Origin of the sequence: uncultured Anaerococcus sp. (genome assembly GCF_963512375.1) — a bacterium.
GTDB lineage: Bacteria > Bacillota > Clostridia > Tissierellales > Peptoniphilaceae > Anaerococcus.
The window spans coordinates 1-50333 of record NZ_CAUPMI010000018.1; the positions used below are offsets into that span (position 1 = coordinate 1).

Genomic DNA, 50333 nt, shown 5'->3' on the forward strand with positions numbered 1-50333 from the left:
CTATCATTGGGGAAGGTGGAGCAAGCCTATCTGGTGGAGAAAAACAAAGAATCTCAATTGCAAGAGCTATGTTAAAAGATGCGGACATCATAATCTTTGATGAAGCCACAGCAAGTATAGATCCAGAAAATGAAGATAAACTTAAAGAAGCAATAGAATCATTAACAAAAAACAAAACAGTAATTATGATTGCCCACAGACTAAAGACAATTAGAAATGCAGATCAAATTTTAGTTTTAAAAGATGGGGAAATAGTTGAACGTGGAAATCATGAAGAACTGATTAAAAATAATGGACTTTATTCTGACCTTGTCAATGCAAAAGCTAAGGCAGAATCATGGAAATTAAATAATTGATGGAAGAAAGATTTAAAGTCTTTAAACAGTAAAATTTAGATTAGAGGATTTATGCCTATGTGCATAAGTCCTCATTTTTTATGTTCAAATTAATCATTAAAACTCAAAATACTATAAAAAATAAAAATTCTGGTTACCAAAGAGGACAAATTTCACTATATAAAGTGAGGGTTATTTTGTCATCTTTCTATAAAAATAAAAATACTTTGAAGTGCCAATATTCTTGAAATTGATTATGTGAGATTAGCATATTTCAAATTTAATCCACTTACCAAGGTAAAAAAATTAACTTACATAGGAGGTAAAATGCAAGCAATAAAGGTTTATAGTATAAGACTTGCTATGTTATGTAGACTTTATGATCTTAAATTAATTAATGATAAGGAATACACAAAAATAAAAAATAGAATAGAAAATGATTATAAAAAGAGAGATAGAAAGTAGTTGATCTTGTGATATAATAACACTGTAGAAAGATACAAAATGGGAAGGAGGTAAAATGAATACTAAAGTAAAATTAATAAAAGCTTCAAATACTGGAGCTAGAAATAGAAATGCACTACATTTAGATTTAAAACGAGTTGCAGCATATTGTCGAGTAAGTACAGATAGTAAAGACCAACTTGAATCATATAAATCGCAAGTTGATTATTACACAAATCTAATAAAAAATAATAAGAACTGGACTTTGGCTGGTATATATGCAGATGAAGCAACAACAGGAACAACTGCCACTAAAAGAGCAGATTTCATGAGACTAATTAGTGATTGCCAAAATGGGGATATAGACATGATAATTACTAAATCTATATCAAGATTTGCCAGAAATACATTAGATACTTTAAAGTATGTAAGACTATTAAAGGAAAACAATGTTGGTGTAGTATTTGAAGAAGAAAATATAGATACTTTGACAATGGATGGAGAGCTATTATTAACAATATTAAGTTCAGTAGCTCAACAAGAAGTAGAAAATACCTCAGCCCATTTGAAAAAAGGACTGAAAATGAAAATGGAAAAAGGGGAACTTATTGGTTTTCAAGGTTGCCTTGGATATGATTATGATCCTATAACAAAAAGTATCTCTATAAATGAAGAGGAAGCTAAAATTGTTAGATATATCTTTAAAAGATATTTAGAGGGTAATGGTGGTTCAGTCATTGGCAGGGAATTAGAAGAACAAGGATATCTCACTCCTAGAGGTAAAACGAAATGGTCTGACACTACAGTGTTGGGGATAATTAAAAATGAAAAGTATATTGGTGATATACTAATGGGAAAGACCTTTACAGTTGATCCCATAACAAAAAGAAGACTAGCAAACTTTGGTGAATCTGATAAATATCACATTGAAAATCATCACGAGCCAATTATATCAAGAGAAGATTTTGAAAAGGCACAAGAGATTAGACTCAGGAGAGCACAAAATAGAAACACCATTGCTAACAAGGATAGAAAAAGAGAAAAACTATCAAGACAATACGCTTTTTCAAGTATGCTGGAATGTGGATTTTGTGGAGAAATACTTTCAAGAAGAACTTGGCACACAAGTTCAATTTATAAAAAAATTAACTGGCAATGTGTAAGGTCAACAAAAAAAGGTAAAAAATATTGCCCTCATTCAAAGGGAATACAAGAAGCAGCAATAGAAAAAGCTTTTGTTGAAAGTTATAGGCAATTATGCCATGCAGATTCAACAGTAATTGATGACTTTTTAAAAATTGTTGAAGAAGAAATAAATGATAATACTTTAGTCAAAGATTTAAAAAAGTTAGAAAACCAATTAAACAGAATCATTAGTCAAGAAAGAAAGTTAGTTGATCTTCATTTAGAAGATAGTATAGATGAAGAAGTTTATGCTAAAAAGTATAAAAAACTTACAAAACAAAAAGAAGAATTACTTGATGAAAAGAAAACACTAGAGCTAACTATCAAAGATGAAAACTCTATTAAAGAAAGACTAAAGCAATTTAAAAAAGTCTTAGAAAATAAAGAAATTATAGAGGAATTTAATAGAACAGTATTCGAAAGCATAGTTGATAAAGTTGTGGTTGGAAGAATTGACAAAGACGGAACAGTTCATCCATATGACTTAACATTCTATTTCAAAACAGGAATTAAAGATAGTCAAAATTCTAATGATTACAAAGATAAAAGAAAAAACGCCAAAGACAATTATATTGATAAATTGTGCTCCTACAAGAATGACGAGGATAAAAAATTATGTTCCCAAGCCAAAGACAATGCATGTGGAGACGGTAGCTCTATTGTCCAAACTAAACACAGAACATCATTTAGATATATAAATAGGGGAAGATGAATTATCTGAAATTGACTTTTCAAAAGACGCAACTTATGGAGAAATTAAAAAATTTGTGTTAGATAAATACGGACTAAAAGTTTCAAGCCTATATATCGCACAAGTAAAAAGGAAACATGGTCTTATAGAAAGAGAAAACTACAATATTAGCAAGAAAGAAAATCAAAGAGTGCCAAATTGTTCAGAAGAAAAAGAAAAAGCGATAGAAGATGCTTTAGAGTATTTTGGAATGATTAAAAAAATATCTAAGATTGAAAATTTTAAAATTAAGACTTAAAAACTTTAAGATTAAAAAGATATGTACTTCTTATATAACCTAAGAAGATTAATTGAAAATCAGGGGAACGATGATGGTAAAATAAAAAAATTTAACAACTAAAGAAGAATTAGGCATTATTGCCAAAGAGGTTTTTATGAAGTTAAAAATACTGAAAAAGACTTGTTAGAATTGAAAATTTTAGATCATTGTGCAGGGTTTCGTGTCATAATAGTGATAGAGGCAAATAGTTATGTAAATATAAAGAGTTCAAGACTTCTACCAAAGTTTAAAACTCAAAAAATAAATAGTTGGTGTGCTGCTTAGAGTAACCATTTTGATAATGTGGATGCGAAACAAAAAGAGATAATCAGACTTCGTAAAAAATTGAAACAGGTTGAAATGGAGAATGATATTTTAAAGCAAGCTGCACTACTGTTAGGCAAAAAATAGACTTCATTATCTCGAACCGAGATAAATATAGCATTAGTGCAATGTGTAGACTACTTGGGGTCACAAGAAGTTTAGTCTATTATCATTTGAACAAAGAAAAAGATGTGAAATTAGATGAAGATGAAAAACTAATAGAAGAAATAAAAGAAATATTCAGAAGAAGTAGAAACAACTATGGAACACGCAAAATAAAAAGAACTAGGGAAAATTGGATATAAAATATCGAGAAGAAAAATAGGCCGAATAATGAAGAAAAATGGCCTAGTCTCAAACTATACAGTAGCACAATATAAAGTAATAAGATCCAAATGCAACGAAGAACACATCCCTAACCTTTTAAATAGATAATTTGACAATAGAGACTATTAGAAGCAATAGTAAGCGACCTAACATATGTAAGAGTAGGAAAAACATGGAATTATATATGTTTAATAATAGACTTAAACAGCCGTGAAATAATAGGGTACTCATCAGGTAAAAACAAAGATGCAAATCTAGTAGCAGAAGCATTTTACTCAATAAGACAGCCACTAAATCGTATAAAAATATTTCACACAGACAGAGGAAGAGAATTTAAAAATATAAAAATAGAAGAAATATTAAAGGTATTTGGGATAAAAAGATCGCTAAGTAAAAAAGGAAGCCCATATGATAACGCAGTAAGCGAAGCAGTCAATAAAGTAATGAAGACAGAATTCATATATCAGGAGAACTTTACTAATTTCCAAGAACTTAATCTAAAATTAGCAGAATACGTATATTGGTATAATAACCTAAGAATTCATGGATCTTTAGGATATAAAACACCAGTAGAATATAGAAAAGCAGAATAAAAAGCTCTGGAAGTTTCATAAATTAAATAAAATATATGAACAGACTGTCAAGGGCAAATTTCAACGAAATTTGGGCGAAGCCTTTACCCTTGATTGTCTGAGAATATATATTATAATCTAAAGAAACTTTCAAGCTTGATAATGTTCGGTTATAAATTGTCTAAAAAAGGGTTGCCATTCTATGTATTTGGGTTCATTAGAAGAATGCCGAGCAATGGGTAACATGACGCTGATGTGTTTATACACAAAAAAGCTACACGTGCGTTGGCTGACAACAGGGAGCTAAGTAAATTAACACCAGCTAAAATGTTTGACGCTATTAATAAATGACAAGTATATGAAATTGGTTTTACCTAGTTTAAAAAAGAAATTATAATGAAAATATGGAGGCTAAGAATATGAAGATTAATAATGAATGTTGTTGTGGATGCAAAACAGAAAAGCCGGATCAAATTAAAGACAATTGTCCTGTATGTAATAATGAAGGGATTTCCGTTAGTAAAGTAACTGTTGAACATCTAGTGGTAGATGATTATCGTAATGCTGTTAACGGAGATCAATATAAGATTTGCATGAACGAGGACTGCGACGTTGTTTACTATAACTTAGATAATGAAATAAAATTCTTGAAAGACCAAGTTAGAGTTCCTATCTGGTTTAAGAAAGATGCAGATCCTAAGTATGCTTGTTATTGTAGCGAAGTCACAGAAAATCAGGTAATTGAAGCAGTTGTAAAGCATGGCGCGAAATCCGTAAAAGAAGTAAATGCCATCACTGGGGCAATGAAAAATCCTAATTGTAAAGAAAACAATCCGTTGGGAGTTTGTTGTCATAAGATTATTCAGGAAGCTATCGATAAAGGCTTGAAAATGAAATAATTACAGTCGATATGTTCCTACAAACGAGAGCCAATCTTTGATATGTTTCCATCTACGAGCGTGGATATGTTCCCCATAACCATAGGGGTTGAAAGTGTTGCATTGTTGTCAAGAGTTCTCAAATAATAAGTTTAGTTTAATCTAAGGAGTTAATCAAAAAAAGGTTCTTTATTATTCTCGATATGGTTTGATTTATTTATGATAACATGGTGTTTAGACGAGATAGACATTACAATTTATTTTATATTTTTCGATTCTAGAAAATTGCAGAAATAATTGTCTTAACTAAATTAATGTTAAATAAAAGGAGAGAAGATGGTTAGATTAAACTCATACTACGAAGATAGTATTAATAAGTTTTTAAAAAAAGATATTGATGGTATCCTAGGAATAATTAGTGGCAATAATTCATCTGCAGAAACTAAGATACAACAGAAAAACACTTGGATCGAGGAGATTAACATTTTAAAAAGAGAACTTAACGGTTTCGACGGGAGAGTTATTTTTGAGTATACTATTCCGCGTATGGGAAAAAGAGTTGATAATATTATTTTACACAATAATATTGTTTTCGTTCTAGAATTTAAATGTGGTAGCGAAAAATATAATAGTGCAGATTATGATCAGGTGTATGATTATGATTTAGATTAAAAAAAATTCCACAAAGAAAGCTTCGATAAGTTAATTGTTCCTGTTTTAATTGCTACGGATGCTCCTTCCAAAGATAATAATTTCATAGTCAAAGAAAATATTATGAAACCTTTAGAATGTAATAGTCATGGAATTAGAAAATTAATTTTACAAGTTTCAAGTAAATATAATATGCCAAAATTTTCATATGACAATTGGATTAATAGTGAATATTTACCAACTCCAACTATTGTAGAGGCTGCTCAGGCACTTTATACAGGCCATAACGTAGAAGACATAACAAGAAATGATGCTGGTGTAAAAAATATTTCTATAACCACAGATTCGATTAATAATATAATTGAATATAGTAAAACTCAAAATAAAAAGTCAATATGTTTTGTAACTGGTGTACCAGGTGCAGGAAAGACACTTGTGGGCCTTAATCTTGGAATTCAAAAAGCTGATGCTAAAAAAGGAGAGCATGCAGTATTTTTGTCTGGCAATTTTCCTCTTGTAGAGGTTTTACAAGAAGCTCTTGTAAGAGATAGGATCGAGAGTATGAAAAAGCTTGGTTTAAATATAAAGAAATCTGACGAGAGAAGAAAAACGAATGCATTTATACAGATAATACACAAGTATAGGGACTCATTTATAAACAACGATAATGTTCCTCCAGAACATATAATAATTTTTGATGAAGCTCAAAGGTCCTGGAATCATGAAAAGATAGCAAAATTTATGAAAACTAAAAAAGGAATCCCCAATTTCAATTATAGCGAACCCGAGTTTTTAATTAGTACAATGGATCGACATAAAAATTGGGCTGTTATAGTTTGCCTTATAGGGGGTGGACAGGAAATAAACGATGGAGAAGGTGGTCTTCCAGAATGGTTTAATGCATTGAGGTCAAAGTTCAGTGGATGGGACGTTTATGTTTCGAACAATTTAAAGGAAGAATATTTGATAAATAATGAATGGCAGTATATGATAGATGGATTAAAAGTTAAGGAACTAGAGGATTTACATTTATCTGTATCTTTAAGATCATTTAGAACTCCGGACCTAGCGGATTTTATAAAAGCTACATTGGATCTTGATGTAGATACTGCAAAACAAATTTATGAAAAAATCAAAGATAAATACCCAATTAAAATCACTAGAGATATTAAAAAAGCAAAAGAATGGGTCAAAAATAAGTCAAAGGGATCGCAAAAACACGGGTTACTAGCATCAAGTGGAGCATTGAGATTGAAACCTGAGGGAATATTTGTGAAAAATAAAATTGACGTTTGTAATTGGTTTTTAAACAATAAAGAAGATGTAAGATCCTGCTACGCCCTTGAAGATGTAGTCACAGAGTTTGACGTGCAAGGACTTGAAGTTGATTACTCTATAGTTTGCTGGGATGCAGACTTTAGAGTTATAGATGGTAAATGGATTTACAAGAGCTAGGCAAGGAATGGTAATTTTCATTCCAAGAGGTTGTAATGAAGATATGACAAGACAGCCAAAATTTTATGATGGTACATATAATTATTTGAAAAAAATAGGAATAGAAGAAATATAAAATAGATTTTCAAATATTTAAGGCGCATAATCTGATAATTTTAAAGGTCAGAAGCCTGCCATGCTAGAACCATAAAAGAAGAAGACCTACAAGAAGCAGTCGTAGAATCCATTAATCAGCTTATATCGGAAAGTAGTGAATTAAAAGAAATAATAAAAGAGAATATAGAAAAAGCCATCACAGGTTATAGAAGTGGTCAGATGGAAGAAATAGACAAAGAAATGCTGAAGGTTCAAGAAGATCTTGTAAAAGTAGCTAATGCCAAGAAAGACTACACAGACCTTGCAAACAGGGTGGAAGATTTAAGAAATGAAAAAGAAAAGATACTTCTAAATGTGGCGAAGGAAAAGAATGAACAAAGCAGACTAATGGAATTAGAAGAGTTTTTAGACAATCAAGAATTAAAAATAGAAAGCTATGATGAAGAATTAGTAAGGAAATTAGTGGAAAAGATAGTAATTTATGAAGAAAATTTAAAAGAAGTATTTAAATCTGGACTTGAGGTTGAGATAGAAAATTGACAAGAATTAAAAGTAAATATACAATATAACTAACATTACCTGACACGCCTCTTAACAATGCGAACCATTGTTAGTGTATAGTATTGTTGTTAAGAAAATAGTATAAGTGTTGATTAAAGTGATAGAATAGTTAGTTTTTAGGATATAACTAATCATTAGTAAAATCTTTATGGATAGAGATAGGGAAAAATAAGGACATTCAAAATATAAGTAAATTACAATTTGATTTTTGAGAAATGATAAGAAGATTTGTTAACATAGGAAGTTTTGAGAGAGGTGGTTAATGAATTTACTAAAGATAATACTTATAATAATGGGAGTAATTTTTACTACATTTGGATATTTGATTTATTTTAAAGAAAAATATAATTTGATTAACGGTTTTGAGGTAGATTATAAATCTGGAAGAAAGACAGAATCCTATGCTAAAAAGGTAGGATTGATAGAACTTATCATTGGCATTATCCTTATTTTAATTGGGATCTGGGTAATTATCATTAAATAGTGCCTCCTCTTTGTCTAGCTATTAATTTTTGAGGTGGTCGAAATAGATAACTAATTATATATAATTAGTTTGGAAAACTTATATGAGGAATAGAAGATTTGAAAATAGATATAAATATGTATTATAATACTCAATAGTACCCGACACGTCTCTTAGTATAATGCGAGCCAAGTCGGGTCTTTTCGTTATAAGAAGAAATAATGTGAAGAAATCTCATTAATCTCCCACATATGTAGGCAAGTGAAAATTTTATTGTTTTATAGAATAGAATAAAAGATGGCATTATTAATTAGATTCGATGGTTTACCTAAGTTGCTTAAAAGCATGGGTAGTATGGATAGAGAATAGATGATTTTTATATAAATAGAAAGAAGATATAGTGAAATTATAGTCTTTTAGGTTTTGATTTTAAAATCTAAGAGACTATTTTTATGCTCATAATAATTTATGGAGCTAACCATATTAAAATTTAAATTATGAATTCATTTTATTATGTCTTAGATTAATTAAACTATATAAAATCAACTAAAGAGAATATTGAAAAAGCCATCACAGGTGATGGAATTAGCCAGATAGATGAAATAGACAAAGAAATGTTGAAAGTGCAATAAGAACTTTTAAAAGTAGCTAATGCCAAGAAAGACTACACAGAACTTGCAGACAGAGTGGAAGAGTTAAGGAATGAAAAGGAAACGATACTACTAACTGTGGCAGAAGAGAAAAATGAACAAAGCAGACTAATAGAATTAGAAGAGTTTCTAGAAAATCAAGAATTAGAAATAGAAAGATACGATGAAGACTTGGTAAGGAAACTTATAGAGAAGATTATAGTTTATGATGAAAGTATTAAAGTGATATTCAAATCAGGACTTGAAGTTGAAATAGAAAATTGACAAGTATTAAAAGTAAATATACAATAAAAATAACAGTACCCGACACGCCTCTTAGTATAAAGCGAACCAAGTCGGTTCTTTTGATTTTAAAATCGTTTAAACTTATAGTCTCAATATATTTGGTGTAATACTACAATGACCGATTGAAAATAATCGTAATTAAATAAAAAATAAGTAGCTAGGTTAATAACTACTTATTAGAAAATCCTGAAATTTCAAATATGGCATCAATTGAGATGCTAGTAAATTTGCCCTCATATTTATTTTTGATGGAGCTAATTGATGAGATTAAAGACTGGTATTCTTTTTCGGGAATAACTAGTTTAAGGACCAGTATTAAATCATGTAAATTTTTGCCAGTATAATTTTCATTGAAAAACTTTTCGAAAATAGCAGTTTGACCAGCTTTATTCAATGAGAAAGAATACATGACTTCATCATGGGCACAAACATTTCTGAAAAAATTACAGATTTTAATTATGTCTATAAGTTCAGTTTTACTAATTTTTTCTTTAGACTGGTAACTATCCTTATATCTTTCACCAAAATCTCTAGCAATTTTATTTTGAAGAGATTCATCTAGAGAATTATAAAAATAAGATATATTTCCTAAAGTAAGGAAATTTACAAGAACCCAAAGAGGGATGTGGTCATGCTTTTTTATATAATGCTTAATAGGTTTCTTGCCATTTGAATTTTTATTTTCTATACTTATGGCATTGGATAATGTCCCTATATTTTTCAAAACATAATTTAGCTGATGCTTTGATGCAGAATAATTTTCAATTTGTAAGTAAGGATATAGTCCATCTCTGTATAAGTCTGAAAAATGATAAGCACAGGATGTTTTTAGAAGTTTCTCAAAACGGAGCAGAGAAGAAAAAATCACTTCTTTTAATTCACGATCCATTTCATCAAGAGCATAAATTTCTTCAAAACTACTACCAGCTTTATATACATCTTCTACCTCATTAGAAGATTTATTGTCTAAAAATGGAGTTTTATAGCCATTGATAAGGTTATAATAATTAACTTGTGATAAAATAATCTTAGCATATTCTGGATTATTAATGTCTAAACCTCTATTTGAGAGTATTTCAATTTGTTCATCATAAGTTTTAAACGGTTTACTCATATGCACACCTCATAAAAAAACGCCCCGCCACGTATGGCAAGGGCTTGTTCCTTACTTATATTATAGCAGAAAGTTCTATTAATTCAAGGTCTTACAGAAATAAAATTGGTAAGCATGGAAACTATAAAGATATCTAGAAAGGTTTATAATTAATTAGTGGACATATTTCCACATACGAGGCTTTTGAGAAATTTCAAATTTTATCAATACTGACCACTCAAGCCATGTCGAGGCGGTTGTATTGATGTCAAGACAATAAGATAAGAGGTAATTAAACTGTCGAAATAGGTGACTTTTAGGATTTTAAAAGAAATCAGTTCTATAATAAATTAAAAATCGTGTTGGTAGAAAAATCGCCTACTTCTACCAACACGATTTTACAAAGAGCCAGTACTCACATCTCTTTTTCTCCTGTAAAACTATTTTATCTTGATACTTTAAGGAGTTTCAATCATTCGATCTACTAACCATTATTTTTTGAATCTAAACTTAATAAAATAGCATTAATGGCGACTAAGACTGTTGACACAGACATTAGAATTGCTCCTACTGCAGGACTTAATGTGAAGCCAAAAGGGGCCAAAATTCCAGCAGCTAGAGGAATAGCTATAAAGTTATAACCGGCTCCCCAAAAGAGATTTTGTTTCATTTTACGAGTTGTTTTGTGTGCTAATTCAATGAATGATTCAATATCTCCTGGATCAGATTGAGTCAAGATGACATCAGCTGAATCCAATGCCACTTGGGTTCCAGCGCCTATAGCTATACCAACGTCTGCTAAGGCAAGAGAAGGGGCATCATTAACACCGTCACCTACCATGATAACTTTCTTTCCTTCATCTTTAAGTGTTTTAACTAACTCATATTTGTCTTGTGGTGATTGATTTGATCTATATTCAATCCCTAAGTCTTCTGCCGCGCCTTGAGCCGCTTTTTCATTATCACCTGTTGCCATAATTGGCTCTATATTATTATTTTTAAGAGCTTCTATTAACTCTTTACTGGTTGCTTTTAATTCATCCCCCAAAGCTACAGCACCAATGGCATCATCGTTTTCTACTAAGACACTGAGGGTTGCTCCTTTTGGAATATCCATATCTATATTACGTCCGTATGCTTTTTGACTGATTAATTGGTATTGGTGCCCATTGGCTTTACCTTCTACGCCAGCACCGGAAATTACATCAATGGAATCAAAGGATACTGGACTTATACCTTCTTGGTCGGCGAAGCTTATAATTGATTGAGCAATAGGGTGACTAGACCCTCCTTCAATACCTGCCAATAGTGAAATGATTTCCTCTTTTGTATATTTTTCATTAAGAAGTTTTACATCTAATACTTTAAACTCACCTGTTGTTAAAGTACCTGTCTTATCTAAAATCATCACATCTGCATCTTGAGCTATTTCTAAAGATTCTCGGTCTTTTACTAGTAAGCCTCGACTTGCCCCTAAGCTTGTGCTACGAGCGGTGACCAATGGAATAGCTAGACCCAAAGCGTGAGGACAAGCTATAACTAATGTTGTGATAGCAAATTTTACTGCCGTTGGGATGTCCGCTATAAGCATCCATACTACAAAAGCTATTAGTGCGACAATGACTGCAATATAGAAGAGCCACCCTGCAACCTTTTGAGCAATATTTTCTGCTCTGGAAGGCTGACTTTGAGCTTGGCTGATTAAATTCTGAACTTGAGAGATGAAGGATTGATCACCTGTCTCATTCACTTTAATATAAAGAACCCCTTCTCCATTTGTTGAGCCTCCGATTACTTCATCGCCAGGACCTTTTTTAATTGATTTAGATTCTCCAGTCAAAAGAGCTTCATTTAGACGTGATTCTCCACGCTCGATAGTTCCATCTGCTGGCACATTTTCTCCAGCTTGAACTCGAATTAAATCACCTACCTTTAAGTCAGCAACTGGACGTATTTCAATTGAATCGTCTTCTAACACAACGTGAGCATCTTTCGGCACTAACTTAGCCAATTCTGCTTGTGCGTCTCCTGCTTCTCCAATAGCTTTCATCTCAATCCAGTGACCTAATAACATGATTAATAGTAATGAAGCAAATTCAAAGAAAAAATCCATAATTTGTTCACCTGTTACGTAGCTTGCTATTACAGTATAAATACTATATAAATATGAAACACTTAAACCTAAAGAAACGAGAGCCATCATTCCAGGTTCTTTTTGTTTAAATTCGTCAACTGCCCCTTGATAGAATGGACGTCCACCATAAATAATTAATATAGTAGATAAAATAGCTACTACAATATCAGAATATGGAAAAGTAAACTGGAATGGTAGTTCAAACCCAGCCATAGGGGATAAGAGCATAATAATGATTCCTAGTGGCAATGATTTTAAGAAAAGTTCCTTAAAGTTTCCGTGATGATGGTGGTCATGCCCACTGTGTCCGCTGTGATCATTCCCAGCATGATGTTCGTGATGCTGATTCTTATGGTCTCCATGTTCTTCCGGGCTTACGTGCTTATGTTTTGAATGATCCATGTCGCCATGATTATGGTGACTGTGGGATAAATGTTTGTTGTTATTGTTCATTTTAAATTCCTCCTTATGCCTAATGATGATGTAAATGACACTCGCATTGTCCTTCTGGACAATTGCAATCCACTTCTTCTACTGCGGAAGATTTTTTCATCTCTAATATTTTTTCTAGTCTATCTATATCATCGAAGCTTAAAACATGATTTTCAATGATGCTTCCTATTACATTTCCGACTTTTTTATTGCAAATACGGTTAAAAATATCTTCTGCATAATCCCTTACGGCTTCTTTCTCTTCAATATTGGCAGTGTAAATAAACTTTCTACCTTCTTGCTCTGTATTTAGTACGCCTTTTTCAACTAATCGACCTAAGATCGTTTTGATAGTGGACTGTGTCCAGTCCATTTTTTCTTTCAATACGGAGATAACTTTTTTACTAGTTACTCGATCATTTGCCCAAACCACACGCATGACTTCCCATTCAGCATCTGTGATATGAGTATTGTATACTATTACACCCATTGTCTTTCCCTCCTTATCGTTTACGAGTGTAGACTTAATACTTAATATAAGTTTACTCTTGTAAACTTATATTGTCAAGTATTTTTAATAAATGTAAGCAACGATTATTGCGTTTGTTTTCCAATTGCTTCCTAGAACGATTTATAAGGTTATCATTGATTTACATTTATCGCTTTTTTAATTTCTTATTTTTAATAATATGATAAATATGATGATACCTTTTCTAAATTTATTGCTTGGCTAAATATATAATCATAAATTTCACAAATTCTACCCTTTCATTTTTCATGGTAGTTTTCTTTAATTCACTTCGGGAACTATACTCAAAATTTGTAGATTTATTTAAATGAAAGTTGTGCAATTGATTAATCTTATTAAGAAAAATCTGGAAAAGTTTTTCACAAGAATATAGGGCCTATTATTTAAAAATTAGTGACTATGTAAGGTTTACAACCGATTTTTATTCTGCACTTTTATCCAATGAATTTAATGGGCTAAAACTTTGAGATGGTATTAAGAATCAAGGACAAAAATTAAAAAGTGATTTTATGTAAATTAGTTATTGTGCAAGTTTCGAAAGTTATATAGTAATAAATTTAAAATTTGTCTTTATATAAAGGTTATAGGAGAAATCTTCACACAATAACTATAAAGCTTGAAATATCAATGTAACAAAAGGTGATAGAATCAAGTTTAGTTGATAAGATAAAAGTTAATAGAGGGTTTTGTCTTAAATTTACGTCCCCATCAATGACAGGAATACCAGATAGGATAATACTTCTTCCAAAAGGAAAGATTGAAATTATTTAAACAAAAAGATCTGGAAGAGAACCAAGGTCTATTCAAAAAAAGAATAAGGCCATTTAAAAAAATAAATTTTAAGGTTTATGTTCTTGATTTTAAAGAAAATATTGATGAAATAATAAAGAGAATTGAAGATGACAACTTGGAATACACTCTACGTAAATATCAAAACTATCTTACTGAATTTATAAAAGAAAATAGAAAATCGTCACTTTTACTAGATATGGGTTTAGACAAGATGGTTATAAGCCTAAAGGCTATGAAAGATTTATTCTTTGATTCTTTTGCAATTTCTAAAGTTTTAATCATAGTTCCATTAAGAGTTGCCTAATAAACTTGGAAAGAAGAGATAGAAGGGTGGTCCACCCTGATTTTTTAAAATATTTAATATTAATAGGTAGTGAAGAAGAAAGAATAAAAGGAGTAGATATATTCCCAAGAACTAGGCTTTCCTAAAAATGTAAATTTTATCAATACTTACCACCCAATCCATGTGGAGACGGTGGTGTTGATATCAAGAAAAAAAGATAAAAAATTATAAGACTCTCAATGGTGTGTTTGCATTGATCGAAATAAAAAGCGAGGACTGCAGGGGTGGAATACCTATGAAAATACCTGATGAGAAAGTACAGAAAAGTTTTCTAGTATACCCACATATTGGGAGGGTAAAAATATTATTCAATTTGCTTCGTCAAAAAATCATATAGGAGTATAACTAGGAGAGGAATAAACTGAATATTTTAGGGATAAATTAACAGATTATGATGTAACTAAAGCTATGTAAGGCTGCCATATTCTTGGCTATTGCCTAAAGATCTGTTAGCTGAGATATCAAAAGGGTGTTATGAAAAATATTTAAAAGGCAATTAACTTAAGAGATTTAATCAAATATTATAATTTATAGATCAGATTTATATATAAGTGAATAAAATATTTTACTTTTCTCAAGTTTTAAATATTCATATATGGGCATAATATAAATGTACTTTTATATTGTATCAAGGAGGGATTATGAGTTTAGCAATTAACAAACTTATTAGTAGTTTAATTCAAATCGTTTTATTTTCACTTATACCATTTGTTTATTGGTATTTTAAAGTTAGAAAAAATCAGAAATTTACAGAATGGATAGGGTTTAAAAGAATTAAAAGGGTAGACAAGACTTTGATATTATCAATATTTATAGTAACCATTATCTATATAATAATAGGCATAATTCTTCTAAATAGTCTAAGTGGAGTTAATAATGCAACTAGCGAGTTTGCGGGACTTAGATTCAAGGCTATTTTGCCTATTATAATTTATGCAGCCCTTAACACTGCTTTACCTGAGGAGATTTTGTTTAGGGGATTTGCACTTAAAAGACTAGTTAGTAAAATAGGATTTAATAATGGAAATCTTATACAATCAATATTGTTTGGACTGGTTCACGGAGTGATGTTTTTTCTTATTGTAGGTGTATTAAAATCTCTTTTAATTATTTTTGTTACAGGGTGTATAGCCTATGCTATGGGATATATCAACGAGAAGTTATCAGAGGGATCAATTATTCCAAGTTTTATCATACATACGGTGTCTAATTTAGTAGCTGGTTTATATGTTGCATTTTTTCTTTAAATTTAGGAAGATATGAGCTTAGAGTTTATCTATAGCCTATGTCTTTTTTATTTTTATAAATTAATTATGGATATGTATTCTGATATGATAAATATAAGGACTTTTAAACAAGAATCTAAGTAAATTAAGATATTATAGAAAATATAATAGGATACTTATAGATAGAATGAAAATCTATGATCTAAAAATAAACCGACATCAGATTTTGTATGTTGTTTTTTTATGCCACTTTTATTGAGATATTAGATTTTAGAGTTTATTATTAAAATAGACAGGTGGTAGTTTAGTATAGTGAGGATGGTTCTGTTGGTGGATGTATATGGAATAATCTTATTAGATTTAGTGCAGGAATTATATTCAAAAAAATTATGATAGGGTTGAAGATTTAGATAAAAATGAATGGGGAAAATATCTTGCCCCTATTTTGGTTATAAACTTAAAAAATACTCCTGGGAAGACAACATCAAAGGATTCTGAGATAGATAAGTTTTCAAAAGAAGACAGAGAATATATAAAAAACAAGCTGAAATATATAGACCAGACCTTATAATTTGTGGAGGAACAGGAGATATATTTATTGAGAACATTCTTGATTTAGATACTAGTTCTTGGATTTATATTTCTTACTATTTGAGTTTTTTAATATAATCATCATGAAGACCTGGGGTCTTTTTGTTATAATTATAATTTGGGAGGTGTTGTTAATTATCCTATGAAAAATTAACCGTATATGGATATATTCTATATGCGGTTTTTGTCTGGGAAATTTAGCTAAGCTTGTCTTCAAAAAGTAGAATAAAGAAAATTACATTTTATAAAATGCAAAATCATTGTTTTTTTTTGTTTTAAGGGGTACTATTAAGTTTGTAAAAAAAGGGGTGAATAAAGTGATAATAGAAAAAATTATTGGAAATGTTTTTGATATAAATGAAGAAAATTTAAAAATAAACTGGCTTAATATGCCTTACGACCATGCTCATAAGAAAATTCAAAGATTTGAATATGAGGGTCTGGATTTGGGTCTAAAGCTTTCTGAAGAAGATAGAAAAAGAGGTCTAAAGCATGGAGATATAATTTATCGAGAAGCTAATGTAATTTATGTTATCAATATCGAAGAGCTAGAATGCTTAAAGCTCTCCATAGATGAGGCTAAGTCCTTTGTTAACTTGGCATATATTATTGGCAATCGCCATGCAAAATTGTACTGGTCAGAAGATGACAAATCTTTAATAACACCATACGAGAAGACCCTTGAAGAAATGCTAAAGAACGTAGATGGTATAAAGCTTGATAAGGTCATGGCTAAATTATTGCCAAAAAACAACTTGATGGCGATTCTACCTCAAGGTCAAGTAGTAGATCTTCATAGTCACGACCATGATCACCACCATGAATAGAAAAAAATATGAAGAAGAGCTCATCCTACTTCAATTAAATGATAGTCAATTTCCTATAGGTTCTTATTCTCATTCTTATGGTCTTGAAAATTATATCCTAAAGGATTTGATTAAAGATTCGAAAGATACAAAAAAATATTTAATAAACTATTTAAAAACTAACTTCTATTATAATGACCTTTTAGCTGTATATCTAGCTTACAATTATTTTATAGAAGGAAAAAAAGATGAGCTTTTAGAGTTGAATATCAGATTACAGGCTCAAAAAAGCCAAAAAGAGTTAAGAGAAGCTTCAGAGAAGTTAGGCTCAAGACTTATATCGACAGTTCATAAGATGGACATAGCTATGCCAGAACAATACTATGACTACCTAGATTATCATAAGAAAAATGACATCATCATCCATCACTCAGTCGCCTATGCTCTAATTACAGCAAGTCTTGATATTGATTTGACCGCATCTCTTTTGAGTTTTGCCTTTAATATGGCACAGAATCTAGTGATTACAGCTGTTAAGACTGTTCCTATCAGCCAGTTTGATGGGCAGAAAATCTTATATGAAATCTATGACTTGATAATAGATTTAGTTACAAAGATAGATAAATTGGATGAGGAGTATTATTTTACTTCATATCCAGGTGTAGAAGTTGCTTCAATGCAACATGAAGTATTATATTCAAGACTTTATATGTCTTAGGGAGGCTTATGGATTACGTAAAAATCGGTGTCGCAGGTCCTGTTGGTTGCGGCAAGACACATTTGATAGAAAAACTAGTAGAAGAATTCAAAAAAGATTACAATGTAGCAGTAGTTACTAATGATATATATACAGAAGAAGATGCAAACTACCTAAAAGATCAGGGGATTCTTGAAAGAGATAGGATAAGAGGAGTAGAAACTGGAGGATGTCCTCATACAGCTATAAGAGACGATGTTTCTATGAACCTTGAAGCTTGTGAGGATTTAGTCAGAAATTTTAAGGATATAGAAATAATCTTTATCGAAAGTGGTGGAGACAATCTATCAGCAACCTTTAGTCCTGACCTTGCAGATGCCACCATCTTTGTAATAGATGTAGCTGCAGGTGGGGATATACCAAGAAAAGGAGGCCCAGGAATTTTAAGATCAGACCTTCTTATCATAAACAAAAAAGATTTAGCTCCTTATGTTGGCGTTGACCTTGAGGCTATGAGAAAAGATACCCTAGCCCAAAGAGGAGATCGTCCATTTATCTTTACTAATATCAAAAATGGCGATGGTCTTAATGAGGTTTATGACTGGATAAGAAAGCAAGTCTTATTAGAAGATTTAAAATAATGAAAAAAACATACGCAAGAGCCAGCAGATTATATTTAGAGTTTGAAAATAAAGATGATACAACAATCCTAAAAGATATCTACAATTCGCCACCATTTCTACTTATGCATACATTTAAATATGGCGACTTTACCAAGGCTATGATTATGAGCTCAAGCCCAGGTATCCTGGAAGGCGATATGCAAGAAGAAAGATTTTATGCAAAAAAGAATAGCAAGGTCTTGCTTTCCTCTCAATCATACGAAAAAGTTTATAAGATGAACGAGGATTCTTTCGCAAGTCGTAAGGTTGAAATTCAAGGAGAAGAAAAATCTGACTTTATTTTTAAACTTTTACCCATGATTCTCTACAAGGATGCAGATTTTAGGGAGGATATCAAGGTCGATTTAGAAAAAGATGCCAGGCTTATTTTTTCTAACTGTTTTGTAGCTGGTAGAGTTGGCAGGGGTGAAAGTTTTGAATTTAAAAGCTACAAGACTAATCTAGATATAAATCTTGATGGCAAACTTATCTATACCGAAAAAAACCTTATAAGGCCAAGAGAACAAAATATAAATGAACTTGGCCTGATGGAAGGCTATGACCACTTTTTGTCTATGGTTGCTATAAATTTTTCCAATGAAGATAACATTGGCGAAATCCGCAAAATAATTGAAAAGCATAGCCAAAAAAGAGGCCTAAAAGGTGGGGCAAGTTTAAGTTTTAGAAATGATATTCAAATCAGGATTTTGGGCAAGATGGGCCAGGATCTAATAGAATGTGAAAAAGAAATAATAGATTATTTAATTGAAAAAGGGGGAAGGATATGCATTTAGTACCAAAAGATATTGAACGCCTGATGATATTTACAGCTGGAGAAGTTGCCAGAAAGCGTAAAGAACGTGGACTTAAATTAAACTATCCTGAAGCAGTCGCTCTAATCAGTGCCGAGCTTTATGAAATGGCTCGTGATGGCAAGACTGTTTCAGATTTGATGCAAGAAGGCAGGAAGATTCTAACAAGGGATGATGTCATGGAAGGTGTCCCTGAAATGATTAAGGATGTACAAATAGAAGCCACATTTCCTGATGGAACCAAGCTTGTAACAGTTCATCAACCAATAGTGTAGGAGGCAAAAATGATTCCAGGTGAAATTTTTTATAAAAATGAAGATTTAATTTTAAATGAAGATTTCGAAGCTATTGAAATAGAAGTAACAAATACTGGGGATAGGGCCGTACAAATCGGTTCTCATTTTCATTTTTTTGAAGTGAATAGATTTTTGAAATTCGATCGTAGCATGGCCTTTGGCAAAAAGCTAGACATCCCTGCAGGAAATGCTATTAGATTTGAACCAGGTCAAACCCATAGGGTTAGATTAATTGATATTGGCGGAAATGGAAGGGTCATCGGTTTTAACGGACTCACAAATGGTGTAGCCCATGATATAAAAAAAGATGAAGCCATGAAAAACTTAGTTCAAAAAGGCTACGCTAATATTAATAGTGATGGGGAGGAATAGATGTCATTTAAAATCTCAAGAGAAAAATACGGGTCTATGTATGGGCCAACTACAGGCGATAAAGTTAGACTAGCAGATACAAATATTATAATAGAAATAGAAAAAGATTATGCAATTTATGGAGATGAATCGATCTTTGGTGGTGGTAAGACTGTAAGAGATGGTATGAACCAATCTTCAACTGCAAGTTATGCCTCAGGAACTTGCGATACAGTAATTACAAATGCGATTATCCTAGACTATGCTGGTATTTATAAGGCAGATATAGGAATTAGGGATGGTATTATTACAGGAATAGGAAAATCTGGAAACCCTGATATGAACGATAATGTCAACCCTGGTCTTGTAATAGGGGCAAGCACTGAAATAATCTCAGGCGAAAATAAAATCGTAACCGCTGGAGCAATTGACACCCACGTTCATTTTATATCAGCCGATCAAGCAAATACCGCTCTAGCAGGAGGAACTACTACCCTAATCGGAGGCGGAACAGGCCCTGCTGATGGAACAAATGCTACAACCTGTACTCCAGGCCCTAACCATCTAGAAGCTATGCTAAAATCAGTCGAAGGATATCCAGTAAATGTAGGACTTTTAGGTAAGGGTAATTGCTCAAGCAAAGAGCCACTTTATGAACAAATAAAAGCAGGAGCTTGTGGACTAAAGATTCATGAAGACTGGGGAGCAACAAGAGCCGTTATAAATGCCAGTCTTGAAGTTGCTGATGAGTACGATATTGCAGTTGCCATCCACACCGACACCCTTAACGAAGGCGGTACAATCGAAGATACCCTAGATGCTATTGGTGGTAGAGCTATACATTTCTTCCATACTGAAGGAGCAGGAGGAGGACATGCACCTGATCAAATAGTTGCAGCAGGATTTAATAACGTCTTTCCAGCATCAACAAATCCAACCATGCCTTTTACCATAAATACTTCAGATGAGCACTTGGATATGGTTATGGTTTGCCACAATCTTGACAAAACCATAGAAGAAGATGTAGCCTTTGCTGACTCAAGGATTAGACCGGAAACAATAGCTGCAGAAGATGTCCTCCAAGACATGGGAGTATTCTCAATAATGTCTTCAGACTCTCAAGCCATGGGCAGGATTGGGGAAGTTGTTATGAGAACTTGGCAAACAGCTTCAAAGATGAAAGACCAACGTGGAGCCCTTAAAGAAGATAAAGCGAATAATAACGATAACTTTAGGGCTAAAAGATATGTAGCCAAATACACTATAAATCCAGCCATAGCCCATGGAGTATCTGAATATATTGGTTCAATCGAAGTTGGTAAACGTGCAGATCTTGTCCTTTGGGAGCCAAAATTCTTTGGAGTTCGTCCAAAACAAATACTAAAAAATGGTCTAATAATAATGGCACCGTCAGGAGATCCAAACGCATCCATACCAACACCACAACCTGTAATATACAGAAGAATGTATGCGGCCATTGGTGGAGGAATTGGTAATTCTTGTTTTACCTTCGTCTCAAAAGCCGCCTATGAATCAGGCATAAAAGAAAAACTAGACCTAAAAAGAATGGTACTACCTGTTCATAATTGTAGAAACATCGGCAAAAAAGATATGAAACTAAACTTCGAAACTCCAAACATCAAGGTAGACCCAGAAACTTATGAAGTAACAATTGAAGGAAAGAAAATCACATGTGATCCAGTAGACAAGGTCGCCCTAGGTCAATTATACAACCTATTTTAAAATAAATATTAGAGCTTAACAAGAACCCCAAAATCCTTACTAGAGATGTAGGGGTCTTAGGGTTCTCCCTGACAAGGTAAAAATTAAAAAATGGAGCATTCCGTAAAGGTCTGCTCCATTAATTTTTTCGTAAGTGTCCGTACACTTACTGTGCTTGCTTCTTTTAAAGCTCCTTTCAAAGTTTATATATTTTTTCGAAAAATACCGTAATTATAATTTGGTTATTTTTTATTGTTAGAATTGATTACATAAAAAATGGAGGAATAATATATGGAAATTATGCTTAAGACAAGAAATTTAACAAAGAAAATCAAAGAATAAATGATACTTGAAAATGTATCAATTAAAGTAGAAAAAGGAAAGACAAAAATAAAATCACCACAAGGCAATCTTATTACAGTTTATGATATAGATCGAACAATTTGTGATATAATAATCGACAGAGAAAAAATAGATAAGCAGATTTTCACAGAATCCATAAAAAGAAACTTTAAATCACCAAATAAAAATCTAAGACGACTCATAAAATACAGTAGACTATTTAAAATAGAAGATGAAATTAGGAGATATATGGAGGCATTATCGTGATTAATATCGAGAGTATAAAGGGCAAGATAAAAAGCCTAGCAGAGAAGAAAATTTTAAAGTCGCAAGAAGTTCTGAAAATATATTTTTTCGAAAGATTTTTAGAAAGACTATCTAAATCAAAGTACAAAAATAATTGGTACTGTCAAATTTTTTGAATCTGTAAATAATTTTGTGTATAAACCTAAATCCTGATATAAGGATAAGGGTTGATACATTTTTTATGTATCAATATTTGTCAATTCCTATAGGAATGGAGCTTGTCTTAATTTTACTTGGGCTTAATAAACTGTCGAATTTTCATGAAATTTGCAGCCGATTTCATACTAAGTTTTTATCTTAATTAAAACTTCCTTAAAAAAATATTGATAATTGGGATAAGATTTAGTCCCAGCGACGAATCCTATAGGTCCACTTACTTGAGGCATCTACCATTGCTAGATACAAGCTTTTTGTAGTGCGTAGTCATTTGAAAATATTGTCATGTTTTTAGTAACTTTTCTTAATTGCCTATTGAAGTTTTCCATGGCGTTTGTTGTATCTTAGTTTTCTTATTCCTTATGGATATTTAAAATATGTGGATAATTCTGCCAAGTTATTTTTCTAAAAGTTTACACACATTGGGTATTTTTACCCCATTTTTCTTCAAAGATGTCTAAATTTGTTAAGGCTAAGTCTTCTGTTGGTACTTTGTACACTGCTTTTAGGTCTTTCATTAATTCTTTTAACATGTTTGCTATTTTGCTTCTTTTTGTTTCTGTTTTTTTCTTGGCATAAAAATTCCTCCTGATTAGTTTTTACTTACCCTAATCAGGAGGTTTCTATACACAAAATTTTACACAGTCTCCGCCATGGTCATTTTTTTCTTTATTTATATTCTCTTTTGTTCATTGAACAACAATCTAATCTTTCATTTCCAAAAGATTTTTTATTTTCTTTTGCTAGATTTTCCAAGAATTTTTTCCACCTATTTTTTATTGATTCAAAGATTTTCATATTTTACCTCCTCGGGTAATTATTTGTAAATTTTCTACAATAATAATATTTATACCAGAAAAAATTATTTTTTCAATTTTTTATATCCCTTTTTTCTATCCCATAATTAAAGACATATGGAGACTGTAGTATTAATGTCAAGAAATTTAGTTGATAGGCTATAATTCTGTTGAAATAGTTGGCTTTTAGGATCTTTATAAAAAATCTTAAAGGCCTAATTTTTTGCTTTAAATTTTATTTGGAGGGAAGAGTATATTTATAAATTATTGTAGAGTCTCCATACATTGTGGATATTTTAGGTGGAGTGTACAGAGAGAAGTCAAATTTGTAGATATAAATGAGTTGAGCTAGTAAGAAAAACAATAAGAATTATGTTAAGAGAAGAAAGAAAAACGCATTGACAATCTTCTATATGAATGTAAAATTTTATATGAAGAGAGGAAGGAGGCTTACTTGAAGAATAAATATATAGATATATCAAAAAAATTAAAAGTTTTGAGTGATCCAAAAAGATTAGAAATTATAGACATGTTATCTTGCAATGAGCTCTGTGCCTGTGAGATATTAGAGAAATTCGATATAACACAACCAACCTTATCTAATGATATGAAAAGATTAGAGGAGGCTAATCTAGTTATTAGTCGAAGAGAAGGAAAAAACATATATTACATTGCCAATAAAAAGATTTTAAATGAGATGCAATCCGACTTAAAGGAAATATTTGATAACGGAGAGGGATGTATTTGTCACACTTGGGATAAGTAATTTTTTTGACCACACATAGAAATATTTGAATATGTCTATACTAAAGGAGGAGGATGAACTATGGAAAAAAATAAGAATAAAGGAATTAATGTATTTCAAAAATACCTAACTTTATGGGTATTGTTTTGTATGATTGTTGGGGTACTTATAGGAAAATATATACCTATAATCCCATCTGCTTTAGGTAAAATTCAAATTGCTGGTATATCTGTGCCGATAGCGATATTAATTTGGATTATGATTTATCCAATGATGATGAAAGTAGATTTTCAAAGTATTAAAAGAGTTAGAGAAAATCCAAAAGGTTTGTTTGTAACATGGGCTGTTAATTGGCTAATAAAACCATTTACTATGTTTGGAATAGCTTATTTGTTTTTCTTTATTATATTTAAAAATATCATTCCTAATGATTTGGCAGGTGATTATTTAGCGGGGGCTGTTTTGCTCGGAGCTGCGCCATGCACTGCTATGGTTTTTGTCTGGTCGACTCTTACAAAGGGTGACCCTGCTTACACTGTGGTTCAAGTAGCCACAAATGATTTAATAATTTTAATTGCTTTTGTACCTATAGTGAAGTTTTTATTAGGTGTATCTAATGTTGTAGTACCCTATAGCACATTATTTACTAGTGTGTTTTTATTTGTTGCTATTCCATTACTAGGAGGTGTTATCACAAGGAAAATAGTAATTGATAAAAGAGGAAAGGATTATTTTGAAAAACAATTTTCAAGTAAATTTGATGGAATGACAACAGTTGGACTACTATTGACCCTAATAATTATATTTTCTTCACAAGCAAATGTAATTTTAGAAAACCCATTTCATATTTTATTGATAGCTATTCCACTTACCATTCAAACTTTCCTAATTTTTACTATTGCCTATGGTGTAAGCAAAAAAGTAGGCTTACCTTTTGAAATAGCTGCACCAGCAGGTATGATTGGAGCTTCAAATTTCTTTGAATTATCTGTAGCTGTTGCAATAGCAATATTTGGGATAGATTCACCAGTTGCATTAGCTTGCACAGTAGGGGTCCTTACTGAAGTCCCAGTTATGTTATTCTTAGTAAATATTGCTAATAATACAAAACACTGGTTTTTAGAAAATCAAGAATCTAAAGTTTATGGAGCTTAGGTATGTGGAGTTTTATTCAAGATCAAATTCTAGGTATGAAATGGCTCAATGAATTGATAGGAAATGTATTGACAAATCTTGGCCTTGATATAAGCACAAAACTTGGAGGAAGCTTACAATTTTTCATATATGATTTTATAAAAATTACAATATTACTTTGCGTGTTGATTTTTATAATTTCTTATATTCAAAGCTATTTCCCACCTGAAAGAAGCAAAAAAATTCTGGGACGTTTTGATGGATTAGGGGCAAATATCATATCTGCTTTACTAGGCACAGTAACACCTTTTTGTTCATGCTCTTCAATCCCTATTTTCATGGGCTTTACAAGTGCTGGTTTGCCTATTGGAGTGAGTTTTTCATTTTTAATATCTTCTCCAATGGTTGATTTGGGTAGCCTTATTTTACTAATGAGTATCTTTGGAGGTAAAATAGCCCTAGCATATGTTATCTTCGGGCTAATTATTGCTGTAATTGGTGGTAGTCTCATTGAAAAAATGCATATGGAAAGTTATGTAGAAGATTTTATAAAAAATGCTAGTCAAGTTGATATTAGCTCTCCAAGCTTAACGGTAAAAGATAGGGTTGATTTTTGTAAAACTCAAGTCAGTGATACTTTCAAAAAAGTTTTCCCTTATATTTTAGTAGGTGTGGGCATTGGGTCATTGATACACAATTGGATCCCTCAAACTTGGGTGGAAAATATCTTAGGAAGCAATAATCCATTTGGAGTAGTTTTGGCAACTATTGTAGGAATACCAATGTATGCTGATATTTTTGGAACTATACCAATAGCAGAAGCTCTATTAGCAAAAGGCGCCCAACTTGGAACCGTCCTATCTTTTATGATGGCAGTTACTACACTAAGTCTACCATCATTGATTATGTTAAAAAAAGCAGTTAAACCAAAGCTTTTATTTCTATTTATAGGAATTTGTATTTTTGGTATAATTGTTGTAGGTTACTTATTTAATATTATTAGCCCTATTTTAATTTAATGGATAACTATAATGAAATTATTAGGAAGAAAGTAAAAATATATGCTGTTGTGAAAACAATAGTTATGGAATAAGGAGGAAAAAATGAGATTATTTGGTAAGAAAGATAAAAAAGAGAAAGATTGTACTTGTGGAGGCAATTGTGAGCCTGTTAATAATAAGGAAGTTAAAAAATCAACTTGTTGTCATGTAGATTACTCGTCAGATAATATAGAAAAAGCAGAAGAAAAGGGGATAAAGATATTAGGTTCCGGTTGCGCTAAGTGTATTGCTTTAGAAAGATCAACTAGGGAAGCACTGGCTGAACTTAATGTCGAAGAAGATATAGACCATATTACAGACTTTTCTCAAATCGCAAGTTATGGAGTTATGTCTACTCCAGCCTTAGTTATAAACGGCAAAGTTGTATCATATGGCAAAGTTTTAAACAAGGATGAAGTGAAAGATTTATTAGAAGACAATGGTGTAAATTAAAATGAGAAAGCCAAAAGTTGCATTTATATGTGTCCATAATAGCTGTAGGAGCCAAATTGCAGAAGCCTTAGGGAAAAAATTTGCTTCAGATGTGTTTGACTCCTATTCAGCTGGAACACAAATCAAAGACCAAATAAATCAAGATGCTGTTAGGCTAATGAAAGATATATACAATATTGACATGGAGAAAACCCAACATTCAAAATTAATTTCTGACCTACTAGATATTGATATATCAATTACTATGGGCTGTGATGTAATTTGTCCTATTGTAGAAAATCAATATACAGAGGATTGGAATTTAGAAGATCCAACAGATCAAGACGATGACTTTTTTAGGAAAATTATATCTAAAATAGAAAAAAATATTAAGGATTTAAGCCTTAGAATTAAGAAAAATGAAATTGGTTTGAATGAAAAATAGAAGTTGATTTTTGAACAAATCATTAATTATTTTTAGTAGCTATAATTCCTATTTGCTAGAGATTTTTATCTCGAATGCCGGTAGGTAGATATAGCTTTTTTACATATTTTCAATTTTAAAACTTTTCTAATTCAGATCTCTAGTTTTTAATATTCCTAATTGGATAGGAACAGCTATTATTAATTTTTACAAGATATAATATTTATATAAAGATAAATAGGGTAATTTATATTTTGATTCAGTCTGTGCCTGACCTTGCTGGTCTACAGTCTTAGTGATGGATTCAGTTACTACTTTTTCTTGGCTTTGGATAGGTTCTACTTTTTGACTTTGCTTAGACTGATCTTGATTTACTTGTTCTTGATTTGTTACGAGCTCAGAATTTGGCTTTTCACTTGATTTTTTATCACTTGGTTGAGAATCGTCAAACACACCATCATATTCACCAACTTCTCCGCTGTTATTCCTATCAATCATAAATGGATATATCCACTCACTCTTATGAATTGGCAATTTAAACATGCCTGAATTTTTTGCTTCCTCTATGGTTAAAGGATATTTGCCATCTGTATTCATCTTATCAAGGATTTCTTTTCTGTCGTCACTTAGATCTAGATAGTCTTTTCTAGTTTTGCTATTCTTGTAAAATGCCGAATTTTTAAATTTTTCATCAATTAAATCTTCAGCTTTTGTTTCTTCATTATTTATTGTATCCATACCATTCTTTCCTGTCGGGCTGACACGGACTACCCGACGGCGGACAAGCTCTGCCTGCACCTACATTAAGAGCTCCTTTGGAATGATTGCTTCGTGGTCGACTTCATCGTAGTATTGAGGAATGTCGCCGTTGTTCTTGATGCGCTTCTTTGTCAGGAAATCCGTGGTATAGGTCTTTTGAAGCAGCGCGTCATCCATGTACTTCTTGGATACAAAAAGTGTAAGAGATTGTAATTTTATATACCCTTAATATAAAAGTTAATAGAATTTAGGAATAATTTAATATATATATTTCCACATGCGAGCCTTTTTAAGAATTAGAATTTTATCCATACTGACCACTCAAGTCATGTATAATCAGTTGCCTATTCAATAAAAAACAATAACTAGTAAAATTTTCCGACATACGTTATAGAGTGTTTTAAGTCGGGTTTTTTATTGTCATTTTATCTAAAAATTCATATAATAAATATATCGAAGATAAATTGAAATTTTTTAACAATATAAAATGAAAATAAAAACTAGGGGAAAGAATATGACTATAAGTAAAGAAGATATGAAAATATTATTGAAATCTCAACAAGGAGAATTAGATGTAGTTTTGATGTACCGAGCCCTCGCTGATGTAGTTAAGGATAAAAATGATGCGGCTACTTTTAGAAAGCTTGCAGCAGAGGAGGGTCACCATGCTGCGGTATTTCATAAACTTACAAGGAAAAATTTAAAACCAAAGAAAAGCTTGGCTTTCTTTATGCCTATCCTTTATAAGCTAATCGGTAAAAAAAGATTGTATCCAAAAATTGTAAATGGTGAGTATAAAGCTTCTGAAAATTATGGTCTAGTAGCAAAAAAGTTTCCAGAAATCGAAAGCGTTAGGAAGGATGAAAAAAGGCACGGCGATATGGTCGCAAGCTTATTATAAAAAAACTAATGCTTTAAATATTTTGCTTAGGTTAAGATTTGAGTATTATATGAAATACCCACGATCAGTAAAACAAAGATTAAATTAAAATATATAAAGATATAAAAATAAGTTTTACAATTAGGAATAATTATGAACAAAACATTACTTAGCACAACTATAAAAACAGCTATAGCAGCTACCCTATCCTTACTTGTAGCCCAAGCCTTAGGACTTAGTTTCTCATCTTCAGCAGGGATTATTACCATCCTTGATATATTTGAGACTAGAAAGGCCACTATTAAGGGTGGACTTAAAAGAACCTTATCTGCTATAATAGCTCTTGTTTTAGGGATTTTGATATTTGAAATTTTTGACTACAAAACTTGGGCATTTGGCCTATATTTACTCTTATTTGTGCCTATATCTTTCCTATTAAAAATTGAACTAGGCCTGGGTCCTTCAAGCGTGGTAGTTACACATCTATTAAGCTATGGAGAAATTAATTCATCAATTATCTTTAATGAACTGGGTCTTATCTTTATAGGAACAGGATTTGCCATGCTTACTAACTTATATGCACCAGAAAGTCAGGATGAGTTGAAAAAGTGGATAGAGGATATTGATGGAGATATCAAGGATATCTTGATATTTTTTGGAGATACTCTTGTAAATAATTTAGATGTTAAAATATATGAAGGAAAGATCGAAAAGCTTGAAGATGACATAAACAAGGCCCTTGATCTTGCGATTATTGAAAATGATAATCGTATAGAAAATAGCAAGAATCTACTGATAGGCCTTAGCCATAGGGAAAGGGAGATGGATCTTTTGATGGAGATGTATGATGATTTAAAATCAATACCTAAAGAATTTGCCGATGGGAAATTGATATCTGATCTAATGATTGATACTGCAAACAATCTTAGTGATAATGGTGATATGGTTAAGGTTAAAAAAAGGATAGAATTTTTAGAAGAACATTTTCATATGATGGAACTTCCAGAAACTCACGAAGATTTTATCATACAATCATCAATTTTTCAAGTTTTTAGAAGTCTAAACCAATTTATAGATATAAGCAAGATTATAAGTAATATTCCTAGAAATTAAAGGATTAAGTTTTAGCCTTTACAATAAAAAATTTCTAGCAAAGATTGATTAAGATGCCAAAATTTAAAATATAGGGTTTATAATCCTACTTTTAAGGAAAAATTAACTACTAAGAAGGTGCAATTATATGAGCAAAAACTATACTGAAGATTTAATAAAAAAAGAATTTATGAATCTTTTAGATAAAAAAACATTAAATAAGATAACTGTTACTGAATTAGCCAAGAAGTGTGATATTGAAAGAAAAACTTTTTACTACCACTATGAAAATTTAGAACAATTAATAAAAGAAATATTCAAGTCAGAGCTTGATGTAGTGATTGAGGAATTTAATGAAAATCTTTCATGGGAAGATAGTTTTATCTTGGCAGCAACCTTTATCCTGGAAAATAAAAGAGCTATAAGACATATTTACTTTTCTGACTATAAGGCGAATGTAGAAAAATATGTATATTCTATGGCAGGTGAAGTTATTACGAAATATGTCAAACACATATCAAAGGATACTAGAGCAAAAGAAACTGATATTAATCTAATATCTTATTTTTATCAGTGTGCTCTAAGTACTTCACTTATACAATGGATAGCGACTGATATGAAAACCGACCCTGTTTTAGTCACTAATAGGATAGGGAAATTAATGGATGGAAATATTTTGTTGTCATTAAAAAGGAGTGAAAACCTGGAAAAGGTTACCCAAAGTATAGAGATTGAGTAAACTTTGGACAAAAAACTAGTTTTGGTAGATGAATTTTTTCTCTTTTCATGATTTAATATAAATATAAGATGATAATATTAAGTTATTAAAGGAGAAGTTATGGAACTTAAAACTCATGATAAAAGATTAAAACTTACTAATGGAGATTTTCAAAGACTAGTTAAGGCTAGAAGGCCTAAAGGAATCGAAGAAAAATCTGCTTACTTAATAGGAACAGGTATTGCTTCACTAACTGCAGCTTGTTTCTTAATTAGAGATGCTCATATGGAAGGCAATAAAATTACCTTCTTAGAACAATTAGATATACCTGGTGGTTCACTTGACGGTGAATACATGGATACAAGAGGTTATGTTGCCCGTGGTGGTAGAGAAACTGGTGGACACTTTGAATGTCTATGGGATATTTGGAGCTCTATACCAAGTCTAGAAAACCCAGAAATGAGTGTTTTAGATGATTACTTCTATACTAACTACGACGATCCAAACTATAGTAATTGTCGTATCACTCATAAACAAGGTGAACGTTATGACAATGGCAAATTCAATTTGACTCAAGATCAAGTTAAGGAAATTGCTGAACTTTGTATGACCAAGGATGAATTGCTTGAAGATAAGGCTATCGAAGATATTTTCTCTGATGGACTCTTAAATTCAGACTTTTGGACACTTTGGAGAACAATGTTTGCCTTCGAAAACTGGCATTCTGCCCTAGAAATGAAACTATACTTAAATAGATTCATCCACCACGTAGGAGGTCTTACAAACCTATCTGCCCTTAGGTTTACAAGATATGACCAATACAATTCAATTGTAAAACCTATGGTTAGATACCTTGAAGATCATGGATGTAAATTCCAATATAACACCAAGGTAGTTGATGTTGACTTTGATATTTCAGAAAATAAAAAAGTTGCAACAAAAATTATCGCTGAAGATAAAATTGGAAATGATAAGTCAATTGATCTTACAGAAAATGACCTTGTATTTATAACAAATGGTTCTATGACAGAAAACTCAAGTTATGGCGATGATAACACACCAGCAGAACTTAGCGATGAACAAACTGGTTGCTGGGAAATGTGGAAAAATATAGCCAAAAAATCAGATGATTTTGGTAGACCTGAAGTATTCTGCTCAGATGTAGAAAAAAGTAACTGGGAATCATGTACAGTAACATGCCACGATGAATCAGTTCCAAAATATATTGAAAAAATCACAAAGAGAAGCCCATATGGTGGTAAAACTGTAACAGGTGGTATTGTAACTTGTGTTGATTCAAGCTGGTTAATGAGCTGGACAATTAATAGACAAGGTCAATATCCAGAGCAACCTGAAAATGACGTTTGTGTTTGGGTTTATGGACTATTTACAGATGTAGAAGGCGATTACATCAAGAAAAAAATGAGAGATTGTACAGGTAAAGAAATCACAAAAGAATGGTTATACCACATTGGTGTTCCTGTAAATGAAATTGATGCACTTGCTGAAACTTGTACAGCAGTACCAGTTATGATGCCTTATATCACATCTCAATTTATGCCTAGAAAAGCTGGCGATAGACCTTATGTAGTTCCAAAGGGTGGAGTTAACTTTGCCTTTTTAGGACAATTTGCAGAAACACTAGATGATCCAGGAAGAGATACCGTATTTACTACAGAATATTCAGGTAGAACTGCAATGGAAGCTGTTTATGTACTTTGTGGTGTAGAAAAAGCTGTCCCAGAAGTATATGCTTCAAGATATGACATAAGATACCTACTAAACGGTATGGTTGCCTTATCAGATGGTAAAAAACCTAAGCTTCCACTTAGTCCACTACAAAAAATGAAAGTTGCAAAACTTATCAAGGGAACTGATATAGAAGAAATGTTAAAAGAATTTAATATAATTTAATAATTTATAAAAATAAAGATGGGGCGATAATAATCGTCCCAATCTTTTTAATAAGGAGAGTAACAATTATGGCCAACTTGAATAAAGAAAGTGTACTTACTTTAGAAGAGATTCAAGCTATATATGAAAATGTTTTAAGGTATGAGGCAAGTAAGAAAGGTTCTACGTCAAAAGGGCAAGGTGAATTTTTTTAAAAGATTTCGAAAAGTTGAGGCTCAAGAAAAAAATCCAATTATAGAAAACGAACTAATAAAAAAATACAGAAATTATTTAAAAAGTGAGCAAGATAAATATAAAAAGCTAATAGAGGATATAGAAAATTTAATAAGTTATGAAAAATTTTTTTTAGAACTAGAGAGAAAAAATAATCAGAAAAATTATAATTCTAACTTATATGGAAGTAATGAAGCTACAAGATATAGGGTAGATAAGATAGAATCCTATACGAAAAAACTAGGAGAAATAATCAAAGATTCTCCAGATGCTTGGCAATACTATTACCATAGACAGCTACTTGAGGATATCCAAACTGGATCTAACGAAAAACTTGTAGCAGTACCCTATGTTCTTGAAGCTAAGAAGAGAATAATAGAATCTCTAAAAACCTGCTAACAAAAGTCAAGTAGAAAAGCAAATTAATTTTACTTTTCTACTTGCTATTTAGAGTTTAAATTTGAGCATGGCAAATAAGCCGGTTAGGGTCTGTAAATAACACTTTGTTTATCTAATGTTATATAATTTCAATCTCTATAGTTTGCGTGGATATCTATCAGCATACTTGACAAAATCCGACTGTTTAAGTATACTTTAGCTAATATTAAAAGGAAAGGTGGGAAAATTGTGAAATTATTTCTTCAATTGTCTCCTTTGGCAACTGCCAAGGCACAATGTGTTTGCAGTCAATTTTTGATTGGTTATAAAAATTAAACATTTTGAAAGGAGAAATAATGGAAACAATAGTATCCGCTTTATTAGTTTTTGTCTCTACATCAATTGACTACTTAGTTGTTTTGACTATTTTATTCGCCAGTCAAGGCAAGAAAGGCTTGAAATCAATTTATGCAGGGCAGTATTTAGGTACAGGACTGCTTGTTTTGGTTAGTCTTATTGCCGCTTACTTTTTGAATTTTATTCCACAAGATTGGATTATCGGACTCCTTGGTCTAATTCCACTAGGTCTTGGTATAAGAGCAATTTTTGTGGATGAGGATATTGATGAAGAAGACATCGAGGGAAAAATTACCGGAAATGGATCAAAAATCTTAGCATTTACAAGTTTAACAGTGGCAATGGGTGGAGATAATTTAGGAATTTATATTCCCTATTTTACAGGAAAGAGTTTGATTGAGATTGGTATAAGTCTGGTAATATTTGTCTTAGGGATTTTAGTTCTATGCAAATTATCTCAAAATCTCGCCTCAATTTCTGCTATCGGAGAGATTGTAGAAAAGTACGAAAAAATAATTGTACCAGTCGTGTTTATTGGGCTCGGTCTCTATATATTGATTGAAAATGGAACGATTAATTATTTGATTTCACTAATCACAAGTTAATAGTTATTTTTATATTTCAGACCTATTAAAGGAAATCTAAGGTGACCCCACGAAGTTGAACCTAATACCAGAGTTAGAACTAAACTAGCTCTGGTATTTCTTTGTCCTGGGACTGTTGCAAAACTATGAATAATTATCGTCCCATCATTAGAGGGTTCTCTTAGAAAATTTTTTACCTAGCCTGCCGGCTCATGGAGGCAAAATTTTCGTGGAGGTTCCTCTAATGATTTGGGACGATTTATTCATTCTGCAACAACCCCATTTTTTATGCTACACTCTTCTTTCTATATTCTACAGGCGATAAGTATCCTAATTTTTCTTTTATTCTTTCTTCGATGTAATATTTTATGAAATCTTCTATTGTTTGTTTTAAGTGTTCATATGAGTAGAATTTTCTTCCGTAATATATTTCTTGTTTAAGTATTCCAAAGAAGTTTTCCATTGGCGAGTTGTCTAAGTAGTTGCCTTTTCTGGACATGAATTGAGTGATTCCCTTTGTTTCTAATCTTGATGTATATTGATTTTTTGATATGCCCAGCCTTGATCTGAGTGAAATATCCTTTCTACTTTAGTGTTTTTTGATTTCTTTGGGGATTTTGACATTTCTGATGGTATGTAATATTTACCTGATAAAGATTTATATGAGATACTGTATTTTAAATATTCTCTTACTACTTTCATTTTTGAATTCAGTGCTATATTTTGCCCTTAAAACTGACCTCCTTTAGTTAGTTTTTTGGTCTAACTTTTGGGGGTCAGTTCAATATATCGTTTTTCTTTTTTTCATAAATTGAATATGTGCAGTAAATGGATGACATTTGAATGGATATACCAATGTTTTTCAAAATTTTTTTCTTTATTATAATCTATCGCCAAATTTAGAGTTATATTATAGGAGATATTTTTGTAATTACTACATTAATCACCAGTTCCTTCTGTTGATTTTTTATAAAGGTTCTAAAGAATGGAGATATTATAGAAGATTTTAACAGACCAGTATTTGCAATTATTGTTGATACTCTTTTGTTTGGTATAATTTATAAAGACAGTTCATTCCATCCTTATGAGTTGACATTCTATTTCAAAACAGGAATTAAAGATAATCAAGATTCTAATAACCTTAAAGATAAAAGAATAAATGCCAAAGTCAATAACATTGATAAATTTTGTTCCTACAAGAATGACGAGGATAAAAAATTATATTCCAAGTAAAAGACAAGGTATTTGGAGACGGTAGCACTATTTTCTAAACTTGATATGATAAAAAACTAAACATTTAAATTGAGATGGATGAGTATGACTTGATAGGTATAAAAAGTAAAGTTACTAATACATAAATCAAGGAGCATCTTATAGAAAAATTTGATTTTAAAGGTTTCAACACGATTGTACAGATTAAAATAGTGTAGATTTTAATGGGGAGCATTACAATAAATCGAAAAAAGGAGATGAAAACTATGAAAAAATATTTTGGTATAGCAATAGTTTTAATCACTATTTTATCATTAACTGCATGTGGTGGTAGTAATAAAAAAATAAATCTACCAAAAGCCGAAGAAGTAAAAGAAATTGAAATTATGAAGAATACTTCAGAAGAATGTTTAAAAATTGAGAATAAAGATGAAATATCCGGAATAATTGAAGATATTTTGGAAAACACCGATGATACCGGTAGGGAAAATGTTAACGACCAACCTACAAATATTAATGATTATCTTATTATTAAATTTCATTACAAAAACGTAGAAGGAAGTCCAAGCATTGCGTATTTATATAAAGACAAGAACATTAGCTATGTTGAGCAGCCATATCAAGGTATTTGGAAATTAAGAGTAGAAACATTTGATAAAATCAGTGGTAATATGATTAAATAATGATATTCAACAAAACCATGCTTATTGCACTTGTAAGCTATAAGTTATAAAAACTATAAGACTTGTATGAAAGCTGTAAGCAAGGAAAAGATTTCTATATATATTAAAATTAATCAAGAATTTACTTTGGTTTAACGGAGTTTTGAAAACCTCAAATTTAAGATTCGAATTTTTTAAAAATTTAGAAGTAGACGGCAAATGGAGGAGATAGATGGACATCTCGAGTGAAAAGAATAATGAAATAGCACTATTATTAGATCTTGGTATAAGTGAAGAGGGATATGAATTTGCTTCTAACATACAGACGGCTATGAGGCTTGCAGAGCTTGAGATGGATGAGATAAATTCTAAACTTAATGAAAATGAAAATACGCTTAAAAAGCTTACTCCAGAATGTGATAAAACTGACTATATACTTGCTGCTGCTAGTGGTGCAATTTGTGGACTTATGGATATCTTCCTTGTGGGAAAAGCAGGTGAATCAGTGATTGGGGATATTACGGACAATTGGTTTGAAAATCGTACTATGGATTTTGCTAAGCTTTGTGGTTGGGATGGAAATAACAATGATTCTCTTTCCTCAGCAATAAAATATTTAGAGAAGAAATTTAAGGTTCCCTACGACCAGACAGGAGCGGGTGATGCTGCGAGAAGGGTCTTTGACCTTAATCCAAGGAACCATCATTTTAAATCATTGGGCCATAATCCAAGCTTATTAGGATTATTTTTCTCAATTCTTGATCAGTTTGCAAATACATCGCATTTCGTTTCCGAAGGAGAATTGATTTCATTACAGGAAGCTGATGATAATTTTATCCTCCAAGGAGCTAATATATCTGCTAAATTATTTTGTGGATTTATAAATTGGCTGGGTCATTTGATTTCTGATATGTCTGGCTCTTCAGCTAGTAAGGGACGAGGTATGGGTATACCTTCACCTTTCTGGGCTTGGACAAATGATATTATTGCTATTAAGAGGAAGCTTAATATTTCAAATATAGAATTTGATAGGTCTGTCAATAAATTAGCTCTTGATATATATAAGCAAGGATATGATATAAGATTTGAAGCGGCTAAAGCTATACCAGTATTTGTCAATGACTTATTAGTTAGGATGGTTTATTCCATTAGGCGTTTGGTTAGATATTTTATGGATAATCAAGATGGGGATAGGTCTTTTGCCTTGATGTGGGAATTATGCGAGCCTTTTTCTAATGCTAGTGTAAAAAGAATGCTTACCGTGGCTCATGGAACATTTTGTTTACTTGATGTGGGAGATGCTCTTGCCCAAGGATTTATCCAAGGTGCTGGGAGTTTTAGAATAGATCAATTTTTGATGCGATTAAATATTGTGGGTCTAGGTAGATTTACAATTTCTTTATATGGTGAGGCTAATAGAGGGTTAAAACGATATCAAGCACAAAAGGAGAATTTTTCCTTAAGACAAGAAAAAATAATTATTTCTGATTATATTGATGGATTAAAAATCCTGTCAGAAGTATATGATGATGAAGACCTCCTTTTGTTTACTCAGGAATTGAAGGAAAGTGATATGTATATAGAAGCCTTTGAAAAATCTGTTCTTTTAGCAGAGAAAAGAAATGTTCCAAAGAATCAGATATTGCGAAGCAAAGCAGACATTGACTCTTATTTTAAGGAGGGAAATTCTTGTGAAAACGAATAAAAAAAGTAAACTTCAACAAGCCCAGGATAAGTTACAAGCAACAATAAATCTTACTAATATTACGATTGAAGATCTCGGTAATCATACAAAAAAACTATATGACTCATTAACAAAAATCCAAGACTTATTCGATAATATCCGTAATATTCCTAGTGATGAAAAATTTGAATATAAAAAATTGGAGAAGGAAAAAGCTGCTTGGAAAGAGCAAGCTGAGAATATTGAAAAAGAATATAAGAAAACACTTGTTAAAAATACTGGAGCTGGTGCAGCTGGCGCTGGCCTTGGCCTTGCAGTTGTAACATTTGGTCCAACTGCGGCTATGGGAGTTGCAACTACATTTGGCCTTGCATCAACAGGAACTGCTATCTCTGCTTTAAGTGGTGCTGCAGCAACAAATGCGGCTTTAGCATGGCTTGGAGGAGGAGCTTTAGCTGCAGGTGGAGGAGGAATGGCAGCAGGTAACGCTTTTCTTACCATGGCTGGTCCTGTAGGATGGGCCATTGCAGGAGTATCGTTTTTGGCGAGCGGATTACTCTTTTTTAATAATAGTAATGATAAAAAGAAATTAGAGAATCTCTTTACGATCATAAGTCTTAGAGATATAAAGTCATATGAACTTGCAATTATAGAAATTTTAGAGCGTATAAAACGAATCAATGACGAGTGTGAAAGCTTAGATGAGGCAATAGAAAACATTAAGACCTTTGGCATTGACTATGATTTGATGACAGAAAAACAGCAATACGCATTAGGTTCTTATGTTAATTTAATGCATTCATCAACACAGCTTTTAATAAATCCAATCAAAGGATTAGAAGCAAAATATTCGCTAGAGGATTTTGAATCTTTTATAGATGCGAATAGTAAAAATACAAATAGTAGTATATACGACGATAATAAGGATTTAATTATATCACTTGCCAATATGCTTTATAAAATTGAGATAGATGATGAAACTAAAACTCTCTTGTGGAAATCACTTAAAAAAAATAAGGATTTTCTTGAGTCAAGTGGGATTTCAAAGGAGAAATTTGATATTGATATTATTGATCTTGTCTTTGAGGTCTTAGGATCTAAGTATGAGCATTGAGGATATTTTTAAATGATTTATTTAATGAGACATGGTGCTGATCCAGACAATCGCCTCGGTGGATGGAGTGAATATGGGCTAACAGAAATTGGTAGGGCACAGGTTAATAGGGCAAAGCATAAATTATTAGACAAGGGTATTACTAGTATCTATTCTAGTGATTTAAAGCGAGCAAAAGAAACTGCTGAGATTGTGGCTGATTCACTTTCTATAGATATCACATATTTGCCTCAATTTCGTGAAGTTAATAATGGATTATTAGCCGGTATGGAAAAATCGGTAGCTTTTAAAAAATATCCTGGCAAATATTGGAGGACACTTGCTTGGACGGAAACATGGCCTGGGGGTGAAAGCCCGGAAGAATTTTTTATTCGTATTAAGGGAGCATGGTATAATTTTAAAAAACAAGTTGGAAAGAGAAATGCCCTACTGCTTACCCATGGCGGAGTTATTAATATAATATTGTGTTTGGAAAATGGTATAGCTTATACAAATAAAGAAACGCATTTTCAAATAAAAGATGCAGGAATCGTTGAAGTAGATATATAATCACTTTATTTATATACAAGTTTATTTAAAAGGAGTAGTGCAAGTGACTGATAAAAGCAATAAAAATTTTTGGGATAAATTTGCTAAACTTTATGCACCCTTTATGAAAAAAGATAAAGGGGTTTATAATAAGATTTGTGAATCCATTATTCCTTATTTGAATAAAGACATGGAAGTGCTTGAGCTTGCTTGTGGATCTGGTCAATTATCTTTTAGTCTTTCAAAACATACGAAAAGCTGGCTTGCTACGGACTTTTCTGAACAAATGATTATAGAGGCTAAAAATCATGGGCAATACGATAATCTTAGATTTGAAACAGCAGATGCAACAGATTTATCCTATGCTAATGAAAAATTTGATTGTGTGTTAATCTCTAATGCGCTTCATATCATGCCAAATCCAGATTATGCAATGAAAGAAATTCACAGGGTCTTAAAAGCTAATGGAATTTTATTTGCACCTACCTTTCTATGGAAAGAGGGTAAAGAGAGGAAAGTCAAAAAGACTTTGATGTCTATTTTTGGATTTAAAATGTATCAAGAATGGAATAAAGAACAATTTGAAAAATTTGTTGAGGAACAAGGGTTTTCAGTAGTTGAAATGAATTTGCTATATGGGGCTCTTGCACCGATTGGTGTTATTATTGCACAGAAGGTATCTTAATAAATTTTTTATTAGGGGTGGAAAATGACTAATAAATTATATTTACTATTGTTAGGAATAAATATTTTAATTATTATCGTGAATTACAATCTTTTAAAAAATCCAAAACCCTATCCACCAAAAGAAATTAGAGAAGAACTTAGAGGAGGAAGGGAGAGATTAGATTCATATAAGTATGTGGGCTTGTCCCATTATCTTGTGCCGAGACTTGCTAAAAGTGAGGCAAATTGGATAAATGGAAACGACTATTGGTATAGGTCTAGCATTAAGTTAGGATTAGTAGGTATTGTCATTAGTTTGATTACGATGGTATCTGGTGAATTTTTTAACCTATATGACTGGCTTATTGGCTTGTTTATTATACTAATACCTTTAATTCTAGGCATGGTATACATTTGCTATAGGATGGAAAAATATATTTTGAAGGACTAAATTAAAGATTTATAATTTTAAGTTATAAGCTCTCTTTATGACTTTGTAAGAATCTATGAAGAGGATATAGACCTTGTTAATTTTGAAGTAATTGAATTTAGAATACCAAGTATGGAACAATTTCTAAAAATCTATGAGGAATCTTCAAAAGATTCCTATAGAAATGATAATAATAACAATAAAGATTTTGCCAAGATTGATTTTTACGAAGGAATGATTAAAAAGTTATTTAATACAAAAACCAGAGCTAGGATATTCTAACTCTGGTTAAAATCAAACTTATCTTATACAAATCATAAAACTTTCTTATTTATTTTTCGATTTTCTTTTTTCTTAGCAGGAGGGATCCTATAGTTGAAATTATTAAAACTATCACTATTGCTCCCAGCCCTTTGATACCTGTTTTTACATTGGTATTTGCAACTGTTTTATATGTTGGCTGCTTTGCTTGGGCTTTCTCAACTACTTGTGTAGGGCTTTGTTGATTATTATAAGTTATAGGCCTTGGACTGGATTCAGTTTGAGCTAGGTTTTGCTTATCTACATAGGTTATTAACTTTGGACTTGATTCAGTCTGTGCTTGACCTTGCTGATCTACAGTCTTAGTGCTGGATTCAGTTACTACTTTTTCTTGGCCTTGGATAGGTTCTACTTTTTGACTTTGCTTATACTGATTTTGACTTGCTTGTTCTTGAGTTGTTATAATCTTAGCATTTGGCTTTTTACTTGCTTGTTTTTCACTAGGTTCGGCGTCTTCGAACTGTCCATCATATTCACCAACTTCTCCGCTGTTATTCCTATCAATCATAAATGGATATATCCAATCATCCTTATGAACTGGTATTTTAAACATGCCTGAATTTTTGACTTCCTCTATAGTTAAAGGATATTTTCCGTCTGTATTCATCTTATCAAGGATTTCTTTTCTGTCATCACTTAATTTTAAATAGGCTTCTTTAGTCTTACTATTATTATAGAATGCTGAATTTTTATATTTTTCATCTATTAAATCTTCAGCTTTTTTTTCTTCATTATTTGTAGTACCTGTTTGTGGATTATTTGTGTTATCAGTATTTTCAGAAGCATTGTTTGAATTTCTGTCAGAATCATCTATGATACCGTCTTCGTTTTTATCATACATAAAAGGGTATAGCCAATCTTTATCCTTCATAATCGGAAGTTGGTAATTGGCTGATTTTTCAAGTTCTTCAATACTTAATACGCCATCACCGTCAGTATTCATTTTATCCAATTCTTTTCTCTGGTCATCGCTAAGCCTATCATAAAATTCCCTTGTCTTATTTTTTATATAAAACATAGATTGGTATTTGTATTTGCTTTTTTCATCTTCTTCTGGGTTAGTATCGGTATTTGTAGGAGTGTCTTCTTCTTTTTGGTTTGGATTTTTATCCTTATTATCCTCATCACTTGTAGGATCATTTTCAGGAGGATTATTTGAGTTATTAAGATCCTCTTTCATTAATTTATTTCGTTTATCAATGTCAGCTCTCCTGTATTTTTCAAATAAATCAGCATCGGATTTTATTTTATCCTCTAAATACTTATTTTCGGAAATAAGGCCATCATGATTCTCATCCTCCATAAAAGGATAGAGCCAGTCACTAAAAAATACTAATTTTCTTGCTTCGACTAGATTTTTTAGATCATCTTTTGTCAATGCTTCAGGTTTATCTTTATTTTTTGCAAATTCATCCAGTAAAGCTCGCTTTTCTTTATCAAGTCTTAAATAAGCAACTTTATATGAAGGGTCCTTAAAATAAGGCGAATCTTCATTTGTTTCAATCTCATCCTGATAATCATCTTTAGTTAGCTTTTCAATCAATTCTAAATCTTTTTTTAGGTTATCTATAGAAAAAATTAACCATTCATTTCTATCCTGATCTAAGGCTTTAGAATTAAATTCTATTGCCCTATTATATAAGAATTTTATTTGATCTGAAGCTTTTAGATAATTAGGACTTTTTTTAGTTTCTTCTATTAAATTTTTTAGATTTTGTTTTTCTTCCATCAAATCTTCTGTTGATTTTTCAAGATGATTAGTCAATGGAACATTATTTTGATCACCTTCATTAGCATAGGATGGCTTAGCTATAAAGGCACAAGCAAGGGCTAGTGTTGGATCATAAATTTCTTTACTTTCATATTTCACCTCTCTGATGATAACACTATACTATATTTTAAATAAAATGTGCTTATATAAAGGCTTAGGTCATTAAAATTAGCTAACGTAAACCAATAATTAATATAATTGACAAGTATTGGCTGTCGTTATATGATTAAGTTAAAAATGTAGACACGATATTTTTAAATAGGAAGTCTTAAATCTTAGACTTTTTATATGAAATATTAACAAATAGGAGAGAAATATGGAAATTAGAGAATATACAGATTTTAATGTTGATCAGATAAGAGATCTTTATGATTCGGTTGGATGGACTTCTTATACTGATGATATGGATGCCTTGATTAAGGGATATGAGAATTCATTGAAGATCCTAGCTGCCTTTGAAGATGAAAAACTACTTGGCGTGATTCGTGCTGTTGGGGATGGATATACTATTATATTTATCCAAGATATCTTAGTCTTACCAGACTACCAAAGAAAGGGAATAGGCAAAGCCCTCCTTGACTCTATGATGGATTTATATCCAAATGTAAGACAAATTGAGCTAACAACAGATATGGCCCCAGAAACTATTGGATTTTATTCTTCCCAAGGCTTTGAAGAATTTTCTGAATTAGGCTGTTGTGGATTTATGAGACTATTGTAGTAACAATTACTAGAATTGAGATATTGTAAATGACAAAGATTTTAATTATAGAGGATAATGAAGATATTGCCTTTCAGATGGAAAAATATCTGACTAAAAATGGCTATGATGTGGAAATAGCTGGGTCTTTTTATGAGGCTAGTTTCAAGTTAAATATCGACTTTGATGTGGCTCTTCTTGATATTAATTTGCCTGATAAGGACGGCCAGCATTTGATTGAAAAATTAAAGGAAAAAGATATAAGGGTCCTTGTTACAACTGTTAAAAATGATGAGGATTTTATAATTACCGCCCTTGATCAAGGGGCAGATGATTACCTTACAAAGCCTTTTTCTCTTGCTATTTTAAGGGCTAGAATTGATGCGGTTTTAAGAACTATTCCCCTTGGCCAAGATAAAATTATTTCCTATAAGGATTTAAAAATAGATTTAAATGATTCAAAGCTTTATTTTAAGGGTGAAAATATTGACATTACCCCACTTGAGTATGAAATCCTAGCTCTATTTATTAAAAATCCTCACAGGGTCTACACTAGGGGCCAGCTTTTGGAAACCTTTTGGGAGGATAGGGATAAGTTTGTAAATGATAATACTCTAACTTCGACCATCAAAAGAATCAGAGAGAAATTAGACAAGGAAGTCATTACAACTGTCAGAGGAATAGGTTATAGGATGGACTAAATGATTTATGTATTTTGGATAATAAGCCTCTGTCTACTTTATTATTTTTTGGAAAAAAGGAAGAAAAATAGAATAAATGACCTTATAAATTTGATAGAAAATATGAAAAATCAAAATTACTCGATACCCATGAAGCAAGATAATTTTTCGCTTCTTGAAGATAAGCTATATAAACTTTTTATAGAGATAGTTGAGGCTAAGGAAACGACCACTAAAAATAGCCAAAAGCAAGTAGAATATCTAGAAGACATTGCCCATCAGATAAAAACTCCTATCACATCCATGGTTTTTTCTATAGAAAATCTAGAAATGGATTATCCTGCAAATGAAGATATTGAGATTTTAAAAAGGCAGACCCTAAGATTAAATTCTCTATCGGATATCCTGCTCAAATTATCAAGCCTAGATGCTAATAAGGATCTAATGAAAAAGGAAGAGATTCGTTTGGATGAATTAGTGGCCTACGCTCTTGATAGCTTAACTTTAAAAGAGTCCACTAAATTAGAAATTAGTGATGATTTAAAAGAAAATATAATCTATGGAGATTTTTATTGGCTAGCTGAAGCCCTTATCAACATTTTAAAAAATGCTGATAATAGGCCAAATTGCCAAAAAATCACCATTTCATCTTACAAAAATCCTCTCTATACAAGTCTGCTTATAGAAGATGATGGGGGAGGAATTCATGAAGATGATATCAAAAAGATATTCAAACGCTTTTACAAGACTCCAGATTCCAAAGGTTTTGGTATAGGTCTAGACATGGCTAAAACCATTGTAGAAAAAAACAATGGTGAAATTTCTGTTAGCAATTATGACAAGGGAGCAAAATTTGAAATAAAATTCTACAATGTCACCTAAAAATCACTTTACTTTTATATACTTAGCTTAAGGAAGGCAGGAAAGTATGGAAATATTAAAAGTAGAAAATTTAAGAAAAGAATATGGTGATGGAAATTCTAAGGTGGTGGCCTTAGACGGGGTAGACCTCAGTATAGAAAGAGGCGAATTTGTAGCGATAGTTGGCCCAAGTGGGTCAGGAAAATCTACTCTCTTGCACATTATAGGAGGGGTAGATAGCCCAACTTCTGGCAAGGTCTACATAGATGGCAATGACATCTCTAAGTATACATCAAAGGAACTTGCCCTATTTCGCAGGAGGAAGGTAGGGCTCATTTATCAATTTTATAATCTGATCCAAAATTTGACAGTCAGGCACAATATTGAGTTGCCTTTAAAGCTAGATAAAAGAAAAATCAATGAAGAAGACCTTTTAGATACGGTCAGAAAACTTGGCATAGAAAATAAACTAGACTCTTTCCCAAGTGAATTATCAGGAGGTCAGCAGCAAAGAGTTGCCATAGCAAGATCTTTGATCTATAGACCATCAATCATCCTAGCAGATGAACCAACAGGTAATCTCGATAGGAAAAATTCTAAGGAAATAATTGAAATCTTCAAATATTTTAATAAAACTCTAAAACAAACTATTATTCTTATAACCCATGACGAAAAAATAGCCCTAGAAGCCGGTCGAATCGTGACCATAGTGGATGGGAAAATAATAGGAGATGAGAAAAATGAATAAGAAAAATTTTCCAATTTTTATCTCAGTCTTTATAGTCTCCTTGTTTTTTACGGTGGTATTTTATTTTGCCAAGGTGAATCTAGACGCAAACTATATGCAAACAAGGGCGTCAAATTTTGCTGATGCCCATATAGATGACCACCTAAGCGAAGAAAATCTTAAAAAAATTAGAGAAATAGATGGTGTCAAAGAAGCAGGTCGATTTAATATTAATTTCACAAGTGCACAGTTTGGTGATGATTTAATAGTTATGTATAGACAGGATAATCATATTAACAAAATGAGAGAATTTTCATTTACTGAGGAAGGAAGATTTCCAGAAAATTCTAGGGAGATAATGTTATCAAAATCTCTTGTGGAAAAGCACAAACTAAAAATAGGAGATGAAATCCCTATAAGTTTTGGTAAAAGATTTCTTGATAAAAAAGAATTAGATCCTACAAATTCAAGACTAGAAAAAGAAAATTTTAATAAAACAGAGGAGAAATCCTATAAACTAGTTGGAATTTATGAAGATGTCTACAATAAATATGCTGGCTTATCCTATGGACTTATTTACGACACAACAAGTGAACCCCAACCAGTAGTATTAAGATTTGATGATTTTGTGGATTTCCATTTAAATAAAAAAATATTTGAAAATGAAATTTCAAAACGACTTGGCAGGAAAATAGAGATAAAATTTTTTGAAAGTATAGAAAAATATTATAGGGTAAATGATACTTGGCTAGAAAAAATAATGGCTAAGGCAGTGATGGTATTTATTCTTATTTTAATGATTGGTATTTTTATCTTTTTTATAAGAAATATTTTTTGGGTTTGGGGACTTAGGAAAATTAAAGAATTATCAATATATAAATCAATAGGATCAACAAATTTTCAAATATATAAGTTGTTATTTAAAGAAGCTAGTCTAATTTCAATTATCCCTATCATATTAGGCCACTTGTTTGGATTTGGCATAATATATGGTCTATATGATTTTTCACAAAAAAACTTACAAATATCAAAATTTGAATATGTAAGATTTAGCCCACTTCTAACAATGATTATATTATTTGTCTCATTTTTAGTGGTGAGTTTATCTATAATAAAACCTGCTAGGAAGATTTCAAAAATAAATATAATAGACGGCATAAGGGAAAATATTGACTTATCGAGATCTAAGAAAAAGAAAAATGATGATTTATGGAAGGAATTAAGAAATAACAATCTTTCTTCTATCAAAAGCCAAAGGTATATTTCAGCAATTGGTATTTTAATAATATCTATGTTTATATTGACAATATCCATAAGTAAGTATTTCAGAGATTATTATGATTATGACAGTTCTTATAATATTTCCACTGTTTATTATAGCTCTGAGAAAAAAGTACCGGAAGTTTTGAAGGCTATAAAAAAAGATATAGGAAACAAAAAATCTATAATATATAAAGATCAATCTGTTGCTATTAAAAATAATTTAGAATTTGCTGATGAAGCAAAAATATACAAAATAGATGAGAAGATTAGGGAAAATCTTAAAGAAAAATCAAAGGAATATTTACAAGGCTCGCTTATTGGACTTGATATAAAAGATTTAGAAAAACTTGGTGGAAAAAAGGGGGAATTTATCTTATATAATAAGGTGCAAGCAGACCCATTAGAACAAATAGACACTGCACAGATGGTCAAATATTTTAAAAATCCAGATAATATAGATATTTCTATGGTTGATTTTGAAAAGAAAATCAAGATTTCAAAACAAATTTATGATACAGGCGAAATCGAAATTAAGCCATTTCCCTTTGTTGTAAATATTTTCACTGATTTGGAAACTTATTTTAAATTAATTGAAGAAGCTAAAGATGTAAATTACCAAAATTATCCATTTACATTGAAGATGAAGGTAGATGATAAAGACTTATCGAGTGCCAAAGAATTTATAGAAAATAAACTAAGAGAATCGCTTAAAATCAATGAAAGATATGATGTGTTTGTTGGTAAAGAAATAGCAGAGCAAGAAGCATCTTCTCTAAAGTATTTTCTATATATATCCTTAGCAGTAGGGCTAATTATATTTATCTTAAATGTAACAAATGGTTATTCATCAATAAACATATCATTGATATCTAGGAAAAAAGAAATAGGAAGCTTATATTCATCAGGTATGGATATTGATGAATTAAAAGAAAAGTATGAGAAAGAATTTGTTGTAGAACAACTAAAATCATTTCTTTTAGTTACATGTATAACTTTACTTGTTATGATAATAGTAAGTGCTTTGTCACCACAATTTAACTTATCAATACTTGTAAAATATTATGACTATAAAATGTATTTAGGATTTGCCTTGATAGTTTATGCCATAAATATATTAATCTACCATCTATCCCTAAAAAGAATCCTAGATAAACCAACTATAGATTTGATAAGGGCAGATTAATTTGAAATTAAGAGGGGCTCTGTTTTGAGCCCTTTTGTAGATTTCATCTATATAATTCTCATCATAAATTATTTTTTTTCTTAGCTAAATTTCTCCTCCATATTTTCTTTAAAATCGTTGAAAAGTATGCTTGTAGGCTTTTTATGGGTATTAATTATAAGGAGGAATATTATGAAAAGAATGTCTAAGGTTTTTGTAATACTAGGGTTGGCTACTTTTATTTTTACTGGTTGTCAGAAAGGTAATGATAAAGTTGAGCCAGACGCAGAAGTAAAGCATGATACATATATCTCAAATAAAAAGGATAATACTAAAACTCAAGATAAAATTTCTGAGTCAAAGCTTTCAAAAAAATTAAAACAAGTTGAGGGGGCAAAGTTAGGCTCAGTTTCTTCTTATGTTGAGGACAGGCAAGTATGGAATGATTTTATCGATAAAGAGCGTATTGAATCAGCCAAGAGATATGACAATGGCATCCACCTACCAAGGATTCTTTTAGAATCTGATGATGCAAAGAAAGCCAACGAGGAAATCGATGAGATAGCCGCTAGAATTAAGGAAAAATATGAGGACCATAAGAAGGAGATAGAAGGCAAGGAGATAGGAGCTTATGCCACATTTTCTGTTTATCAAGATGAGAAGGTCCTAAGCATAATGATTGAAAATTACGATTATTGGGATGGGGAGTATACTCGATACACAGTCTTTAACTTTTCCCTTCCTGATGGAAATTTTATTAGCGACGAAGAACTTATGGCAGATTTGGGAGTGGAAAAAGATGAGATTTTACCTATGGTTGAGAATTCCTTGAGAGAAGAACAGGCCATTTATACAAAAATCTATTATAGGGATATAAAGGATTCTTCCTATATTTATAACCCAAGTAACTACACAGGCCTAGTTTTAAATGACCTCTGGGATAATTATGGAAACAAAGATCGTCAAATATATATAGATGAAGTAGGTAAGCCAGTCTTTGTCTTTGCTCAATATGAAAGTCCGGAAATGGGACGTTGTCCATCAATTTTAAAACTAAAGACAAATAATTTTGACGATAATCCTATTTCTGATGAGTATTTAAAAATGGCCATAAAGCTTGGAATAGATCCAAATGATGATAAGTATCAGGCTTTCATGATTTATTTAGGAGGGGCTGTAGATGAAAATAGCCTTCAAGAAACTTTGAAAAAATTACATGCTTGGACAAATGTCTTCTTAAATTACGAAGATCCAAGCATGCTAGTAACCATCAAAGAAAGCCAAGTAGGAGACCTACCTTACCTAGTAGGCGAACAGTGTTATTTATTAATTCCTAAATATAAAAATGCATCGGTAGCCCTAAAGGAACTTGAAATATCGAACGATGGAAAGTTAAAAGAAGTAGACAATGTATATCTAGATTCAAACGCTTGTTGCGGTCCAACCTTTATTTGCCAAAATATGAGTGACCTTGGCCCAAATGGAAAAATCACCATAAGATATAGGGATGATGTCTATGAGTTTTCGCCTTCACTTTCTATGAAGGATGGGACAATGACACTTCCAGATGAAGTTTTAAATGGAGAAGAAGTATTTGATTGGTCTAAACAAATACAAAATGAGACATACTCACCTACAATGTATGATATAATGCGATCTTTGATAAGGGTAGGTTAATAAATAAAATTTCAAACAAAAGTATAAATTTATGAAAAATCAAAAAATAGTTAAGAAAAAAAGGAAGATAATAATTATTCTCATAGTACTAATCATTTTCTTTCCAATCACAGGCGGAGGGAATGAAGGAGAATTAGAATCTATTAAGGCAATCTTATACTCCTATAGGACTTACATACTTGTAGAAAAAGATGGCTCATACTCCACAAGGAGCGAATTTTTAATTTTCCCATTCAATTTTTTAAATTAAGAGTATTAATAAGTTTCGTATAAATTTATCGAAAAGTAAATAATAAATAAAAAATCGGAGGACTTTCAAATAAAAATAAGTCTTCCGATTTTTTTCTTATTTTCAATAGCAGGAAGACAGCCTTTAGAAAAAAGATGAAAATCGATGTCTAAAGGATTGCAGAAAATCTATAAGAGATTTTTAAAAAGTTTATTTCTTGCTTGACTAAGAGTAAAAGATTAAAAAAATTTAATTTAGAAGATAAAATTATATAATTTATACTAAAATTTCGAATGGTATAGAAAGAGGAAAGAAAAGGTGATTTATTAGGATGGTATGGTCGTAGTTTAATAAAGAGATTGTCGGATATTTTTATTTTCTATATGTGTTCTAATAAGAAAAAATCAGCAACTTAAGGGGTAATAAATTTAGACAATAGTATCATATATGATATTAATATTTTAAATGACATTTTTAGAATTGTTATAAATTAAACTTAATGTAAATAGTAATATATTTTTTTGAATTGATATAAATTATCATTATCATTGACTTTAATCAAATTATGTGCTAATATGTTCAAAGAATAACAAATATATTAGACCAGCTATCAAATGTCAAGAGAAAATAATTAATCTTGTAATTTATGGCAC

General features: G+C 31.4%; 52 protein-coding genes and 4 pseudogenes. 48 read left to right on the forward strand and 8 right to left on the reverse strand.

Annotated elements, in window-relative coordinates:
* From RRB46_RS07985 to RRB46_RS08040, 12 genes and pseudogenes are all read left to right on the forward strand, one after another.
* A partial coding sequence (locus tag RRB46_RS07985) for an ATP-binding cassette domain-containing protein (RefSeq protein ID WP_311538127.1) occupies window positions 1-356 on the forward strand: 356 nt, incomplete at its 5' end.
* A 306-nt stretch (window positions 357-662) separates the two neighbouring features.
* Window positions 663-800, forward strand: coding sequence for a hypothetical protein (locus RRB46_RS07990; RefSeq protein ID WP_311538128.1), 138 nt, complete (start codon window positions 663-665; stop codon window positions 798-800).
* Between the two features lie 55 nt (window positions 801-855).
* A complete protein-coding gene (locus tag RRB46_RS07995) occupies window positions 856-2676 on the forward strand; it encodes a recombinase family protein (RefSeq protein WP_311538129.1) in 1821 nt (606 codons plus the stop codon).
* A gap of 55 nt (window positions 2677-2731) precedes the next feature.
* The gene (locus RRB46_RS08000) at window positions 2732-2953 is read left to right on the forward strand and encodes an RNA methyltransferase (RefSeq protein ID WP_311538130.1); all 222 of its coding nucleotides are present in this window, start codon (window positions 2732-2734) and stop codon (window positions 2951-2953) included.
* A gap of 318 nt (window positions 2954-3271) precedes the next feature.
* Window positions 3272-4218: pseudogene (locus tag RRB46_RS08005) on the forward strand (IS3 family transposase); the annotation flags it as partial.
* Between the two features lie 398 nt (window positions 4219-4616).
* Window positions 4617-5096, forward strand: coding sequence for a Csac_0668 family 2Fe-2S cluster-binding (seleno)protein (locus RRB46_RS08010; RefSeq protein ID WP_050150156.1), 480 nt, complete (start codon window positions 4617-4619; stop codon window positions 5094-5096).
* 315 nt (window positions 5097-5411) lie between these two features.
* On the forward strand, window positions 5412-5747 hold the full coding sequence (locus tag RRB46_RS08015; RefSeq protein WP_311538131.1) for a hypothetical protein: 336 nt from the start codon (window positions 5412-5414) through the stop codon (window positions 5745-5747).
* A gap of 102 nt (window positions 5748-5849) precedes the next feature.
* Complete coding sequence (locus tag RRB46_RS08020; protein WP_311538132.1) at window positions 5850-7181, forward strand: DNA/RNA helicase domain-containing protein; 1332 nt, start codon at window positions 5850-5852, stop codon at window positions 7179-7181.
* Complete coding sequence (locus RRB46_RS08025; protein WP_311538133.1) at window positions 7156-7296, forward strand: hypothetical protein; 141 nt, start codon at window positions 7156-7158, stop codon at window positions 7294-7296. Before RRB46_RS08020 ends, RRB46_RS08025 begins: the two co-directional genes overlap by 26 nt.
* A gap of 200 nt (window positions 7297-7496) precedes the next feature.
* Entirely contained in the window at window positions 7497-7817 is a 321-nt protein-coding gene (locus tag RRB46_RS08030) for a hypothetical protein (RefSeq protein WP_311538134.1), read from the forward strand.
* Window positions 7818-8100: 283 nt separating this feature from the next.
* Window positions 8101-8322 carry a DUF3784 domain-containing protein gene (locus RRB46_RS08035; RefSeq protein WP_311538135.1) on the forward strand — a complete coding sequence of 74 codons (222 nt, stop codon included), beginning with the start codon at window positions 8101-8103 and terminating at the stop codon, window positions 8320-8322.
* Window positions 8323-8987: 665 nt separating this feature from the next.
* On the forward strand, window positions 8988-9215 hold the full coding sequence (locus RRB46_RS08040) for a hypothetical protein (RefSeq protein ID WP_311538136.1): 228 nt from the start codon (window positions 8988-8990) through the stop codon (window positions 9213-9215).
* A gap of 190 nt (window positions 9216-9405) precedes the next feature.
* On the opposite strand, the gene RRB46_RS08045 is transcribed toward RRB46_RS08040, so the two are convergent.
* The 3 genes from RRB46_RS08045 to RRB46_RS08055 all read right to left on the reverse strand — a co-directional run bounded on the left by RRB46_RS08045 (window position 9406) and on the right by RRB46_RS08055 (window position 13385).
* The gene (locus tag RRB46_RS08045) at window positions 9406-10350 is read right to left on the reverse strand and encodes an Abi family protein (RefSeq protein WP_311538137.1); all 945 of its coding nucleotides are present in this window, start codon (window positions 10348-10350) and stop codon (window positions 9406-9408) included.
* Between the two features lie 463 nt (window positions 10351-10813).
* The gene (locus RRB46_RS08050; protein WP_311538138.1) at window positions 10814-12916 is read right to left on the reverse strand and encodes a heavy metal translocating P-type ATPase; all 2103 of its coding nucleotides are present in this window, start codon (window positions 12914-12916) and stop codon (window positions 10814-10816) included.
* Window positions 12917-12935: 19 nt separating this feature from the next.
* Entirely contained in the window at window positions 12936-13385 is a 450-nt protein-coding gene (locus RRB46_RS08055) for a CopY/TcrY family copper transport repressor (RefSeq protein WP_311538139.1), read from the reverse strand.
* Window positions 13386-14181: 796 nt separating this feature from the next.
* Between RRB46_RS08055 and RRB46_RS08060 the strand changes: the two genes are divergently transcribed.
* From RRB46_RS08060 to RRB46_RS08110, 11 genes and pseudogenes are all read left to right on the forward strand, one after another.
* Entirely contained in the window at window positions 14182-14520 is a 339-nt protein-coding gene (locus tag RRB46_RS08060) for a hypothetical protein (protein ID WP_311538140.1), read from the forward strand.
* A 680-nt stretch (window positions 14521-15200) separates the two neighbouring features.
* Window positions 15201-15806 carry a CPBP family intramembrane glutamic endopeptidase gene (locus RRB46_RS08065; protein WP_296129931.1) on the forward strand — a complete coding sequence of 202 codons (606 nt, stop codon included), beginning with the start codon at window positions 15201-15203 and terminating at the stop codon, window positions 15804-15806.
* 887 nt (window positions 15807-16693) lie between these two features.
* Window positions 16694-17203 (forward strand): urease accessory protein UreE, encoded by a 510-nt coding sequence (locus RRB46_RS08070; RefSeq protein WP_311538141.1) that lies wholly within the window; start codon window positions 16694-16696, stop codon window positions 17201-17203.
* Entirely contained in the window at window positions 17196-17900 is a 705-nt protein-coding gene (locus RRB46_RS08075; protein WP_297690132.1) for an urease accessory protein UreF, read from the forward strand. The genes RRB46_RS08070 and RRB46_RS08075 overlap by 8 nt, the downstream gene beginning before the upstream one ends.
* Window positions 17901-17908: 8 nt before the next feature.
* A complete protein-coding gene (gene ureG / locus RRB46_RS08080; protein WP_311538142.1) occupies window positions 17909-18520 on the forward strand; it encodes an urease accessory protein UreG in 612 nt (203 codons plus the stop codon).
* Window positions 18520-19335: an urease accessory protein UreD gene (locus tag RRB46_RS08085; RefSeq protein ID WP_311538143.1), complete on the forward strand. Its 816-nt coding sequence runs from the start codon at window positions 18520-18522 to the stop codon at window positions 19333-19335. The genes ureG and RRB46_RS08085 overlap by 1 nt, the downstream gene beginning before the upstream one ends.
* A complete protein-coding gene (ureA, locus tag RRB46_RS08090; RefSeq protein ID WP_004816472.1) occupies window positions 19326-19628 on the forward strand; it encodes an urease subunit gamma in 303 nt (100 codons plus the stop codon). The genes RRB46_RS08085 and ureA overlap by 10 nt, the downstream gene beginning before the upstream one ends.
* Window positions 19629-19637: 9 nt before the next feature.
* Window positions 19638-20021 carry an urease subunit beta gene (gene ureB, locus RRB46_RS08095; protein ID WP_311538144.1) on the forward strand — a complete coding sequence of 128 codons (384 nt, stop codon included), beginning with the start codon at window positions 19638-19640 and terminating at the stop codon, window positions 20019-20021.
* Complete coding sequence (gene ureC / locus RRB46_RS08100; RefSeq protein WP_311538145.1) at window positions 20022-21743, forward strand: urease subunit alpha; 1722 nt, start codon at window positions 20022-20024, stop codon at window positions 21741-21743.
* Window positions 21744-22094: 351 nt separating this feature from the next.
* A pseudogene (locus RRB46_RS08105) lies at window positions 22095-22331 on the forward strand (transcriptional regulator); the annotation flags it as partial.
* Window positions 22328-22468: pseudogene (locus RRB46_RS08110) on the forward strand (nucleotidyl transferase AbiEii/AbiGii toxin family protein); the annotation flags it as partial. The pseudogenes RRB46_RS08105 and RRB46_RS08110, both read left to right, overlap by 4 nt.
* Window positions 22469-23195: 727 nt before the next feature.
* Here RRB46_RS08110 and RRB46_RS08115 read toward each other — a convergent pair.
* On the reverse strand, window positions 23196-23324 hold the full coding sequence (locus RRB46_RS08115; RefSeq protein WP_275587922.1) for an LDCC motif putative metal-binding protein: 129 nt from the start codon (window positions 23322-23324) through the stop codon (window positions 23196-23198).
* Between the two features lie 453 nt (window positions 23325-23777).
* Between RRB46_RS08115 and RRB46_RS08120 the strand changes: the two genes are divergently transcribed.
* The 5 genes from RRB46_RS08120 to RRB46_RS08140 all read left to right on the forward strand — a co-directional run bounded on the left by RRB46_RS08120 (window position 23778) and on the right by RRB46_RS08140 (window position 27119).
* Complete coding sequence (locus tag RRB46_RS08120; RefSeq protein WP_311538146.1) at window positions 23778-24089, forward strand: metalloregulator ArsR/SmtB family transcription factor; 312 nt, start codon at window positions 23778-23780, stop codon at window positions 24087-24089.
* A gap of 60 nt (window positions 24090-24149) precedes the next feature.
* The gene (gene arsB / locus RRB46_RS08125; protein WP_311538147.1) at window positions 24150-25223 is read left to right on the forward strand and encodes an ACR3 family arsenite efflux transporter; all 1074 of its coding nucleotides are present in this window, start codon (window positions 24150-24152) and stop codon (window positions 25221-25223) included.
* Between the two features lie 2 nt (window positions 25224-25225).
* Entirely contained in the window at window positions 25226-26221 is a 996-nt protein-coding gene (locus tag RRB46_RS08130) for a permease (RefSeq protein ID WP_311538148.1), read from the forward strand.
* Between the two features lie 84 nt (window positions 26222-26305).
* A complete protein-coding gene (locus RRB46_RS08135) occupies window positions 26306-26695 on the forward strand; it encodes a thioredoxin family protein (protein ID WP_311538149.1) in 390 nt (129 codons plus the stop codon).
* Between the two features lies 1 nt (window position 26696).
* Window positions 26697-27119 carry an arsenate reductase ArsC gene (locus tag RRB46_RS08140; protein WP_311538150.1) on the forward strand — a complete coding sequence of 141 codons (423 nt, stop codon included), beginning with the start codon at window positions 26697-26699 and terminating at the stop codon, window positions 27117-27119.
* 186 nt (window positions 27120-27305) lie between these two features.
* Here the strand turns inward: RRB46_RS08140 and RRB46_RS08145 are convergent, their stop codons facing one another.
* Window positions 27306-27836, reverse strand: a complete 531-nt coding sequence (locus RRB46_RS08145) for a hypothetical protein (RefSeq protein WP_311538151.1) — start codon at window positions 27834-27836, stop codon at window positions 27306-27308.
* Window positions 27837-28371: 535 nt separating this feature from the next.
* On the opposite strand from RRB46_RS08145, the gene RRB46_RS08150 reads away from it, so the two are divergent.
* The 6 genes from RRB46_RS08150 (at window position 28372) to RRB46_RS08175 (ending at window position 34014) form a co-directional block, all read left to right on the forward strand.
* Window positions 28372-28758 (forward strand): ferritin family protein, encoded by a 387-nt coding sequence (locus tag RRB46_RS08150; protein WP_297690112.1) that lies wholly within the window; start codon window positions 28372-28374, stop codon window positions 28756-28758.
* 132 nt (window positions 28759-28890) lie between these two features.
* Entirely contained in the window at window positions 28891-29850 is a 960-nt protein-coding gene (locus RRB46_RS08155; RefSeq protein ID WP_311538152.1) for an aromatic acid exporter family protein, read from the forward strand.
* Window positions 29851-29977: 127 nt separating this feature from the next.
* Complete coding sequence (locus RRB46_RS08160; protein WP_297690107.1) at window positions 29978-30568, forward strand: TetR/AcrR family transcriptional regulator; 591 nt, start codon at window positions 29978-29980, stop codon at window positions 30566-30568.
* 99 nt (window positions 30569-30667) lie between these two features.
* Window positions 30668-32461: an oleate hydratase gene (locus tag RRB46_RS08165; protein WP_311538153.1), complete on the forward strand. Its 1794-nt coding sequence runs from the start codon at window positions 30668-30670 to the stop codon at window positions 32459-32461.
* Window positions 32462-32641: 180 nt separating this feature from the next.
* A complete protein-coding gene (locus tag RRB46_RS08170) occupies window positions 32642-33073 on the forward strand; it encodes a hypothetical protein (RefSeq protein ID WP_311538154.1) in 432 nt (143 codons plus the stop codon).
* Between the two features lie 335 nt (window positions 33074-33408).
* Window positions 33409-34014, forward strand: a complete 606-nt coding sequence (locus tag RRB46_RS08175) for a CadD family cadmium resistance transporter (RefSeq protein WP_311538155.1) — start codon at window positions 33409-33411, stop codon at window positions 34012-34014.
* 265 nt (window positions 34015-34279) lie between these two features.
* Here RRB46_RS08175 and RRB46_RS08180 read toward each other — a convergent pair whose 3' ends face one another.
* Together RRB46_RS08180 and RRB46_RS10640 are read right to left on the reverse strand one after the other, a co-directional pair.
* Complete coding sequence (locus RRB46_RS08180; protein ID WP_399530134.1) at window positions 34280-34570, reverse strand: transposase; 291 nt, start codon at window positions 34568-34570, stop codon at window positions 34280-34282.
* Between the two features lie 216 nt (window positions 34571-34786).
* Window positions 34787-34940, reverse strand: a pseudogene (locus tag RRB46_RS10640) (relaxase); the annotation flags it as partial.
* A gap of 531 nt (window positions 34941-35471) precedes the next feature.
* Here RRB46_RS10640 and RRB46_RS08185 point away from each other — a divergent pair.
* From RRB46_RS08185 to RRB46_RS08215, 7 genes are all read left to right on the forward strand, one after another.
* Complete coding sequence (locus RRB46_RS08185; RefSeq protein WP_311538156.1) at window positions 35472-35888, forward strand: DUF5301 domain-containing protein; 417 nt, start codon at window positions 35472-35474, stop codon at window positions 35886-35888.
* A gap of 211 nt (window positions 35889-36099) precedes the next feature.
* On the forward strand, window positions 36100-37572 hold the full coding sequence (locus tag RRB46_RS08190; RefSeq protein WP_311538157.1) for a hypothetical protein: 1473 nt from the start codon (window positions 36100-36102) through the stop codon (window positions 37570-37572).
* Window positions 37559-38665, forward strand: a complete 1107-nt coding sequence (locus tag RRB46_RS08195) for a hypothetical protein (RefSeq protein ID WP_311538158.1) — start codon at window positions 37559-37561, stop codon at window positions 38663-38665. The genes RRB46_RS08190 and RRB46_RS08195 overlap by 14 nt, the downstream gene beginning before the upstream one ends.
* 12 nt (window positions 38666-38677) lie before the next feature.
* Window positions 38678-39214, forward strand: coding sequence for a histidine phosphatase family protein (locus RRB46_RS08200; RefSeq protein WP_311538159.1), 537 nt, complete (start codon window positions 38678-38680; stop codon window positions 39212-39214).
* Between the two features lie 43 nt (window positions 39215-39257).
* Complete coding sequence (locus RRB46_RS08205; protein WP_311538160.1) at window positions 39258-39878, forward strand: class I SAM-dependent methyltransferase; 621 nt, start codon at window positions 39258-39260, stop codon at window positions 39876-39878.
* Window positions 39879-39902: 24 nt separating this feature from the next.
* Entirely contained in the window at window positions 39903-40310 is a 408-nt protein-coding gene (locus tag RRB46_RS08210) for a hypothetical protein (protein WP_311538161.1), read from the forward strand.
* A 111-nt stretch (window positions 40311-40421) separates the two neighbouring features.
* Entirely contained in the window at window positions 40422-40571 is a 150-nt protein-coding gene (locus RRB46_RS08215; protein ID WP_311538162.1) for a hypothetical protein, read from the forward strand.
* A gap of 49 nt (window positions 40572-40620) precedes the next feature.
* Here the strand turns inward: RRB46_RS08215 and RRB46_RS08220 are convergent, their stop codons facing one another.
* Window positions 40621-42480 carry a hypothetical protein gene (locus RRB46_RS08220; protein ID WP_311538163.1) on the reverse strand — a complete coding sequence of 620 codons (1860 nt, stop codon included), beginning with the start codon at window positions 42478-42480 and terminating at the stop codon, window positions 40621-40623.
* Between the two features lie 217 nt (window positions 42481-42697).
* On the opposite strand from RRB46_RS08220, the gene RRB46_RS08225 reads away from it, so the two are divergent.
* From RRB46_RS08225 to RRB46_RS08255, 7 genes are all read left to right on the forward strand, one after another.
* On the forward strand, window positions 42698-43102 hold the full coding sequence (locus tag RRB46_RS08225; protein WP_311538164.1) for a GNAT family N-acetyltransferase: 405 nt from the start codon (window positions 42698-42700) through the stop codon (window positions 43100-43102).
* A 29-nt stretch (window positions 43103-43131) separates the two neighbouring features.
* Window positions 43132-43782, forward strand: coding sequence for a response regulator transcription factor (locus RRB46_RS08230; RefSeq protein WP_297690085.1), 651 nt, complete (start codon window positions 43132-43134; stop codon window positions 43780-43782).
* Window positions 43783-44643, forward strand: a complete 861-nt coding sequence (locus tag RRB46_RS08235) for a HAMP domain-containing sensor histidine kinase (RefSeq protein WP_311538165.1) — start codon at window positions 43783-43785, stop codon at window positions 44641-44643. It begins immediately after the preceding gene.
* 46 nt (window positions 44644-44689) lie between these two features.
* Window positions 44690-45370 carry an ABC transporter ATP-binding protein gene (locus RRB46_RS08240; protein ID WP_311538166.1) on the forward strand — a complete coding sequence of 227 codons (681 nt, stop codon included), beginning with the start codon at window positions 44690-44692 and terminating at the stop codon, window positions 45368-45370.
* Window positions 45363-47795, forward strand: coding sequence for an ABC transporter permease (locus RRB46_RS08245; RefSeq protein ID WP_311538167.1), 2433 nt, complete (start codon window positions 45363-45365; stop codon window positions 47793-47795). Before RRB46_RS08240 ends, RRB46_RS08245 begins: the two co-directional genes overlap by 8 nt.
* Before the next feature lie 171 nt (window positions 47796-47966).
* Window positions 47967-49451 carry a hypothetical protein gene (locus tag RRB46_RS08250; RefSeq protein ID WP_311538168.1) on the forward strand — a complete coding sequence of 495 codons (1485 nt, stop codon included), beginning with the start codon at window positions 47967-47969 and terminating at the stop codon, window positions 49449-49451.
* 31 nt (window positions 49452-49482) lie between these two features.
* On the forward strand, window positions 49483-49701 hold the full coding sequence (locus tag RRB46_RS08255) for a hypothetical protein (protein WP_296129421.1): 219 nt from the start codon (window positions 49483-49485) through the stop codon (window positions 49699-49701).
* The last annotated feature ends 632 nt before the right edge of the window (window positions 49702-50333 follow it).

What these genes read in the sequence shown, in the direction of transcription:
- RRB46_RS08175 (WP_311538155.1), top strand. Translation starts at nt 33,409, where the DNA reads ATGGAAACAATAGTATCCGCTTTATTAGTTTTTGTCTCTACATCAATT.
- RRB46_RS08050 (WP_311538138.1), bottom strand. Translation starts at nt 12,916, where the DNA reads ATGAACAATAACAACAAACATTTATCCCACAGTCACCATAATCATGGC.
- RRB46_RS08010 (WP_050150156.1), top strand. Translation starts at nt 4,617, where the DNA reads ATGAAGATTAATAATGAATGTTGTTGTGGATGCAAAACAGAAAAGCCG.
- ureB (WP_311538144.1), top strand. Translation starts at nt 19,638, where the DNA reads ATGATTCCAGGTGAAATTTTTTATAAAAATGAAGATTTAATTTTAAAT.
- RRB46_RS08245 (WP_311538167.1), top strand. Translation starts at nt 45,363, where the DNA reads ATGAATAAGAAAAATTTTCCAATTTTTATCTCAGTCTTTATAGTCTCC.
- ureG (WP_311538142.1), top strand. Translation starts at nt 17,909, where the DNA reads ATGGATTACGTAAAAATCGGTGTCGCAGGTCCTGTTGGTTGCGGCAAG.
- RRB46_RS08055 (WP_311538139.1), bottom strand. Translation starts at nt 13,385, where the DNA reads ATGGGTGTAATAGTATACAATACTCATATCACAGATGCTGAATGGGAA.
- RRB46_RS08030 (WP_311538134.1), top strand. Translation starts at nt 7,497, where the DNA reads ATGGAAGAAATAGACAAAGAAATGCTGAAGGTTCAAGAAGATCTTGTA.
- RRB46_RS08075 (WP_297690132.1), top strand. Translation starts at nt 17,196, where the DNA reads ATGAATAGAAAAAAATATGAAGAAGAGCTCATCCTACTTCAATTAAAT.
- RRB46_RS08035 (WP_311538135.1), top strand. Translation starts at nt 8,101, where the DNA reads ATGAATTTACTAAAGATAATACTTATAATAATGGGAGTAATTTTTACT.
- RRB46_RS08145 (WP_311538151.1), bottom strand. Translation starts at nt 27,836, where the DNA reads ATGGATACAATAAATAATGAAGAAACAAAAGCTGAAGATTTAATTGAT.
- RRB46_RS08150 (WP_297690112.1), top strand. Translation starts at nt 28,372, where the DNA reads ATGACTATAAGTAAAGAAGATATGAAAATATTATTGAAATCTCAACAA.
- RRB46_RS08065 (WP_296129931.1), top strand. Translation starts at nt 15,201, where the DNA reads ATGAGTTTAGCAATTAACAAACTTATTAGTAGTTTAATTCAAATCGTT.
- RRB46_RS08045 (WP_311538137.1), bottom strand. Translation starts at nt 10,350, where the DNA reads ATGAGTAAACCGTTTAAAACTTATGATGAACAAATTGAAATACTCTCA.
- RRB46_RS08015 (WP_311538131.1), top strand. Translation starts at nt 5,412, where the DNA reads ATGGTTAGATTAAACTCATACTACGAAGATAGTATTAATAAGTTTTTA.
- RRB46_RS08240 (WP_311538166.1), top strand. Translation starts at nt 44,690, where the DNA reads ATGGAAATATTAAAAGTAGAAAATTTAAGAAAAGAATATGGTGATGGA.
- RRB46_RS08200 (WP_311538159.1), top strand. Translation starts at nt 38,678, where the DNA reads ATGATTTATTTAATGAGACATGGTGCTGATCCAGACAATCGCCTCGGT.
- RRB46_RS08190 (WP_311538157.1), top strand. Translation starts at nt 36,100, where the DNA reads ATGGACATCTCGAGTGAAAAGAATAATGAAATAGCACTATTATTAGAT.
- RRB46_RS07990 (WP_311538128.1), top strand. Translation starts at nt 663, where the DNA reads ATGCAAGCAATAAAGGTTTATAGTATAAGACTTGCTATGTTATGTAGA.
- RRB46_RS08130 (WP_311538148.1), top strand. Translation starts at nt 25,226, where the DNA reads ATGTGGAGTTTTATTCAAGATCAAATTCTAGGTATGAAATGGCTCAAT.
- RRB46_RS08025 (WP_311538133.1), top strand. Translation starts at nt 7,156, where the DNA reads ATGGTAAATGGATTTACAAGAGCTAGGCAAGGAATGGTAATTTTCATT.
- arsB (WP_311538147.1), top strand. Translation starts at nt 24,150, where the DNA reads ATGGAAAAAAATAAGAATAAAGGAATTAATGTATTTCAAAAATACCTA.
- ureC (WP_311538145.1), top strand. Translation starts at nt 20,022, where the DNA reads ATGTCATTTAAAATCTCAAGAGAAAAATACGGGTCTATGTATGGGCCA.
- RRB46_RS08160 (WP_297690107.1), top strand. Translation starts at nt 29,978, where the DNA reads ATGAGCAAAAACTATACTGAAGATTTAATAAAAAAAGAATTTATGAAT.
- RRB46_RS08115 (WP_275587922.1), bottom strand. Translation starts at nt 23,324, where the DNA reads ATGAAAATCTTTGAATCAATAAAAAATAGGTGGAAAAAATTCTTGGAA.
- RRB46_RS08210 (WP_311538161.1), top strand. Translation starts at nt 39,903, where the DNA reads ATGACTAATAAATTATATTTACTATTGTTAGGAATAAATATTTTAATT.
- RRB46_RS08165 (WP_311538153.1), top strand. Translation starts at nt 30,668, where the DNA reads ATGGAACTTAAAACTCATGATAAAAGATTAAAACTTACTAATGGAGAT.
- RRB46_RS08185 (WP_311538156.1), top strand. Translation starts at nt 35,472, where the DNA reads ATGAAAAAATATTTTGGTATAGCAATAGTTTTAATCACTATTTTATCA.
- RRB46_RS08250 (WP_311538168.1), top strand. Translation starts at nt 47,967, where the DNA reads ATGAAAAGAATGTCTAAGGTTTTTGTAATACTAGGGTTGGCTACTTTT.
- RRB46_RS08155 (WP_311538152.1), top strand. Translation starts at nt 28,891, where the DNA reads ATGAACAAAACATTACTTAGCACAACTATAAAAACAGCTATAGCAGCT.
- ureA (WP_004816472.1), top strand. Translation starts at nt 19,326, where the DNA reads ATGCATTTAGTACCAAAAGATATTGAACGCCTGATGATATTTACAGCT.
- RRB46_RS08230 (WP_297690085.1), top strand. Translation starts at nt 43,132, where the DNA reads ATGACAAAGATTTTAATTATAGAGGATAATGAAGATATTGCCTTTCAG.
- RRB46_RS07995 (WP_311538129.1), top strand. Translation starts at nt 856, where the DNA reads ATGAATACTAAAGTAAAATTAATAAAAGCTTCAAATACTGGAGCTAGA.
- RRB46_RS08235 (WP_311538165.1), top strand. Translation starts at nt 43,783, where the DNA reads ATGATTTATGTATTTTGGATAATAAGCCTCTGTCTACTTTATTATTTT.
- RRB46_RS08020 (WP_311538132.1), top strand. Translation starts at nt 5,850, where the DNA reads ATGAAACCTTTAGAATGTAATAGTCATGGAATTAGAAAATTAATTTTA.
- RRB46_RS08225 (WP_311538164.1), top strand. Translation starts at nt 42,698, where the DNA reads ATGGAAATTAGAGAATATACAGATTTTAATGTTGATCAGATAAGAGAT.
- RRB46_RS08135 (WP_311538149.1), top strand. Translation starts at nt 26,306, where the DNA reads ATGAGATTATTTGGTAAGAAAGATAAAAAAGAGAAAGATTGTACTTGT.
- RRB46_RS08215 (WP_311538162.1), top strand. Translation starts at nt 40,422, where the DNA reads ATGGAACAATTTCTAAAAATCTATGAGGAATCTTCAAAAGATTCCTAT.
- RRB46_RS08085 (WP_311538143.1), top strand. Translation starts at nt 18,520, where the DNA reads ATGAAAAAAACATACGCAAGAGCCAGCAGATTATATTTAGAGTTTGAA.
- RRB46_RS08255 (WP_296129421.1), top strand. Translation starts at nt 49,483, where the DNA reads ATGAAAAATCAAAAAATAGTTAAGAAAAAAAGGAAGATAATAATTATT.
- RRB46_RS08140 (WP_311538150.1), top strand. Translation starts at nt 26,697, where the DNA reads ATGAGAAAGCCAAAAGTTGCATTTATATGTGTCCATAATAGCTGTAGG.